The sequence below is a fragment of the Methylocaldum sp. GT1BB genome (assembly GCF_051027545.1).
In the GTDB taxonomy this organism is placed as follows: Bacteria; Pseudomonadota; Gammaproteobacteria; order Methylococcales; family Methylococcaceae; genus Methylocaldum.
This window is the reverse complement of sequence record NZ_CP194902.1, coordinates 2,809,963-2,867,633: the sequence shown is the minus strand read 5'-3', so window position 1 is coordinate 2,867,633 and position 57,671 is coordinate 2,809,963. Positions and strand designations below refer to the sequence as shown.

Below are 57,671 nucleotides of genomic sequence, written 5' to 3'. Positions count from 1 at the left end.
GACCAGGTACACGGGAATTTTCGCTTCCTCGTGGAACCCCACCTGCACGATCTCGCCTTCGCTGCCCGCTGCCACCAGCAAGGCTCCCGGCTCGCGATCAGGATAAGTGCCGTCGTTGAAGAGATCCGTTTCCGCCCAGACCTTCTGTCCCCATTGATAAATCGGTGTGCGTGGCTCGATCATGCCGTCTCCCCTCCTTCGGGAACCGGAACGGTTTTCGGGGGCGGCGGATTGTCCAGGGATTCGATTTCGCGGCCCTTCATGCCCACCGCGTAACCCCGTTCCGGAAAATCCACGGCGTAGATGTAAAACTGTTGAAGGAAGGTGTTGATGCTCTTGATGTATCCCACCTCACCTTTCTTGACCAGGACCTCGCCGATATCGCGGCCGTTAAACGTGCCGTCGTTCCGGACCACCTTTTTCGACTTCACCTTTTCGCCGAACTTGAAGCGCGGCGGATCGTTCAATTCGTTGACATCGCTGTCGCGTACAATAGTGGTAGCCATATCGCTCCTCGATGAGTGATTGTGGTTTAACAAGCTTCCGGTAGAACATCGGCATCGTGCCGCCCGGCGAGGCGCTGCTCGACCAAGTCCCGCACCGTGGCGTCGGAATCGCCGCGCATCGGCGCGAGCTCGGCGAGATCCAGTCGGCTGGCGACCTCGTAGCGCACGCGCCAGTCGGGGTCGTGCCGATAATGTTTCAGTTGACCGGCATCCATGCGTCTAATCGCTTCCAGCCGCACGTCCAGTTCCGGGTCTTTCGCCATCGTGTGCAGCCATTCGGCGCCTGCGCGCCGCGCCACGACCTTGCGCACTTCCCGATCCGGATCGTGCAGCATCCGAACCAGCATGCTCGGCGGAAGACGCCGGGCTACGATCTGCCTGACGTAGTAGTCGGGATCGTCGATCATCGAGGCGAGATCACTAAGCTCCAGGCGTTCCGCCACCCGGATGCGCACCTCCCGATGCGGGTCCCGGCCGAGCGCCTTCAGATGCCGGGAGCGAAGCGGCAGGCGCTGCGCTACGCTCTGCCGCACGGTTTCGTCCGGGTCCGCGATCAGGCGCGGCAACTGAAACACCTCCACGTATTTCGCCGCCACGGCCCGCGTCTCGAAATACGGGTGCTCCAGATACTCCTTGGCGAGATGCGGATTCCACCGGAAGAACCGGTCGATACGGCGGGCGTAACGGTCATGCACGCAAGCATGGCCCAATCGGCACCGCCCATTCGCCGATTCCGCAAGGCGCTCGCATCCGGAGCAGTCCAGCAGATTGCCGTGCCAGTCGCGGGCTTCGTCGATTTCAGTCGTCGTCCCCATTGGCTTGCCTCTCAAGGACATCCAGCAGCACCTTGCCGCCGAGCTTGTCGCCCGGGTCGAGTTCGACCAGTTTCTCGACGGCGGCCCGCCCTTCGTCGAGCCGCCCCAATCGCAGATTCAGATAACCGTAACCCTTGAGGGTAAACAGGAAGAATCGGGGCAGAATCGCGTCAAAGCTGCCGAAATCGGCGTCCGTCGCTTTCGCTGCACGCCAGTCTTCCGGCAAGCCGTTGTCGAGAGCGGCTTTCTTCAGACAGTCGCGGGCAACGTCCAGGGCCTCCTGCAACCGGTTCTTGTAAAAATAGAACCGGTACAGGCCGATATACACGGCGGCGTGGCCAGGTGCCGCCTGCCAGGCGGCTTGCAGGTGCGCAAGCGCTTCCTCGTCCCGGTGGTAGCTAAGCCCGGCCTGGCGCAGATGCCGCTCGGCCTCTTCGGGCAATCCCGAGCCCAGGCAGGCTGCCGCGGCGGCATCTATACCAAGTCCGAAGTCCGAAGCATCCGGCATGAGCGATGGCGCCTCTGAGGATTGTGCTTGCGCGAAACTGTTCTGCATGTCGGCGCAACCGTCCGTCAATGACTGCTCTTGACCTGGATGGAGGACACCGACACCGTCGCTGCGCCCGCCGAACTGCTGCTGCTACAAGTGCCGCAACCCGTCGAATTGGGGTTGTGGAACACGAATCCGCTGGACGTCGGCGTCTCGGAAAAGTCGATGGTGACGCCCTCCAGCAGCAAACGGCTTTCCGCCGGCAGGAACAGTTTGAGGCCGTTAACTACGACCACGGCGTCGCCCGCCTTGGGCTCGGCTTCCACGCTGAATTCCGATGCCAGGCCGGAGCAGCCGCCGGGGCTCACCGACAGGCGAAACCCAGCGTCTTCACCGACGCCGCCGAAGCGCACCATGCGCCGGATGAACTTTTCCGCAGTCGGGGTAATAGTCAGATCCATGGTATCCACCTAGGCCGCTTGGTAACGGGGATAGTTGTCGTCGATGATGCAAGTGTCGTCGATGGGGCAGACGGCGACGCATTGCGCTTCGTCGTGATGCCCGATGCACTCGGTGCACTTGGCGGGGTCGATGACGAAAAGACCGTCCTTCGTCTCGGAAATCGCCTGGTTCGGGCATTCGGGCTCGCAAGCGGAACAACCGGTGCAGTTGTCTTTCACGATCTTGTAGGCCATGTGTTTACTCCTCTGTCAGTGGTGGGGCCGCCTTCCGGGACTAGCCGTCCCGAAAGGCGGGTGAATACCGGAAAACGGTAGCTCTAAGCCGCTTCCGCGGAGGTCAGCGCACCCTGGCGGATTTGCGCGTCGCCGCGTTCCACGTGCTCGATTTCGCCGCTTTTCACCTTGTCCAAATAATCCTTGAAGTAGGCGATCGCGGATTGCTCGATGAACTCGCCCGCGAATTGATCGACGGGATCGATGCCGGCCGCCTTCAGATCGTTCTTCGGACAGCCGCCGATCTTGGCCACGAATACCGCGTGGCAGTCGTTGATGGCGCGGATGATGGTCGCGAGAGAATCTTCCTCGCCATAGCCGCCCTGGCAGTAAAGATCGACCCGGCGGTGGCCGACGAATTTGGCGCCCGCGGTCGAGAGCTCGTAGACCTGGAACTCCTTGGCGTGTCCGAAATGCTCGTTGACCTTGCCGCCACCCTTGGTGGCCACGGCGATGAGCATCTTGATGTCGGAATGCTCGCCCGCCAGGGATTCCATCTCGGCTTTCTTGGCCGCGACCACCGCGTCACGCTCCTTCTCCACCGCCGCCTGATAGGCCTTGCGGGATTCGAGGTCATAACTGACTTCCATTTCCATGATCTTGTCGGTGGTGAACTCGGCGCTGCGGTCCTCGCCCAGCAGCCCCACCGCGTCGGCCCGGCACTGGCGGCAGTGGCGCATCATGTTCATCTCGCCCTCGCAGCTGTCCTGCAGCGCCTTGAGCTCCTGGGCCGTGGGGCCGCGCTGACCGGTCAGGCCGAACACCGTGCCGTGCTCGGGCGCCGAGATGAGCGGCATGATGTTGTGCAGGAACGCGCCGCGCGATTTGACGGCTTTGTTGACTTCGACCAGGTGCTGGTCATTGATCCCAGGGATCATCACCGAATTGATCTTGGACAGGATGCCGCGCTCGGTCAGCATCTCGAGCCCTTGCAATTGCCGATCGGTCAGGATCTTGGCCGCTTCGACGCCGTGATAGCGCTTTTTCTTGTAGTAGATCCAGGGATAGATCTTGGCCCCGACTTCCGGGTCGATCATGTTGATGGTGATGGTGACGTGATCGATGTTGTACTTGGAAAGCTGCTCCACGTGGTCGGGCAGCGCCAGGCCGTTGGTGGACACGCACAGCTTGATGTCCGGCGCCGTTTTGGCTATCAGTTCGAAGGTTTTGAAGGTCTTTTCCGGATTGGCGAGAGGATCGCCGGGACCGGCGATGCCGAGCACGGTCATCTGGGGAATGGTGGACGCCACCGCCAGAACCTTCTTCGCGGCCTGTTCCGGAGTGAGTTTCTCGCTCACCACGCCCGGACGGCTTTCATTGGCGCAATCGTATTTTCGATTGCAGTAATTGCATTGGATATTGCAGGCCGGAGCCACCGCCACGTGCATGCGCGCGTAATGGTGGTGGGCCTCCTCGCTGTAACAGGGATGGTTTTTGACCTTCTCCCAGATTTCGGGCGGCAGGTCGTTTTCGCCCGCACCGGAACCGCAACTGGCTTTCCCGGATCCTCCCGAGGTCCCGCAGCCTTTATGCTCGGCGACCTTTTGCATGATTTCGTCTACGTCCGCTCCGGCGTGCGTGTCGACGCCCTCGGCACCCGATTGATGCTGCACTGTCTGCATGGCTTGCTCCTGTCTGTCTATTCGCGCTGTTCCGTCTCAGTGCGGGCATAGCGGCACTTCCTCATCGTGCGGCTTGACCGTCAGAGCCGAAACATCCGTTGAACCTAGTACCGATGGTTTACAGTGCAATCCGCGTACCATTCATATATGCCTTTATATTCAAGTGGATAGATTCATGCCAGCCGGTATGGGAATGTCCGGACAAATACAAAGCAGCCAACATTCATGGGAATTTGTTTAAAAGCGGACAAAAAAAAGGCGGTCAACGACCGCCCGAGTTCGCCTTTCGCATGCGATAGCGTTTACATCATCGACTGCTCGTAATTCTGGATGCCGATCTTGGCGATCAGACCCAATTGCGTTTCCAGCCAGTCGACATGTTCTTCCTCGCTTTCGAGAATGTGTTCGAGGAGTTCACGGCTCACGTAATCGTTGACCTGCTCGCAATAGGCGATGGCCTCGCGCAACAGCGGAATGGCGTCCATTTCCAGGGCCAAGTCGCATTCCAGCATTTCCACGGTATGCTCGCCGACCTTGAGCTTGCCCAAATCCTGGAGGTTCGGCAGGCCTTCGAGGAATAGCACGCGTTCGATCACCTGATCGGCATGCTTCATCTCGTCGATGGATTCGTGGTACTCCTTCTCGTTGAGTTTATGCAGCCCCCAGTTCTTGAACATCCGCGCGTGCAGGAAATACTGGTTGATCGCGGTCAATTCGTTGGTGAGGACTTTGTTGAGATATTCGATAACCTTGCTGTCGCCTTTCACGGGGAAAGTTCTCCGTTTGTATTGTTATTGAAAAAGTAGCCCAAGCGCGGCGCGCTCAATCGTCATCGTCGTCATCGCTTGCGGTGCGGCGACGCTTGACGGTTTTCGGGTCGGCCGTGATGGGACGGTAAATTTCGATGCGGTCTCCATCGTTGATCGGACTGTCCAGCTTCACCAGCTTGCCGAATATACCGACCTTTTGCCTGGTCAGATCGATTTCCGGGAAGCACTCCAAGATGCCCGAGCGGCGGATCGCTTCTTCCACCACGCTGTTGTCCGGGACCTCCAGCCGCATCCATACCTGGCGATCCGCTTCCGCGTAACATACACCGACGTGCATATCTCTTCACCCAATTAGACGTTTTCGGCCAAAGGCTGTTCGATCGCCGCGTTTCGCAGCGGCCTGCGCGCCAAACGCTTATCCAGCAATCTTTTTCCGGCAAGAATAAAACCCAGCATCAGGAAACCGCCCGGCGGCAAGGCCATCAGCAGGAATCCGCGATACTCCGGGATCAGCGTGGTTTCCAGCCAGGCGAACCCCTGCCCCAACAGCAGGGAAGCATTGGCGAACAGCGTTCCCGAGCCGCTGACTTCCCGAGCCGCGCCCAGGACGACCAGAGCCAGCGTAAACCCAAGCCCCATCATGAGCCCGTCGAACAGGGCGTAAACCGGCGGCTTGCGCGAAGCGTACGCTTCCGCCCGGCCGAGAATGGCGCAGTTGGTCACGATCAGCGGAATAAAAAGCCCCAGCACCTTGTGCAATTCGTGCAGCCAGGCGTTCATCAGCATGTCCACCAGGGTGACGACCATGGCGATCAGCGCCACGAAGACGGGAATTCGGATTTCCGACGGTATGAGCAGCCGGCCGTAAGAAATCAACAGATTGCATACCATCAGGACGGCGGTCGTGGCGAGCCCCATGCCGAGCCCGTTGGTGGTCGTGCCGGTGACCGCCAGGAGCGGGCACAAAGCGATGCTCTGGCTGAAGACGATGTTGTTGCTCCACAAACCTTCTTTGGCGATTCTGCTCAAGGATTCGGACATGACGGCTTTCCTCCGCGGAGCGTTTTCTGCTTTGGTGTAGTGCCCGCGGTAGCGGGTGCTACACGTCTTCTTGGTCCCGTTCGAGCGCCCCCGAGCATTGGAGCCCGGCACCGGAAGTGTCCGCAGGAGCACGCGACGGATCGCGTGCGGCGACCGAGGTACACGGACGTACCTTCGGTCGCCCCCGGTACCGGGCGAAACGCGCAGGACCAGGGCGCTCGCCGGGTGGCCTTTTCTTTGGATACTTTCTTTTGGCCAAGCAAAAGACCAATTCGCCGGGAGTGAATTGGGACAGCCGAAGGCTGGCCCGGAGGGCGAACGCCAGGGATGGCGATCGCAGCGTATCCCGCGTGCGGGGCGGCTCCCCGCTCTAAAACAATCGCCGCGATCAGCGGCACCTTGGCAGAGTTTTCGGACATTTAATCCACCATACGAAAACAAAAAATGCGCTATTCGGTTGCCGCTAAAAGCTCCTGGCGGTGGCGCTCGAAAAATTTGAGCCCGCCTTCGACGCCCTTGACCACCGCCCGCGGCGTAATGGTGGCGCCGGCGAATTGGTCGAAGTCGCCGCCGTCCTTTTTGACCCGCCAGCCTTGCGGGGACGTATTGCTCAGGGATCGGCCGTTAAACCCCAGAATCCAGCCGGACTTGGAGGTTTCGACCTTATCGCCCAAGCCCGGCGTCTCGGCATGCGAGATAACCCGAACGCCCAGGATTTTTCCGTCGCGGTCCACGCCCACCATCAGGGTAAGGTCGCCGGCATAGCCGCCGGTAGCCAGCATCTTGAACGCCACGGCGCTGACTTCGCCGCCTTTCTTGGCGACGAAAACCTCGGTTTGATCAAGGCCGGTCCCTTCTCCCGCCGACGGAATCACCCGCAGGCTTGCAAGCACGTCGTTATCGTAAAGCGCTTCCGGCAGCACCTGTCCCAGCGTCGCCCGGAGATCTTCGGCCTGGCGCTCCGCGATCGCCTCTTTGGTGACCAGATCGCCTATCCCTAAGAGCAGACTGGCAGCCAGGGCGCAAACGGCCAGCAAATAAGTCTGATAGTCCAAACGCTGCCGAAGCGCATCCAGATCATCGAAGTTTCGGCGCAGTCTTTGCCATCGCAGGAGTGCAAATTGCAGAAGCGCCTCTTTATTCAAGGCGATCATTCTTTACCCTCCGGCAATTTCAAGGGCTTGCCCTTGTAATCGCGCCCGTAGATGCGGGGCCGGACGTAATAGTCGATCACCGGCGTCAGCGCGTTCATCAACAGCACGGCGAAGCCCACGCCCTCGGGAAACCCGCCCCAAGTGCGGATGACGAAGATCAAGAGTCCGCAGCCGGCACCGAAAATCAGCTGCCCTTTTGGGCTGCCGGGCGAGGTGACGTAATCGGTTGCGATAAAGAACGCGGCCAGCATCACGCCGCCGGCTCCGAGGTGCCACAGCGGACCGAGATAACGATCGCTGTCGATGAGGTGGAAGATGGTTGCGAGGCCGGCAACGGTGGCCAGCAAGGCTACCGGGATATGCCAGGTGATGATCCGCTTCCAAAGCAGCCATACGCCGCCGACCGCCACCAGCAGGGCCGAGGTTTCGCCAAGGCTGCCGGGAATCCAGCCCAGCCATGCTCCGGCCAGGCCGAACTGTCCGTTCGCAAACGCCTCGACTAGCGTTTTGCCTTGAGACAATTCGGTCTTGGCATGGCCTATGACGGTCGCACTGGCGAAACCATCGATGCCGGCACCGCCAAAGGTGATTCCCAATGCCTGGAGCAGGCCGGGGGCCTGCCCGGAGAATAGAGGCGCCGGCTGGGCCCAGGTCGTCATTTCCAGGGGAAACGACACCAGCAGGGCGACACGCGCGAGCATCGCCGGATTGAACAGATTTTGGCCGATGCCGCCGTAGATCTGCTTGCCGACGATGATGGCGAGACCCGCTCCGGTCACGCCTATCCACCAGGGCGCCCAGGGAGGAAGGCTCAAAGCCAGCAACCACCCGGTCAACAGTGCGGAACCGTCCAACAAAAAAAGCGAAGCCGGTTTGCCTGCCAACTTCAGGCAAACGGCTTCGAACAGCACCGCTGACAAGACAGTCGTCAAAAATAGATAAAGGGCCGGCCAGCCGAATAGAAACAGGCCGAAAGCGGTAGCCGGCACCAGCGCCAATACCACCTGCGCCATGATGGCTTGCACCGGATGGTCGGCGCCGGTTAACGGAGCGACGGGCAGGTATACCTTGCTCATGACGCATCCTCCTTGGCGGAAGCCTGCGCCTTGCGCGCCGCAGCCGCTTGTTTGGCCCTTTCCAGCCGCAGCCGCTTCTCCTCGGCCAGGCGATTGGTCTGCTCGGTTTTCTGCTGCGCCTGTTGGCGCGCCATCAATTCCCCGCTCGCATATTTGAAGTAATGCACCAGGGGAATTCGCGACGGACAGACATAGGAACATGAACTACAGCTGATGCAGTCCCTAAGCCCGAAACTCACTGCGGCGTCCAGCTGGCCGGCGCGGATGCGGGTCATCATTTCCAGCGGCAGCAATCCGACCGGACAAGCCGAGACGCAGCGCCCGCAGCGGATGCAGGGCCTGGCGTCCGCAGCCTGGATTTCTTCGGGCGTCAGCGCCAGGATGCCGCTGGTGCGCTTGACCAAGGGCACTTGAACGTGAGGCAGATGATCGCCCATCATCGGCCCGCCCATCACGTAGCGGGCCGTCCGTTCGGGCTTGTGCCCGCAGAAGGCGAGCAGCTCGGACAACAGCGTACCGAACGGCGCCTCCACGTTGCGCGGCGACTCCACCGCTTCTCCACTCACCGTAACCACCCGGCTGATCAGCGGCCGTCCGTAACGAACGGCCCGTTGCACGGCATAAGCGGTCGCGACGTTGTGCAGCAGCACGCCCACGTCGGTGGGACGCCCCCCCGCGGGCACTTCCTTGCCGGTCAGATGGGTGACGAGATTCTTTTCCCAGCCCATGGGATACAGGGACGGCACCTGAACGACCTCGATGCGGCCGTGTTTTTTCGCCGCATCGAGCATGGCGGCATACGCTTCCGGCTTGTTGTCCTCGATCGCGATCAGGGCGGTCGGGCATTGCAACCCGTGCAGCATGATCCGGACGCCCTCGACGATCTCCGCCGCGCGCTCCCGCATCAGCCGATCGTCGCAGGTCAGATACGGTTCGCACTCGCCGCCGTTGATGATGAGCGTGTTGATCCGGGTCCGCCATCCGAGGTTCAGCTTCATCGCCGACGGGAAGGCGGCTCCTCCCAGGCCGACGATGCCGGCCTGGTCGACGCGGGCGCAGAGTTCCTCGGGTGTCAGACTGAACGGATCGGCTTCGCCAGTCCCCTCGATCCAGCGATCCTCCCCGTCCGGTTCGAGAACGACGGTCGGGGTCGGGAGTCCCGAAGGATGCGGCGCCGGATATTCTTCGATGCCGGCCACGGTTCCGGAAGTCGAGGCATGCACCGAGGCCGAGACTGCACCCCGGCTCGCCGCGAGCAATTGCCCTTTCAGCACCTTGTCGCCCGCCCGGACCACCGGTTCCGCAGGTTGCCCCAAGTGTTGCTGCAGCGGCAGGTAAAGCCGTTCCGGCAAAGGGAAATCGGTGACTATGGGTTTATCGGCGGTCGATTCCTTGCGCGGTTCCGGATGGACACCGCCCCGGATTTTGCTGCGTCGGCGCCATAGCGCATTGATGTCCAGTACGACCATTTTCAGGCTCCCGCGGCAGCGAGATCGGGTTTGGCCCAGCGCCAGTTACGCAAGGTGGTTTTGATGGGCTGCATCCCGAGACATTCGGTCGGGCAGACCTCCACGCACTTTCCGCAGGCGATGCAGGCATCGGCGACCACGGCATGAATCTGCTTGGGCGCTCCCACGATGGCGTCCGTAGGACACACCTTGAAGCAGCGGGTGCAGCCGATGCAGGTCGCTTCGCTGACTCTCGCCACCATGGGAACCTGGTCTTCCACGCCGGCCAGATCGATGTCCAGCGAGAGCTTGCTCGCCAACTGTTCGGCCAAGGCCTTTCCGCCGGGCGGGCACAGGGTGGCGGACGCCTTGCCGGCCACCAGGGCTTCCGCCGCCGGCCGGCAGCCGGGATAACCGCATTGGCCGCATTGCGAGCCCGGCATCATCTTTTCGATCTCGTCGACCAGCGGGTTGTCTTCGACCTTGAAGTAGCGAGCGGCGGCGCCCAGCATGAAGCCCAGAGCAAGTCCTAAAGCGGTAAGGCTGAGTACGGCGAATAGGATGTACATAAGCTGGCCTAATGTGTGTTGAGTCCTGCGAATCCCATGAATGCCAGGGACAGAATCCCGGCGGAGATGAAAGCGATCGGAACGCCGGCGAAAGCTTCCGGAACGCTCATGAGGGCCAGTCGCTCCCGAATGCCGGCGAAAATGACCATGACCAGGGTGAATCCCAGGGCGGAACCGAATCCGAATAGGGCGCTGTGCAGGAAATCGTATTCCTGCTGGATGTTCAGAAGGGCCACTCCCAGCACGGCGCAGTTGGTCGTGATGAGCGGCAGAAAAATGCCGAGGACTTGATAAAGTACCGGGCTGGTCTTGCGAACGACCATTTCGGTGAACTGAACCACGGCGGCGATGACCAGGATGAACGACAGAATCCTGAGGAAGCCGATGTCGAGGGGGGCCAGCAGGTAGTGCTCCAGGAGCCAACTGGCCACGGCGGTCAGCGTGAGCACGAAGGTGGTCGCCAAACCCATGCCGAGCGCCGAATCCAGCTTCTTCGACACGCCCATGAAGGGACACAGCCCCAGGAACTTGACCAGCACCACGTTGTTGACCAACGCAGTCCCCAGCAAAAGCATCAAGTAATCGCGCATCGTGTTCTCGCCTCCGCCGATTGCCGTATTCGTCAGTCCGTATTCTCCATTCGCGCCGGCGTGCTCGCGGCGCTTTTGCTGGCCTCATGACCAGAAGCGACGAGTTCTTCCTTTCCGATCGCGCCGCAGGCATAACACTTGAACGCGACGCTGAATCCCTGCTTGCTGCAGGCATGTTCCTTGGCTTGCCGGCAGCCCACGGCTCCGCAGGCCGTGCAGCGGTAGAGCTGGCCCCTGCAGGCACTGGCATACCCGCCGATCCTTTCACCGTCGCAGATCGACATGTCGTTCTTTAATTTTTCGTAATTCGCCATAACAGTCTTCCCAAGTTAATACCGATAAAAAACCCCAAGATTCGTGAGAACGCTCTCCGCATCAGGACGGGGAGCACCCCGAAAGATCGACCTGAACCATCCCGTCTTCGATCCGCAGCGGATACTCTTCCAGCGCACAGCGCGGCGGAATCAGGCCTTGGCCGGTACGCGCGTCGAACACCCAGTTATGGAAGGTGCAAGTGATGGTCCGTCCGTTGAACCCGCCGTATTTCAAACGGGCGTTGTGATGCGGGCAGGTGCCTTGAAAGGCCTTGAGCTCCCCGCCATCCGGCCAGACCAGCAATATTTCGCGGCCTTCCACGGTAAAAGGCACCATGTCGCCTTCGCCGAGGTTTCTGTGCTTGCATAGGCTGGTGTAACTCACCGTCACCGCCTACCAGGGGACCGAGGCGTCCACCAGCTTGGCCTTGATTCCGGCCGCTTCCATGTCCGCCAGGGTTTTGTAAAAGGTGCCTTCATGGATGAGCGTGCCTTTCTGGGACAGCACCGCGACATAACGCGCCACGGTATCGACCTCGCAGCGGTAACCGCCGCCCGGCTCCTCGGTCCGACGGGCATTGCCGGCCCAATCCACGAAAAAACCCGATGCAACCGTCATGCTCTCTTCTCTCCTCTGCTTCAAGTAGCCAAGGCCATCCGCAGCACCCGTGCGAAATGCACGCTCTCGCGTTGTGCGCCGTCGCGAATCTGATGACGGCAACTGGTACCGTTGGCGATCAATAAGGTATCGGTATCGGCTTCCCGCACTTTCGGCAACAGCGCGAGCTCGGCCATCCGCATGGACACTTCGTAGTGTTCGGCCTCCAGCCCGAAGGCGCCGGCCATCCCGCAGCAGCTCGACTCGATGAACTCGACCTGGAGTTCCGGCACCAGACCCAAGACTTTCCGCATCGCTTTCAATGCGCCAAAGGCCTTTTGGTGGCAATGTCCGTGTACCATCGCCCGCGCGCCGGGCACGGATTTGAACGCCAGCTTGAGGCGCTTGGCGTCGTGTTCGCGGGCCAAAAACTCTTCCAAGAGGACCGCCGCCTTGGCGATCTTGTCGACCTTTTCCCCCAATCCGAGGCTGTAATACTCGTCGCGCAGCATGAGGAGACAGGACGGCTCCAGTCCGACAACCGGGAGCCCGCTCTCCACATAAGGCCACAGCGTTTCGACCATGCGCCGGGCCTCTGCCCGTGTTTCCGCGATCAAGCCGTGAGAAAGAAAAGTGCGCCCGCAGCATAGAGGCCGTTCTCCGGCCGGCGGCCTCGCGATGTGTATCCGATAGCCTCCCGCCAGCAGTACTTCCAGCGCGGCCTCCGCGGTTTCGGTATCGAAATGGTTGGAGAAGGTATCCACTAGCAGGACGATTTCGCGGCCGTCCGGAGCACCGATGCCTTCTCTCGGTGCAGAAGCAAGAAAACTCCGGGCTGCGCCACGCGGCAGCGAACGCTTGGCGGCGATACCAAACACGCGTTCGACCCATCGCGCCAAAAAGGGGAAGCGTTCACGGAAAGAAATCAGCGGATTCAGCGCCGCGAGCCGGTGGGCGAAACGCGGCAGATGGGCGAAGAGACGCTCGCGTAACGGCGCTCCGCCGAGCGCTGCCCAGCGCTGAGCGAGCGTTTCGACGCGAAGCAGCGCCATGTCCACGCCGTTCGGGCACTCGCGCTTGCAGCCTTTGCAGCCCACGCACAAATCCATTGCCTCGGCGAGTTCCGGACCGACAAAAGGCTTAACGCCGTACTCGCCGTTCAAGGCAGCCTTGAGCGTGGCAGCCCGGTGCTGAGTCGAGTGTGCGACATCCTGAGTGGCGCGAAAGCTCGGGCACATCACGCCCTTTTCGGTGCGCTGGCACTGTCGGTTGCCGATACAGACGGCCGCGGCCTTGCCGAAGGCGCCGCCCGCGGCAGGTACCGCCGCGTAGGCGTCGCCAGCACCGTAGCTGTCATAGGCCGACCAGTCGAGTTGGGTATCCATCGCGCTCAATGAGAATAAAAAGCCGTCGCCAAGCATCAAGCAATAACGATGCCCATTCTCAATATAGACGCACAATACTGTTTTATAAGGATGTTTTTGAAATCGCCAGCGCCTGATTCGATTTTTCGCTATGTCAGGTTCGTGACAAAACCCTGTCTCCGTATTCCTCTTGTCGCGACCCCGAGGCGCATTTCCGACAAAACGGGGTTCATCGAAATTCGGAAGCCCCCGCCGCTATTTACAAATCGCGAGCTCGCTATTTCCTTTACTAAATAGCGTAAGAATGTAGAATCGGGCGCGTTCGGGGCTTGCATCGCACTCGACAGGCTGCCGAATCTGCACAACTTTCCTGTTCGATGGGGGTTCGCCATGACCATTCAGTGGAACGCCGATCTGCCGGACGACTATCACCGGCAAGCCATAGCGCCCGTGAGTTTCGAGCGCCACGTGGATACCTTCGCTCATGCCTGCAAGGAGCTAGGATTCGATGATGCCGGAGAACGATGCTTCTATCGGCATGAATTCACGCTGACCGAGGACCGCTTCGACGCGGAGGAATTTCCCGTCGAGGTCGGCGTTTACTGGGAAAGGGTCATCGCCTGGCGGCTCGTCAGCGGACTATGGCTTAAGCTGAAAATCTGGGCCGATCGCCTCGACCGATGCCCCCGCCGCTTCGTTACGCAAGCGCCGGAGCTCGTCGAGGAAGCGGAGATCGAGCGTTAGCGCCTTTTCACTTCGAACAGGTTTCGATTCCTGGGTCATCGCGAACGATGCGGTTCATGCCTCACCGCATCCTACGGACTCAAGGCGGGCGGCCAACTGGGAAAGGCTCTAAAGCTTCTTGATCTCGATGTTGTATTTCTGAAGAGCGTAGTGCATCTGCCGCGTCGTCATCCCGAGCAGCCGCGCGGCCTTGGCCTGCACCCACCCGCACTCCTCCATCGCCCAGATCAGCCTTTCGCGCGTCGATTTGAATTCCGGCACTCCTCTTCCCGCTTGCGAATCGTGATCGGGTTCGGCTGCGGCGGGAGCTTCCGCGGAAACGGCCGGAACCGGGCTCGACATTTGCGAGATCGGCCTCAGCGCCAGCGAAAAACACATGTTTTTCTGGCATGGCAGATTGATGTCGCGAATCGTTTTGCCGCGGGACATGGCCGCAGTCCGCTCCACGCAGTTTTCCAGCTCGCGGACGTTGCCGGGCCAATAGCATTCCGCCAGGATCTGTTTCGCCTCCGGCGACAGCATGAGCTGGCGCTGATTGGCGTGGTTGAAGCGTTCCAGGAAATGATCGGCCAATGGAAAGATGTCTTCGCGCCGTTCGCGCAGCGCCGGCAGGAGAATGGATATCACATTGATCCGAAAATAAAGGTCGGCCCGGAATTCGCCCTTGAGCACCGCATCCTCGAGATTGCGGTTGGTGGCCACGATCAGCCGTACGTCGACCTGTATCGGTTTATTGCCGCCCACCCGTTCGAATTCCCGTTCCTGCAGCACGCGCAGAAGCTTGACCTGGAAATTGGGAGATACGTCGCCGATTTCGTCGAGAAACAGCGTTCCGCCGTGGGCCAGCTCGAAGCGGCCTTTTCGCTCCTGCGTCGCGCCGGTGAAAGATCCTTTCTCGTGGCCGAACAACTCGGATTCCAGCAGGGTCTCGGACAAGGCGGCGCAATTGACCCGCACGAAAGGCCCGTCTTTGCGCGCGCTCAGATGGTGAATCGCGTGCGCGATCATCTCCTTGCCGGTCCCGGTTTCGCCGCGCAGCAGCACCGTGGAATGAACCGAGGCCGCCCGTTCCACATCGGCGAACACCTCTTGCATGCGCTGGCTCTGGCCGATGACGTTGACCAGCCCTCGAACGGGCTGGGCCGCCTTTTGCAAGCGGTGCTGCTCTATGATCCGCTGTTCGCGTTCCGCAGCCACGAGTTGGTGGAGCCTGATCGCCTGGCCGACCAGATTGGCCACCATCTTGAGCAAACGGACGTCGTGCTCCAGATGCCCATGGTAGGTCGTCATGTCGCGGTCGGCGCTGAGGACGCCTATCGTGTCCCCCATGGCCTTGATCGGAATGCCTATGAACGCGATCCTTTGCCCGCTCGAAAGATCGCGCGAGCCCGTCCTGTTCAGAAACTGCGGCTCTTCGGCGATATTGCGGACGACGATGGGAACGCCTGTTTTGATGATCTTGCCGACGATTCCTTCGCCCTTCCGGAATTGTCCTCGCTCGATTTCATCGCGAGACAAACCCGCCGCCCCAATAACATGCACGTCGGCGTTGTCCTGCACCAAGCTGATCATGCAGCGCAGCATGTGCATGTGCGATGAAAGAACGTTGAGCGCCTCCCGGAGGGTTTTATGGAGATCCAGGGAGGAGCTGAGAATCTTGCTGATCTCGTAAATCGTGATCAGCTCCAAATTCCTTTGCTTTTCCAATGGGTTAGCTGCTTCTCTTGCTGACATAGCCGGCCTCGTACGGTGGGGTTAGCCCGCAATTCCCTGATATGCTCGAATGCAGCTCTGATGAGCCTCCGCTGGCAACTTCAGAACTCGATTAATGGGATGAAGCAGGTTTTATGCCCGGTTTCGGCTTTGGAAATGGACCTCGGCCGCTCGGTTACGATCCGGAACGGCTGCCTTGGTCATAGGTAGCCCCGAAGGGCAATGCCGGTCGCTATCGGACCGGCGGGACTGGTTCGATCAAGCTACGGAAAATGCGGCATGGGACACGTCGATAAACGGTTCAACATTGACGGAGATTTGCTGTATTCGAGGTCGGAGTTCGTCCCATCCTCATCACGTCGGGCGAGCCAGGCTCAGAGCCGCCCACCTCTTATATTGCCGACGTTTCGCAATGCGTATAAACGGTCATTTTCAGGGGGAGTCATCGCGGCAACCAGATTTTCCAGCGACTCGATGCGAGCCTTCATGTCGGCCATGGTCTGATTCACGACATCCGGGATGTGGTGATGATCGAGATCGATCCGCTGCGGATTCATGGTAACGCCTTCCTTGGGCTGCACGATCCTCCCTGGAATGCCGACCACGGTCCGGTTTGCCGGCACGTCCTTGACGACGACCGAATTGGCGCCTACGCGCACATTGTCGCCAAGGGTAATCGGCCCGAGAATCTTGGCGCCGGCGCCGACCAGAACGCCGTCGCCTAGAGTCGGGTGGCGCTTGCCTTTGTTCCAGCTCGTACCTCCCAGCGTGACGCCATGGTAAAGCGTGACGTCATCGCCGATTTCCGCCGTTTCGCCTATGACCACCCCGGCTCCGTGATCGATGAAAAAGCGGCGGCCGATGGTCGCTCCGGGATGAATGTCGATATTGGTCCAAAGCCGCGTCAAGAACGCCAGCAAGCGCGCCCCGTAAAAAAATCCGCGTTGCCACAGACGATGGGCCACGCGGTGTATGAGAACGGCATGCAGGCCGGGGTAAGTCGTCAACACTTCGAAGCGAGTACGGGCGGCGGGATCGCGGCCGAAAACGCAGGCCACGTCTTCTCGCCATTCCGCGAATAGATTCTGCGCCCGGGAACCGGCGGACGGTCTTGGCGACGGGGCCGATGCGGGCCGAGCGTCCGAATCCGAGAGAGATTCAACTTTGCGGTCCAGAATCTCATAGCTCGCTTGATGTCTCATGGTCCCGCTACCTCTATCTCGCTCGTGGGCCGTTGACGGCTTGAAAAGTACTCGTGGAGAAATACCGACTGACGGTGGCCTCGGTTTGATGAATTCGCATTCGGGTACAGCCATTCGGCAATGATTTGGTTCTTCGGAAGCATGCCTCATGCCATGGCAAATCCAGACCAAAATGCCTTTAAATCAACGCTTGGCGGACTTATGCCGATCGATGCCGATAGTGGCAAACACGACAATCCGTAATTAATTGTGAGACTTCTTACAAATTCGGGTGGCGAATCCGTTCTCGTCGTCCAAACGATTCTTGGAGATTCGAGACGATCGCGGATGGGGCATAAGCTTGCCCCTTATAGTGCAGTCGTTGAGTTTTTCGTGAGGATTTGCGGTTCGCGCTGAACCACTATGGACGGCGCGGCACCATATTAGCGCATAGCTGGCGGATACGTTTTCCGTGGCCGAATCATACCTTCGAAAATTGCGCTATGGTTCAAACACTTATCGGATGATCAATATCTGGCACAACCGTTGCTTAAAGATTATCGGCATATCTTATCCTCCCACTTCAACGAGTGTTGAGTTAACCCGGCTTCGGCCGGGTTTTTTATTGGGAATAAAAAAAGCCCCGTTTGTCGGGGCGGTTCGTCCGTGAACCTGGTTGGCGGCGCCATTCTGTCGCACCGCTACCCGCGCGGAAATGCGTATTAATGCGTATTCCGGGATATTACGGTTTGCCGTCCGGAGAATTTGGTCTACGCTGAATATGTCGCATCAATTCTTGTGATTGTCTTCGGCGACAACCCGGCTCGCACCCCGTAGCCGGGTTTTTTATGGGTCCATCGGCGGACGGGAACTCGTTTGTTTTAACCTTGATTCCAAAAACCGCCGTCCTTGCTCTTCGCCATCCTGGACGAGACGGGCGATATGTTCGGGGCAGCGATCGAGTTTGCTTTCGTAATTCAAGCTTTTCGCCAATTCGACCGACATCTCTATTCTCGGGATATGGTAGGGCGCGTCCGGATCGTCGGGGAACGATCGAGGAATCTTTATTGGTTCCTTGATATCGAATTCGGCCAAAAATTCGTCCTTGAACGCTCCTGCGACGATGAAATCGTTGATCCGCTCGATTTGGCGCAGACTGTGAAACAAGGATATGTTGCCCGTCAGTTCGTTATGGCGATCAAGAATGTCGTCCGGCGCGACCGGGATTTCATCGGCCGTGGTTGGATTGATCTTAATCACCCAGATTTCATTGGGGATGTTTCGAGCGCCGACGAACCGGGGATCGATCAAAGTAGAAATCGGCGGATTGTCGGAAAACAGCCCGTCCCAATAGGCCATTTCGCCAATCGACACCGCCGGGAAGATGCTGGGAACGCACGCCGAAGCGAGGAGATAGTCGATTTTGATCGGCTCGAGGTATGAACTGAACTTATGCAGTCGGCCGGTGAGCACATTGCAAGCGCCTATGATCAGAATCGGCGGCTCCGTTTGCTGACCCAGAGCGGCCAGTTTGTCTGCATCGATATGGGTTTCCAACAGCGTCCGAAGATCCGTGAATTCGTTCCGAATACCGAGAGTCGCAACCGAAAAGGAACTGCGCGCCACCGGAGACGAGGGGCTCACGTTGTACTGGGGCATCAGTCCCTTTCCCGTCAGATAAAGCGAGTGGATAACGGAATCATTGAAAAGGCGTTCCTGATACGTTTGGGCGGTATTGTCGTTCCAGAAATCCAAGACCCGCTTGCAAAAGGGTTTTTCGCCGTGTTTCAAGGCGTACCAAAGCATGAAACCGCAGATGGCACCGCCCGAGGTTCCGCTAATGCTGACGATGTTGAAATGATCTTGAACATTGTTTTCCGCAAGGGCTTTGAAGACGCCGGCCGTAAACGCGGTTTGGCTTCCGCCTCCCTGGCAGGCGATGGCAACTTTGGGTTTCATCGAGAAAAATCCTCCGAAAATGCGTTAAGCAGATGATGAGCAGGATTGTGATTTCGTCCTGATCCCCGGTTTACCAACGGCCGGCCGAGTGGTTTCGCCTTTCTACCTAACCGGATAGGTCGCCAACTGGCCCAGCCCAACCAAAACCATCACCCCGGCGATGCTCAACAATGCGACGCGGACCCGAAACTTACTGAAATGCGCGGCGATGCCCGTGAAGAACAGGGCGGCGGAAAAGATCACCGTTGTGAGTACATAGTCGTCGCCCTGCTGGTTGGCGGCTTGGGCCTGATCGGAAGCCGTTCCCGCTTCCTGTTCCAATTGAGCAGCCCGGTCGGAAAGTTCCTGGCGGTACTCCGGCAGGACGAAGGGCGAGCTGGGTGCGGCAGCATTTTCCAGCGGCCGGCTGGCCACCCAGGCTTCGAAGGCCGGCCTGAATTCGGGTCGAAAGCGTTGTTCGAAAAATCTCGCCCGTTCTTCGTCGCCGTCCTTATAGGCATTGAGCCACTCGATGAAAAGCTCCAGGTCGACGGATCGGTAAAGATAGGCGAACGTGGACATGCGGGTCGCTTGGACCCACCGTATGGAGGAAGTGTTGTAGTTGGTCGATTGAACGCCGCTCCAGCGTTTGGACTGGTAACCGGCCCACGACGAAGCCAGAGCCGCAACCGACAGCAGGATCGCGCTGGCGATGTCCAGCCAATATTCGTATGACATAGAAGCTTGATGCTGCGCCGTCCCCTCATCAGAGGACGCGGCCGTCTTGCCGGATTCGGTGCTGTCGTCCTTTGCCATCGTTCCTCCCTGTTGTTGGCCTCACGGCCCCTTACTTCTCCATACTCAGGCCGCCGTTATTCGGAGCGTTTCCTCGATCGGCAGTCTCGGCAAAGACCGAATGATCGCCCTCGAAATCCCCAGGATGGATTTCGCTGCCCACTCCGGCGAGAGAATGCGCTCGGGGCGTTACACGATCAATACAGGAAATTACGGGGGGGGAAGCACCGCTAACTCTCCTTCTTGGTTATGTTTATCGGGCGGAAAACCCGGTTTGGCCGGGTTTTTATCGGATGATTGATCAAAAGATCATGTCTTGTGACAAGCGACATCTAGCAAGATGCTTTGCACACAACTTTGCATCATTTGGCGCGAAGTTCTCTTTTTTATAAAAAAATCAACATAATACGTTTGCATATTGACTTGCACAAAAGTGTTCACCAATGTCGGACATCACTGTCGAAACCCATCGGGCAGGACCATTCACGTTTCGCGTCGGGGCCAAACTAGAAGCATTAAAAAGCTGTTGAATAGTAAAGAAATCAACCCACGACAGTACCAGGTACTGGAATATTTGGCGTCCCGTCCGAGCGGAATTAAGCTTTATGAACTTAAACGCAATCTTTGGTATCGCTCTATTTACCGCAATGTTTCTGCAGCTACGGAAAGCCGCGATTGGAAAAACCTGCTGGCGCAGGGGTTGGTGGAAAAAACCGAGCATGGAGTTGTTTCTCTGAAGCGCATGTAGGCCACGACCAAGCGGTCTGATTCCATTCGGCATTCGAGTGAACATTAATCGTAGGGTGGGTTAGCGCAGCGTAACCCACCGATTCGAGGTCGCTCGGTGGGTTACGGCCTTGCGGCCTAACCCACCCTACAAAAATTAATGCCTTATTGAAAGCGATTTGGGATCACCTCCTTGCCGGCGGCACATAACCGCGGCTCCCCCTTTTTGTGCCGGCTGGAACACCGGCAAAGGGACCGGATGGGATCAAGAAAGGACAATACGCATCTTTCAAGTCGCTTGGCACATGGCCGCCTCGTTCATTGGACCACATTCTTTTCAAACCTCGCTGCTCTAACCAAGTGCTAGGTTTGAAGACAGGTCCTTAGACAGGATCGAGACGTGGCACAGACCTTTACCTTTTGATAGACCCGTTGCATCAAGAATATCCTCGTCTTACATGCTTATTTCTTGATCACACTCCGAGCCATGAAGCAGCTCTCGCTCGTTCATTTCTGCTTCAACCCATTGAATTTCCTGCACAAGGCTTGTCAGAAGACCGTCCTCGGTCTGGGGTCTTAGCTCTTCGGGCAGAACATGCCAGGTGTAGGTTTCAATTTCCAGGTGCGGTTTTGAGTCCGACGTGTTCCTGAGAAAGTCGAACACCTTACCGATCTGATCACGGGTCGTTCCTAATGCTCCATTTCCGAACCCGCTGATTTGTAACGGGACATGGAAATGAATACGCCAAGGTGCATGCGTCGCCCAAGCGGAGTCATTCAATACGATGGGAAGATCCCTTGCACCTATTACCCGTCCATCGCCAAGTTGCGAACGTACTTGATGAAGGTACCGCGGCTCGGCAAAACCTTGTAAAACTTGCCGAACTTCCGGGTCCGACGGGTCGATGACCTCCAATGCGCTGGAAAGCTGAATTTTTCCGATTTCAATGCCTGCGTTTCGAAGTCGAGCCAATGACGCGGCAACATCTTCGAACATGACGGCTTGGTGGCAGACATCGAGGCATACGCCCAAGTACTCGCGAATCAGTTCGGGTTCCAGGCGTGCGCGCTGTGCCGCTTCCGGGAGATCGCGCTGAAAAAAAACAATGGCTTCATCGGTGGACTCCAGTGCAGCATCGGGCTCCATTTCCAGACACACGCGGATACGTTTGCCGCTGACTTCGTGCAGCCGTTCCAGTGCTGCTGCAAGTCTGCACAAAGTATCTGCCGCTTTTCGGGTTTGCTCGATCGTCCACCCATACCTGTATCCAAGGGGAACCGTCGATATGGTGGCCTCGCTTTGCCATTCCGGTAAGCATGCCGCGAGCAATTGGGCGAGATCGAGGGTGTAATCGTAACGTGCCGGTTCCGTCCAAGCGGGCAGGTAGACCCGTTCCTTGAGCGAGATCGAGTGAAATCCGCCGTATGGAAACCCGTTCAAGGTAAAGAGTTCGAGCCTGCATCGATTGAGAAGATCGATAAATTCGAGGCCCTGCCGGGATATTTCCCGCAACTCTGCCGCAACGCTTTGGCTGAGCCAGAGCCCGGTTCCCATGGATGCAATCCGGCGACGCTCGCGCACGCCATTGACCGAATAGCTGATTACGCGGCGAACCTCGTCGAAGGTTTCTCCCGGGTGAACGTTGGCGCAATAAGTGAGCTCATGGCGATGCCATTTGGGTCGAGATGCGTCACTCACTGCACGACCGGTAGTTGTCCGCGCAGCACCGAATTGTTCTCCCAGAGTCGGGTCTGGTCGATTTTGACAGGTCCCACTTCTTCTAGGGAAATGCGGCCACTCTGCGCATAAAAGTTGATTGGGTTGACGTACAGTACGTATTCGATCTGATCCTCGTTGAATCCGGCCTGACGCATGGCTTCGCCCGTCTTCGGCACCTTGAGCGGATCGCTCCGCCCCCAGTCAGCGGCACTGTTGACGACCATCTTTTCCAACCCGTATTTCTGCAACAGGGCCACCATGCGCTCCTCGCTCATTTTGGTGTGTGGATATACCGAGTGCCCGCGCCAGCAGCCGGTCTCCAAAACTAAAGGCAGCGTCTCCTCGTTCAGATGATCGATCAACACCATTTCTTCATCCATTTGCATCTCCCGAATGAGGGCAATGGTTCGCTCGGTGCCGCGTTTTTTGTCCCGATGGGGGGTGTGCACCAGCACCGGCAGGTTCAAGTCCTTGGCGATTTGCAATTGCTCGGCGAAGAATCGCTCTTCCCCGTCGGTCATGTCGTCGTAGCCGATCTCGCCTACGCCGACGACACCGTCCTTCTCGCAATAAAGCGGTATGAGTTTCATGACCTCTTCGGCTAGAGCCGTGTTGTTGGCTTCCTTCGGGTTCAGTCCGATAGTGCAATAATGCCGAATGCCGAACTGACTGGCCCGGAACCGCTCCCAACCGACGAGCGAGTCGAAGTAATCTATAAAAGTGCCCGGCTGGGTACGCGGTTGCCCCTGCCAGAAAGCGGGTTCCACTAAGGCCACGATGCCGGCGGCCGCCATGTTCTCGTAGTCGTCGGTGGTACGGGAAAGCATATGGATGTGAGGGTCGAAATAGCGCATGAAAAACTCCTGGACTTCAACTGATATCAACCACCTGCGGCGGCGCCTAGGACTTCCCGCACGTGCTCGTCCGTTTCGAGGCTAAACCGCTGATCGAGCGCGGCGCGCAGCTCCGGAAACCGCTTTAACGACTGCACCATGGCCTTCGCCGAGTAGTACCGATGCAGTGGATTCGGGTCGTCAAGATAACGACTTACAAACTCGACACCCTTCACTGAGGCATAGGGTAAAAGGGCCATCCAGATTTCCGGAGGCACGTCGCGATCGGCCGCCAACAGTTCGTCGACGTAGTCCTCGCACATGCGCGAGAGTTCGGAATTCACGCGTTGTCCGAGACCGTAGATCAAATCGGCGTTGAGGCGTACGAAGAGAGCCTTGAGCACCATCTGATTGAATTCCCGATCGGAATAATAGGCCGCGGGATAAGGATTCAGCAGTGCGATCGACGAAACCAGTACAAGGCTGTTGGCACGTCCGGCTTCCAGCGCCAGGGGCTTCAAGCGATCGGCGGAAGGAAACAGCGCCAGCCCTCTGACGATCGCGGCACGCTCGGATTCATCCCCTTGGCGAAAAAGGCTCGTTACCAGCGTCTCCGCCTGCTCCGGCTCCCGCTGCAAACATAGAAGAATCATGGCAATACGGCCTGCGTCGCCGCTTTCCCAGTGATCTATCGCGACCGGCCCGACTGAGCTAATCAAAGGCGAATATCCGGCGCCAAGCGGTTGGCGGCCAAGCTGCCGGCGGGCCTGGGTTGAACACCGGCCGAGATCGGGTGCCAGCGCTTTGCTGTTCTCGAGTTTAGTCAGCGCTTCCCGCAGCCAGTCATTCTGCTGGTCGGAGCAAACGTCGCCAATCGCGCTGACCAGGCTGTTCAACATCTCAGTCATTGATGAATCCGGTAAAAAGCCTGCCACGGGAGCGATCGATTCTTGTTTATGTAACCCTGATATGCCGGGCGAGCAGGCGGCTTGGCAAAACGAAGGATAACACCAGTACTCCACCCCACCAAGGTCCGCCGCAGAAAGCGAGCAGAGCGTCGAGCGGAATGATGCCCAGCACCAGGCTCTTGACGGAACGCTGCACGCTCTCCGGTGTCGGCTCGCGGTAGGTCGCTATCAGTTCCCGCAGAACGCTCCATAGAGCGAGCACCAAAAGGACCAAAGGCCAAGCGTGCGGCAGCGTTCCCGACATAACCAGACCGACAAGAAGCAGAGCGGCGCCGATGACTCCTACAATGCACTGCACGATAGGCCTTCGGGAGAATCCGGACGTCTCTATGGAACTGAGCCGAGTCAGGCTGATCACGTAAATCAGGATCACCAAGGGCACGGACAGCAGCGCGCCGTCGAGATCGACGATGGACAACCCGAGTACCCAGTTCAAATAGCGGCAGCCGCCCATCGCCAGGGCGCCGACGGCACTCCCTTTGGCCAAGCCGTCGTAGATAAAGATGAGCGCGGCCAGCGCGAGCGCCCAATACAACTGAGTCTCGCCGACCATCCCCGCGGAGACGACGCCTAACGCCAGGAGCAGCCCCCCCAGCAACCATGCCGTCGAAATCGGGACTCGACCGGAGGGGAGCGGTCGGAACGGACGATCGCGGCGATCTTCCTCGTAGTCGAAACAATCGTTGAAGACCATTCCGCCCGAATAAAGAAATGCCGAGGCCAGCATGAGAAGCAGCAAGCTTCCCCAGCGTATCTGCCCACCCGTTGCAATCAGATGGGCTGCCAGGCTGTTCGAAACGGCGGTAAAGGCGTTGGGAATGCGCACCAATTGCAAATAAGGCAGCCAGATTCTCTCGGCGATCACGGGTTTTCTCCCAACAGCGCAGTGAGATAAGCGAGCGCCCGGCTTCCCGCTTCCACGGGTTTATCGGGGTAGCTGTAGAGTTCGACGGTAATAAATCCCCCGTAGCCGATACCCCGCAAGGCGTGCAAGTAACGCTGGAAAGGCAGTTCGCCGTCGCCGGGAACTCGATGGAAATGTTTTCGGTCTTTGATGTCCTCGACGTGCACGTTCCAGATGCGTCCCTCCAGAGCGGAAACGGTTTCCTCGACAGGCTCGCCGTCAAGGAACGAGTGGCCGATATCGAGGTTGACGCCGAGCACAGGCGAACCCACGGCGCGGATCACGTCCAGCGCTTCGGAGGCCCGCTCGACCAGCAAGCCCGGTTCGTACTCGATGCCGATTCGAACGCCGTAATCGGCAGCCACGCCACAGATTCTGACTAGGCTTTCGACGAAATAGGCTATCGACCGCTCCGGTTCGCAGGCTGACGTCGGCCGGCCGGAGGTCACGCTCACACAGCGCGCGCCGACCTCTCTGGCCAGCCGGACAGCTTCGATGGTGTAGTTTTCGCGCCACCGCCGCAGCTTTTCGTCCGGGTTTGTGAGAGCCGGTTCGAACACGTTTTCCGGCGGCGAAGGCGAATAGTATCCATTGGCCGTATTCGCATTCAGATTGCTTACCCCCAGTCCCGTCTCGTTCAAGATCGCCTTTACTTCGTCCAACGCGCCGCGGTCGACCTGCCCCGGAAACCAGTGAGGACGATCGCAAAGTATCTCGACGCCGGCGAATCCCAGCGAGGCGATTTGCCGGAGTGATTCCGGCAAATCGAAGCGGGTAAAGGCGTTTGTGCTATACGCGAGCTGCATCTAAGTCCCCCAATCAAAACTTCCAGTCGGCCGCCAAAACGAAATTCCGGCCGGGTTCATTCAGACCCGATCCGTGAATGCGGTAGTCTTCGTCGGTCACGTTTTCCAGGGCCAGGCTCAGCTTGAGGTCGCGGTAGACTTGCCAGCCGCCGCGCAGCGTCAAAACCGTGTAGCCCGGCGTTCCTCCCGGAGGAATGCGCTGATTGTCGGCACGATCGGAAGAACTCAGCCGGTCCTGTTCCTCGGCGACCGTCACCACGCCTTCCGCCCATAACTTGCCGTCCGGATGATCCCATCGGAGCCCTACGTTGCCCATGGTCGGCATCAGCCGATCGATGTATTCCTCGGTCGGAGAAGAACTCGCCGACGGATATCCGTCGATACGCCCGTGCATCCAGGTGAATGCGCCGAACGCGGTGAACTGGGACAGAAACCGATAGCTCCCGGCGATTTCGACGCCGTGGATATATCCGTCTCCGGCATTGCTCTTGGTCACCTCTCGGCTTCCGTTCACGGTTCTGCCCGTGGGTTTTCGAACGATCATGTCTTCGACGTCGGTGTAAAAATAAGCAATCTGGCTCGAAAAGTTTTCGTGCTGGGTCTTGATGCCGAACTCGTAGGCGATGAAGTCTTCCGGCCTCAAATTTGGCGCCGGAGTCTCCAACTCCCCCGATCGGGCGATGTCGAAGCGGGTCAGGTCGGAAAGGTTCGGCGCGCGGAATCCTTGGGAGATGCCGCCGAACACGTGCCAATGTTCCGCATCGTCGACGTGGTAGGTGGCTCGGACAGTCCCGAGCACGTTGTCCCAGCTTCTTTCAAGCCGTGTCTGCCGGCCGGTCAGGGGGTGCTTGACGCGATCGGCGCCCGCTTCGATGTGGTTGTAACGGCCGCCTATGACCAAATCGAGCGAATCGATCAGCCTGATATCGTCCTGAACGAAGACCCCCAGCGTGTCGTAGCGCGCATCGTCGGCGACCGGGCCCTGAATTTCCTTCGATGTCAACCGCCCGGCGGCATTGTAGTTATTCTGATAGGAACGCACCTCGTCATGGTAGTACTCGACGCCGTATGTCCAAAACCCCACCGGGCTAAAACTGTCGAGCTGGGCGAAAAAGCCGGTGGTGCCCACGTCGAATCCGTTTCGCTCGCTGCGAAGATTGTTCCGGACCCGCAACTGGTCCTCGCTCTGGAGATGATAGGAAACGCTGACCCGAGCGCCGTCCACGAAAGAATCGAAATTCCTGCCATGGTACTGGAGATAGGTCAGCTCCCGATACTGATCCAAGGAGAGTTCCCGGTCGGTTCCGACTTGAGTGCCGGCGAAACTCTTGCCGAACGCGGTTCTGTGCGTACGCCACGCATTGTCCGGATCGACCCTCTGATGAGCCAGCACGAACTTGTGGTCTGGATTGAGGAAATACTCCAGCTTCAAATCGGCATCCTGCTCGTCGTAGCCGGTCATCGGCTGCTTGCCGGTAGGCTCGCCTGCCTCCAAATCTCCATAGCTCTTGATCGACGCGCCGGCCAGGAAGCCGATGCGCTGATCCCAACTGCCGCTGATTTCCGCCCGGCCGGTGTGGGAGTCCTCGGCATCGGCGAAACGATAATAGACTCGCCGGTCCCACAGAAAACCGTCGCCGTACTCATCGCGGCCGCGGGTCAAAGCATTGACGGTGCCGCCGACGGCATCGCTGCCGTAAAGCACGGAACTCGGCCCCTTGATGACTTCCAAGCTCCGGACGGTGAGCGGATCGACAGTGTTCCAGTATTGGTTGGGACCGTCGCGGAAGACCGAATTATTGAGCCGGATGCCGTCGATCAGGAACAGGGTCCGGAAACCCGTGAAGCCGCGCAGAAATGGCGAACCCTGGCCGTGGCCGGTCTTTTGCACCATAACCCCCGGCATCCCGCTAAGTGCTTCGGGCACCGTCCGTGACATGCGGCGGTTCTGAATATCCCCGTCGGTGACGCGCTCGGTGCTGTAAGGCAGATCGAAAGCGGGCTTATCGGTCCGGGTACCGGTGATCATGATCGGGGCAAATTCGAAGAACTCGGTTCCGGGCGATAGTGAGTCCCGCTTTGCCGTATCGGCACCGGCCGTAGATCCATTGATCAGGCTGATCGTCAGCAATGTGAAGGTAAAGGGATGCTTAGTCATTTTTTGTTGTCTTCTTGCACAAAAACCCCCGAAAACCGCCGACCCTTTCGCAAACCAGCAGCAACAGATAGCTCGCGCCCGCCAACCCCGCCAAAAGGGGGCGCAAGCGCATGGAAGCCGGCGATTCAGGACCGATTTCGCCGGTTGCCGGCCAAGGGCGAATCAATCCTTCCCGAGACCATCTATCCCCCGGCGCCTCGCCGTTTCCGGAAGAACCGGCCTCTTCCTCCGATTCATGCACGGCCGCTGTTTGCAAGCTCCGGTCCCCGGCTTTGAATACCGCGCGATAGATACCCGGCAGACTGACCGGCAGATCGCCCCGATAGCGGCCGGGAGCGATGCGATTCAGGGGAATCCGGTACGTGCCGCCCGAAGGCGTGGTGACGACGGACTCAACCGCCGGGTACTCGGCCCACTCGCTCTTATCGGAAGCCAAAGCTTCGAGTTCCAGCTCCAGACGGCCCGGACGGTCATGGATTTGGGCATGCAGCAAGGGACTGAGGGTGGCGGCACTGATCCAATCGATGAGACCGCCGAAAAAACGCCCCCAGTCGGACCACGCCAGCCAAGCCGGGGCCCACGCGTTCAAGCCCCCCGGAAAAACCGCGACCTTACCGCTGCCGGCCTGCCTGACCGCCAGCAGCGGATCGCCGTTCGGCGATTCCAGAAAGACCGTCGCTTCAGGTTGGGGGCTGGTGACCATATACCCGGACAAGACCGGCCAAGACACGACATCGGTAAAGAAAGGCAGCGTTTTTCGCGATTGGGGAGCGACGTTTCCCAATTCCGCCGCATCGCGGTATTTTTCCACTTCGCGCCGCATGAGCCGGGGAAGTTGGGCCAATTGCCGAACGTGCATGACCTTGCCGCGCCCCATACGGGCGAGCCGCTCGAGCGCGGGCATTGCGGCTTGGTTGCCCACTGCCAGAGCGATCACTTCGATATCGGCGTCCGCGAGTTTTTTCTCGATGCCGCCGAAATCGCTCTCCAGGAAGCGGCCGTCGCTGACCAGCACCAGGATGCGCCTTTCGGTCCCGTCGTGTGACAAACGTTCGACCCCGGATTCGAGGGCCGGCAGCAAGCGGGTGCCGCCGGAAGGCGTGAAGGCCAAAGTCCGTTCCAGCATTTTCGCCGGCTCCTCGTAAACGCCGAGAGGCAGGACCTCGTGAACGCCGGCGTCGAATACGGTGAGACCTACGCGGTCCCTCTCCCATAAACCCCGGACCGTTTCCAGCACGGCTCGACGGGCCATGCCCAAGCGGCTGACTCCGCCGCGGTCCTGGTCCATGCTGCCCGACTTGTCGAGCAGGAATAAAACCGATGCCGCCTGCTGGGTGTCCCGGCCTTCGGCCGTCACCGGCAAGATTTTCTCCAGGGCCGAATGGCGGTAAGCGCCTGCGCCGAAGCTGTTCGCACCGCCCAGCACCAGGAGCCCAAGCCCCGACCGACGCACGCCGTCGATCAAGGCCGACCAGGCATCCGGAACCATGTCGCCGATGGCCACGTCGTCCAAAACCACTGCGCCCCAGCTTTGCATGTCGAGCTCACGCCGGGGAAACTCCACCGGCGGGATGATCCGCACGACCCGCCCTATTCGCTGTAGACCGAGCGCGGCGGGCGGCGGGCGGTTTGCCGAGCTGACGTAAAGGATGGGCCGCGGGTCGACTGCATTGACCAGTGCGATACGTGCGTTATTGCGGGAATTCCGGTCCGTGCCGGATTCAAGTGAGAATTCGAGCCTGCATATGCCCGGTGGGCAGGGGTCGATCGGAATCTGGGCGACGTTTTCGCCCCGTCGCCCGAAATCGATTTCGATGCTTTCGCGATCCTGCCCGTTCACCCGCAAGGCCAGCCGCCCCGTCGTCGAGGGAGAGCCCGATGCGCGAATGATGACAGGAATCTTCTGCCCGGCATGAACGTAAGTCGGGTATTGGAGGTCCAGAATCGCGCCATCTCCAGGGTCGGCTTCACCGGATGGAATAAAGCCGTAGACCGGAATTCCCGATGCGGCGGCTATTTTCAGGGCATGTTCCGCTTGGCCACGGGTTTCACGCATGTCGCTGACCACCAGCAGGGCGGATGACCGATCGGGGCGAACCCGCCGGAGCGCGGCTCGCAAAGCCGTCTCGAGATCGGTGGCGCTACGGTCCAAGGGCAGCCGCCGCGGATAACTCGGTGACGACAGTAATTTCTCCCGCTCTTTCTGTCCGTCTATGGATGCGGAGTAATCGTCGACCGCTGCGGCGGCGAAACGGATGACATGGAGTTCCGCGCCCGGAGCTTCGGCGAGCTGTTGCGCCAACACCGGCCATGTCGTATCGAGTCCGTTCCCCATGCTCGCGGAGTCGTCCAGGAGAATGAAAAACTCTTCGATGGCGGTATTCCGGGATATCGTCGGATTGAACAGAGCCAGCAGCAAAAGGCCCAAAACGCCCAAGCGGGCGTACAGAGCGCGAGATAACGGGATATCACCGGTCATGGGCGTTCAAACCGGCTTGGCGAATTTTTCCGCCCGCCCGATGCATCGCCGCATATCCAGCACCAGCAGCCCAATCGCTCCGATGATCAGATAAGGACTCAGATCGACACCGGCTCCGCCTGAAATCCGATCCGGCGCAGCCATCGGTTCGGGCATCGGTAAGGGGGCTATCCGCGATTCGCCGCGCGAGCGCCGGGCCGCATGCACCCGGTCGAGACGCGCCTCCGGCAAGAGCCGTTCGATCAATCCGGCGATCAGCACGGGATATTCGGGCTGTTCCGCGAACGCCTGAAATTCCATGTCGAGGCGAACATCAATCTCACTGGGATTTTCGTTAGAGGCGATCAGCCACTCCGATCCCGCAGCGAGGAGCGCCTTGCCGGAATCCGGGCCAAACGCACCGGCGGGAAAAGCGCGTAGCCATCGGTGGTCGAGAAACACGTGTTTCAGTTCTCGCGCCCCGGATATCCACAGGACCGGTTTGCCGAGGGTGTGGGAACGCCCCGTTCGTTGAAAACGAAGCCGCGCCCGGCTCGCGCCGGCTTCGCCGTTTCCGCAGACGACGGCGAGATCGACATCGTTTCCGTCGCCCGATGGAAACGTCAGGGCGGGATGCACGCTCAAGGCCGTCGATAAGTGACGCCCGCAAGCGCCGAAAAGTCGTGCACGAACTCTTTGCGGATAAGCCAGGGCCAATTCGTCGTCGTAAGCGAGCGCATCGGCCGGTTTGCTGCGCGCGATGAGCGGACTGTCGACCGGGTCCGGCAGATCGAATGCAAGCGTTTCGGTGCCTCCGCTCGATACGACCACCGACCAGCTTCGAAGCATACGTTCGCCCACGTAAAGCTCGATCGTCCGCCGGGCTTCCGCATCGCCCGTGTTCGCCAATTCCAGAACGCCGTTCAATCCGTTCTCGCTCTTGAGCGACGGCCGCAGAGCGAGAGCGGTGAGCGCCAGGTTGTCGCGCGCCCTGCCAACTTGCACGATACGACTCAATTGCGCGGTATCCGCCCAGCGATTTACATCGGAATCAGCCCCGTCGGTGACCAGCCAATGAACGGCGTCGGGACTCATTTCCATCGCCAGAGGCATCTGGACACCCGGTCCGGGATCTTGAAACCAACTGTCGACTTCCCCTTCCCAGCGATTCGCGGATAAGGAATCAAAACGGACGGAACGGCCGGGATACGTCAACGAATGAATGACCGCCCGGAAGGGAGACAAGTCTTCCAGGGCTTCGCGCAAAACCTGCAAGGCCATCTCGTGGCGCTTCGCTTCACCCTCGTCGACCAGCATGCTTACGGAGTCGTCCAGCCAGATTTCGATAGAGCGCGAATCGGTCCAGCGGGCTCCGGCCTCGGCGAGAATCAGCAGGGCGAGGATCAGAGCACGGCGGCGCCACGCCGGATCGGCGGAACTCCAGCGGCTTCCCGTTGTTTCTTCGGATGCCGCAAATCGCCACAGAAAAACGGCGGACACCGCAAGTTCTCCGCGTCTGGCCCGCAGTTTGTGCAAAGCCCAAACCAGCGGCAGAACGACGAGGCCCCAGAGCCAGCCGGGCGAGGACCACTCAATCATTCGAGGCCTCGAGTTTTCCGATGTGATCGATCAGCCATCGGTCCCAGGTCCGCGAGGTCTCGCACGAACTGAACGGTATGCCGCGTCGGCGGCAATACGCGTCCGACGATCCTCTAAACCGGTTTAAGCTAGTTTGGGCGGCGGCTCGGCCGGATTCCGAAGCATCGACGGGCAGACCGACGCCGTTTTCGACGTCCCGGATAAGCGTCGGCCCGGTCCGATGCAGCGTGCATTCCTCGGCCGAGAGCGTCTGCACGACCTGCACTTCGTGGCCGCGCCGCAGCAGAAGGTCCAAGGCGGGCCGCATGCCGTCCTCGGTCAACAAGTCGCTGATCACCAACACGGACGCGTCGGCGCGCAGGGCGGGGATACAGGCGGCCAGGTTCGAGCCGCCCCCCTCCTCGCTGGGTCGGCAGTGACGCACGGCGTCCAGCAGCCGAGTGTATTGTTCCCGCCCGCTTCCGGACGCGCACAGCGTATCGATTCCGCCGCTGAAGACGATCAGACCGACCCGGTTGCCCGCGTGGAGCAGTACATAGGCGAAAGCTGCCGTCAGATGCGAGGCCAGCGCCCACTTGCCGCTTTCCGGCAAACGCATGGACGCGCTGCGATCCAGGCAGATGAACCACCGTGTCGACAATTCGCTTCCGAATTGCTTCACCTGGAGATGCCTGGCGCGCGCCGAAGCGCGCCAATCGAGGGCTCGCAGATCGTCGCCGGCCCGATAGTCGCGATAACCCAGAAAATCATTGCCGGATGCGGTGGGGCCACGCCTTGGACGACGTCCGGGCAGAGCCGCCGCCCGGCCGCGGAACAGATGTCCGGCTACGGATGCAAGTCTGCGGAGGGTCGGCTCATCGATAAAGCATTCCTCTAGATCGAACGTCGCCATGAGCCGATCACTCTCTCCAGTGCAGAGTCGATCGCGATACCGTCCATTTCGCTTTCGATGTTGAGGAGTACGCGGTGCCGCAAAGCCGGCAGCGCTACGCCGGCGATATCGTCCGCAGCCACGTGCCCGCGTCCGCTTTGCAAAGCTCGGACGCGCGCGGCCCGCAAGAGAGCCTGCAAGCCCCGCGGACTCGCGCCGTAACGAAAATGACGGCGCGCCTCCTCGCTGCCCGCACCGTGCTCGGGATGAGTGGCGAGTACCAAGGAAACCGCCGCCCGCTTCATCTCGTCGGCGATCACGACTTCGCGGCACAAGGCCATCATCTCGCTGATCCGCTGAAGCGAGATCACGGCGTTCATGTTTTCGGTGGGTTCTTCGTCCAGGGAGATGTCGATCAGTCTGAGCATCGCGTCCACCGCCGGGTACCCCACGGACAACTTGAACAGAAACCGATCGGTTTGCGCCTCGGGAAGAGGAAAGGTCCCTTCGATCTCGATCGGGTTTTGGGTGGCGATGAGCCAGAACGGATCGGGTAGAGGATGGCTTCTGCCGGCGGCGGTCACTTGCCGCTCCTGCATGGCTTCCAGCAGAGCCGCCTGCGTTTTCGGAGTCGCACGATTGATCTCGTCGACCAGTACCATGGGCGCGAAGATCGGCCCCGGCCGGAACTCCAGACGGTGTTCGCGATCATCCTCGGCTCTCAGCAGAACTTCGCTCCCGGTGATATCGGCGGGCATCAGATCGGGCGTGCACTGCACCCGCGACATGGCAACCCCGATACAGCAGGCCAGCCCCTTGGCCAGATGGGTCTTGCCGAGGCCGGGATAGCCTTCGAGCAGAATGTGTCCGCCCGCCAGCATCGCGCTGACCATATCCCGGATCAGTGCTTCCTGGCCCACGATGACCCGGGCCAGGGATTCGCACAGCCGATTCATATCATCCCGGAAATGCTTGATTGCCGTTCCGATATCCGGGTCCGCACGACGGGAAGTCGATAGCGCCATGGTGTCAATCCGAGTGTTTCGTCAAAAATTGAAAGTAGCGGTCCGAATAGCGGCGCATGGCCGGAGACAAGGGAACGAATGCTCGCGATTCTCCGTGTCTGGACGCCCCGGACGGCGGTGCGAGCTCCCCCGATGCCGGCCGCGTTACCGAACTGTGCTTCAGCGCCCGGCGCCGGTTCGAAGCGTGTTCGCCTTTGCCCCGTTCGAGGTCGGTCCAACGAAGCGTGAGTTCCGCTTGCTCCGTGCTACGGCCGTAGGTTCTCGAAAAATCCGAGCCCTCGCCCGCCGCAGAGGTTTTTTGAGCGGCCCGATCATCGGGCGATACGTGATCCGATGTCGTCGACTGCCCGCCGGATCGATCCGGCGGCGGCATGTACCTTATGGGCTGTCGTCCCCCGGTTTCCTGTCCCGAGTTTTTCGCACTCGCGGCGTTCCGAATCGGCGTTTCGCTCGTATGGGATTTCGGCGGCTGCGCTAGTCGAGGATTTCGCTCCGTTTCCTCACGAAGACTGCTCGCCGCAACGAATTGCGAAACCTTGGAGTGGGTATCGGGATTTTCGGAAAACGAAATCGGCTTTTCCGGCGTGAATTGTCCGACTTGTTCAAGGGGCGTCCTCCCATCGGGCGCAACCGGAAATGTTCGGTCCGCGCCCCCGGAAAACAGCACGAAAAAGCCGCCCAGCCCCAGTCCGAGCGGTATCCAGGCATTGGACCAGCGCTCGAGGCGGGGCAGTCGCTCGGGATGTTGTTTCCAGGAGGCGGCGGACAATTCAGCTTGCTCGAGCACATAAAACCTCATGCGGCTCCGGTCGACGGAATCCTGGAGCGCAAGATCGAGGCTCGTAATGAACAGGTTCTTGCCGTCGAATGTTTCGTCCAGTCGTTTTGCGGCTTTCCGATAATCGGAACGGGAAAAGCACATGAAAAACACGGGAGGAAACAGTACGGGCAGTAACGAAATCGCAAACGTCGCAGAAAGCGGCAGCGGACGTAGCCCGAGATGAACGGCCCCTGCCAGAGCCATAAGCACAGCGGAACACCATGACCCGATTCGGAACAGATTCCACGCGCCGCACCACCGAAGCCGCGCAGCTGTTGTCTTAAGCAGCGCGGAAAGGTTCGGGCAATCGACTAGTGCATTTTCGGATTCGGCGTAGCGGAGCCCAAATGTAGGTCGGCAATCCTTTGCCGACAAAGCCCCTTGCCGATCTTGTGCGTCGGCAATGGGTTGCCGACCTACGATCTTCCGACCTGTACGGCTAAACCGGGGTGAAAAACGCTCTAATAGGTGATCCAGCCGAGCCATACCTTGTCGAACCGCCAGACGAAATAGACGAGCACCAAACTCAAGACGCCGTGCCACGGCCAAGGAGAGCTGTGACTGATCCTCCCGAGCCCGCGATTAATGGCCAGAAGCGCCGACGAGAATGCGAGAGCCGCCGCCAATCCTCTCGCCAACATCCATGCATCCGCGGCACCGCCTGCCCAAACGAGGGTAAGCAAGGGAAGCGGCACGAGCCAGAACGCCAGCATTCCTTGGGCGTGTTCAATCGGATCATTCTCGACCGGCATCGTTGCCATCAGCGCCGCCGCGCAAGCTTGAACCAGCCACAACGCTTCGACGGCAGTTCTCAACGTCTCATCCGTTTTCGCCGACGCTGCCGTCGAATCCGACATTAATTGTCCGGCCGTCCAGATCAGTACGGGTCCGCAGCACAACAGCGCCATCAACAAACCGAAGCGAACCGAATTCATAAGCGGGCCTTGATAAGCAGCCATTCCGCATCGCCCGGCACTTCGTTCCCGCGCCACAGGCGCGATGCATAGGGAATAAGCAGCGCCGCCATCCGATCCCGATTTAGGTAGGGGCGCAGCTTGTAGGCTTCGGGACTGTCAGGAGCGACCGGAGCTTGGTTCTCGGCAGACCAGCGCTCGCCGGGACGCAATGACGGCAGAGCGAACAGCTTGCCGTCCCAGGCTAGCAGTCCAGCCGGCTGAGTCGTTCCGCCGGGATTCGCGACGGCGACGGCATCCTGGTCGAGATCGAGCGTCAATGGCGGATGGAATCGGCGGATGGTTCCCCGAAACAGCAGTTCGTCGTACGAAAACAATTCGGTCTTTAGCGCCAGCCCGTGAGTTTCGGGCCGGTCGATGTCCAATTGAATGTCCGGGTAGGTCTCTGCCTTCGGTAGCCAGAATTTGATCGGCGCCGGCAGCCTGCCTCGCCAGCGGCCGGTGCCCGACACGGTCAGGAGCGCGACGAAACGGGCGTTGTCGTCTCCCACGCTGGTTTCGGTCCAGCCGGTCAGCCGCATCTCCGGCGGCTTGCCGGTCAGCAAAGCCGCGGCCAAGGCGCTGAAAGCCAAGGGCAATAAAAACAGGGGCCAGGGACGCGACGATGTGAGGCCGGCCACGCTCAAGGCGGTGAAATAACAAAACAATAGAACGGCCGCCGTGCGCAAGGCCATGGGAGGCTGCGCCGCGGACAAATCCCGGAGATCTTGAATGCCGGGCAGAGACGGCTGCGCGCGGTCGAGCAGTTCACCGGCAAGCTCCGCCCCCTGGCCGGGATGTTCGGCGCGGATAGCGAACGCACCTCCGCATCCCGCCTCGGCTTCGAGGTTTTCCCAGGTTTCCTCCGCTCCCAGAAATACGAGACGCCCGCAATCCCGGAGATAGTCCGACAGAGCCTCGAACTGCTCCGGATCGAGCTCGGCGAATTCCCGGTCGCCCAGGAGAATCATGTCGACGACCTGGTAGGATTGAGCCATTCTGGGCAAGTCGGACGCGTGCGCGCTTATGACCGCGGCGGTTCCGGCCAGGGATTCCAATAGGCTATTTGTCTCGACGCCTTCGGCCGCGACCGCCACCGCCCTGCCGCTGATCGGGTACGAGGCCGCGATCTCCGCTTCGAAAGTCCGACGGTTCGGCAGGAAACCGCTTATCCGAATCGGTTGTTCCGCGGACGGCGTGACGGGTATCGAGATAAACCGGGGAGTGCCGGGGTCTACCGCTAATGCCGCGTCGATCGGGGCCGTATCTCCGGAGACGAGCCGAACGGCGGCCCTGCCTCCCTCGGCGGAAATCAGGGTGAGCCCGATCTCGGTCCGGACGCCGCTCCGAAAATACCCGCCCCAAGCGATTTTCGCTGTCAGTTGTTCCGGCTCGTCCGCTCCCGCGTCGAGGCTCAACGCCAAGAAGACGGGAAGCAACTTCAGAAGCGGACGGCCGATCATCGCGTCAAACTCAGCGCACTGCCAAATTGAGCGCAATGATGCTCCATGCCGTGACCAGATTCTTGTCGCCCTCCCACCATTTCGTGGTCGAGTTGACCCAGGAACCGTCTGGATTCTGAAGGCTGACGAGCTTGCGCATCAAATCTTCCCGCCAATTGTGCTTGCTTCCTTTCCCGTCGGTAATTTCCGCTTCCCCGTAGGCGTACATGCTCTTCGCAAAAGCGTTGTAATAGTAATAAAGACCCTGCTTATTAGGCGCTCCGGGATTTTCGTCGACGCTGTAATGGTTACGAATCCAGTCGTAAGCCGCCTGAACGCGCGGATCTTGCTTGTCCGCGCCGGCAAACAGCAGGCTGAGCAGACCCGCGTGGGTCATGCCGCCATAGGAGGCGGTGGCTTCGTGCGGGCTGTATCCGGGCATATAGGTAAAGCCGCCGTCGTTGGCTGCCCAAGTCTGGTCGTTGCTTTCGCTGCGGTTTTGACAGCGGTTGATGAACACCAGGGCTTTTTCCCAGGCCGGGTCCTTGGGATCCAAGGCCGTGGCTTTCAGCGACTCGAGCGCCAGGTAGGCGTTGGAGAGGTCGGGGCGTTCATCGCCGCCATAGCCTATGCCGCCATAATATTTATGGTCCTTCGAATAGCCCTCCCCCTCGTCGATCAGATGTTTTTTCAGGAAACTCTGGCCGCCTTTGATGGCCTCTTGATACTTCGGATTTCCGGTGGCCTGAAGCGCCGTAATGGCGACTGCTGTGTTGTAGCTCAGATTCTGCATTTCACCGCTGATCGCCCCGTCCTCTCGAACACGGGATAGAACGTATTGGACAGGCTTGGTAATGAAGGCGCCGTCGTCCTCGGTGTATTTCCGGGGGCTTTCCAAAAATGCCCGCAGCGCCAGGGCGGTTATGCCGACGTTCTTGGACCAGGAACCATCTTCCGCCTGATTCTCGCGCAGATAATGAAGTCCTCGATCGATGGCACGCTTGGCCTCTTCCGCGAGCTTTTCATCCTGCTGCATCACGGTCTTTTCGATGGTTTTCCGTGACGTCGATTTATTCGTTTCCTTGGCGGCAGCGGAAACCGTCGTCGCCGACATCATCAACGCGACCAATATAGGCAGATATTTCATGGTTTGGCTCTTTATTCGGATTAACGGACGATTACGTATCATGTTGGAATTTTCCAAACGGTTCGTTCGGACTGCTTTTCCGGAATCGGCGGTCTATCCGTACCGCAGCCAGACACAGGAATCCGTAAACGAAAATCAGTAGGCCCGCCGAAGGGTATTCGTATCGGTGCATGGCGTAGGCCGTGTGCTTGTAGAACCAGGGGCTCCGCAAGTAATCGTAGTCAAGCGCCACGGCAAAGCAGGTCGGCGGGCTCATGGCCAATGCCAGATCCATCAACGGGCTGTGCTCGCCCGACCATTCCAGCCATGGGCTCAGCCATATTGGCGATGAGGCGCAGAGTATCGTCAGAGCCGCGACGAGAACGCCGGCGCGAGCTTGTGAAAAACGTCGGCCGATCACGTGTCTCAAGAGAAGAATGGTGGCTTGGATCAGTCCGATGGCCAGGCCGAGCCGAATGACCAGCGGCAGGGCCAGGGTGACCGAAACCACGAGCCAAAACGCAAAGACGCTAATGGCGGCTCCGGAACTCCAGACGAAAATGGCCAGGAGCGGGCTAGAACAAACCGACGATTTGACAGGGTAGAGAATATAGCCGACCGCCGTGCCGACTATCGCATACAGAAATAGCGCATGCATGGAAGAACCCGATTCGCCGCCACGCCAAAAATCGAGCGTCATCAGCAGCGAGATCCCGATTCCCAGCAGATACGGCGGGATCATGGCCACCAGTGGATTTCCGCGCCACATAGCCGGCTATCATCCTTCGTGCTGTTAGCCGTGAATTCCCTAAGTCGCTGCCCTTAATCCGGCGAGGTGCTTACCGCCTGACTGGGCTGCAATTTTGGACCGATGGCGCTCGACGTACTCGAGCAACAGCCCGAACTGGGCGGATAACGACTGCTCGGCCACGCCGATCGGATTCTTGAAGAAACTGGCGAGGTGTGGCGTCGGTCCGGACTCTCCTTGACAGCCGGCGAAATGGATCAGACGGATCAGATCCAGTACCAAGGGAGCGGCCAGTATGGAATCGCAGCCTTGCCAGGTGAACTGCATCGTCATGGGCACATCCATGAATCCCTGAAAGTGGATCAAGTCCCACGCCGTTTTCCAATCGCCCAAGGAAGGCACGAAATTGATGGAAACTCCCGCTTGAACCGGATAACCGAGTATTCTCTCCAGAACGGCTTCCTTATTGCCGATTTTCGCTTTGCTGTTGTCGGGATCGTTCAGTGTCCGCCCGTCGTTATTGCCGAGTAGGTTATAGCCCTCCCAGCTCATGACGCGAAGGTTGCGGCAGGCGAACATCGGCGCCAGCGCCGTTTTCACCAGCGTTTCGCCGGTTTTGCCGTCGTTGCCGCAGTACGATACGCCTTTCGCCTCGGCGAGCTGCTGCAGGGCCGCCACGTTCGCACCCAGATTGGGGGTGAAGTTGACGTAAGCGCAGCCTTCGGAAAAGCCCGCGTAGACCCAGGCCATGCCCGGCGAAATCAAATCCTTTCTGTCCTCGCTCAGGAGTTTTTCGAAAGCGGTCAAATCCAGGTGATATTCAGATAGCGGCGGATTCGGCTCGGCCGATGTCAGATTGACCAGCACCACACGATCGAAACCGAATTTGTCGATGAAGCCGCGCAGATAGCCCCGCATCCGTTCAATCAGCGCATCGAGCGGCGGCAGACGGTCTGACGGACTCAATACGTTCCATTGCAGGGAGGAATCGATGACGACGTTACCGTTGATGCGTTGCAGATCGGCCTGAACCGCATCCAGAATTTCCCGCGAAAAGGTCCGCGACTCGCGGTAAATGCGGTCGGCGGACTCCGGCACGGAGCCCTCGGCAATGTCGTGCCCGCCGAATTCGAGATTCTCCAAGGCAACCAAATTCAGATCGGCAAAAGGCGTCAGGTCTGTGACGAGTCCGGCGCCGGAGACTAATCCCCGCCGTATCGCCGAACACCCCACGAACAGCGTGTTTGCGATGTCCCCCAAGGCACCGATTATGAAAACTCCAGTTTTCGAGACCATTTTTATGAAACCTTATTATCGTTTTGATCGAGGCACGATCCTTTTCAGGCGCGGACGACCGCTGCGGAAGCGAATAGGCCGCTCGATGCGTACCAGGCAAAAAGTCAGAGTTCTGACCAACAGAACTCACTGACCGTAGATCCAGCAGCCCCAGGTGTTTACCGGCTTTGAAACTCCGGCGAGCGTGCGGCTTGGATGTACGGACGCCGGACCTGCGCAGGTGTCTCTGTCGGAATTTGGACTCCGAGCCAGAACGCGCACGGCTCACCCGTTCCAGAAAGTAGCCGACCCAGGAGAGAGATTGAGTCGGCTTTCGTGAGAAGAGAGTTTTCGATTGATTTTAGAGCAAACTATAGACCAAGTTTTAAAGCTCACCGATTCAAGACTGAATCTGCCGTAAATTCCGACACTTAGATCACCTGGTTTTCTTGGGCACGCTGACGACGGGTCGTTGGCGTGTCGGTTTTTTGTACAGACGCCTTTTTCGGTCTTTACTCAAAACCGCTTGTAAAGCCGGTACAGCTGCGGAATTCGAATCCGAGAAGGAAACAAGTACCGCTGTACAATTTTGCATCAGGAGGGGAAATATTTTTTTCTCAAGGTCGTGCGGTGCAGGCCCAAAAGTTCAGAAGCGGCTACCTGATTTCCTTTCGTGATTTGCAGAGCCTCGTCGATAATCGCGCGTTCGACCGCTTCGATCACTGTATAAAAAACCCCCAAAGTCGAATCTTTGGGTCCATCGACGTTAATGGCGTCGCGCAGCGCGCGCCGGGCGGCATCCAGTAAATCGTCCAAATCCGTGGAATCCAGGGAATGGCCGTCCGTGCGAGCCTTCGGTTTTATACCGAGTTCGTGCAGGCTTAACGAATTGCCCCGGCAGAGCAACACCGCACGCTTGATCGTATGTTCCAGCTCCCTGACATTTCCCGGCCAGTCGTGGGCTTGAATGGCTTTCACGGCGTCGGCCTCTATACCCGTGATTTGCCGGCCGAGTTCGTTGTTTGCCTGTCCAAGAAAATGCCGAGCCAGTAACGCGATATCTTCGCGGCGCGTTCGTAACGGCGGGATTTCGACCGTAATCAGTTTGAGCCGAAAATAGAGATCTTCGCGAAACCGCCCCGCGGCCGTTTCGACATCCAGATTCCGGTTGGTGGCGGCGATAAGTCTGGCTTTAAATGGAATCGACGCGACGCTGCCGACACGCTCGAAGTTTCGCTCCTGTAAAACCCTTAATAGCTTGCCCTGCAATTGAAGGGGAAGTTCTCCGATTTCGTCGAGAAACAGCGTACCGTCGCCGGCCGCTTCGAATCGACCGATGCGTCTCGCCTCCGCTCCGGTAAACGCGCCGCGTTCATGGCCGAACAATTCGCTTTCCACGATGTTCTCGGGCAAGGCGGCGCAATTGACCGCGACAAAGGGATGCTCGCGCCTAGGGCTATTGAAATGAATGCCGCGCGCGACCAATTCCTTGCCCACGCCGCTTTCTCCGGTTACCAGAATCGTGAGATCGTTGGCGGTCAGCAGGGACATCAGCTTGAAGATTTCCTGCATCGCTTTGCTCTGACCGATCATGACACCTTTGCCATTCGTATCCAGGCTAGCCTCAGCCGGGATTCCGGCGGCAGATTCGGCACGGCTCGACAGGGCACGCTGCAGCAACGTTCGAATCTGCGACAGTTCCAGAGGTTTTCCGAGATAATCGAACGCGCCGAGCCGCATCGCCTCCATTGCGCTTTGCATGGTTCCGTAAGCCGTCATGACGATGACCGGCAGTTGCGGATCGCGTGCGCGGATTTGAGCGAGGGCATCCAGACCGCTCAAATCCGGCATGTTGACATCGAGAAAAACGGCCGCCGGTTTCTCCCTCTCGACCAGCTCCAACGCTTCCCGTCCCCCGGAAGCGATGAGCGGCTCATAACCGTCCCGCTTCAGCAGCTGACTGAATGCCAGGCAGATGGCGCGTTCGTCGTCGGCGATCAGAATCTTGGTCATCTGATCGACTCAATCGGCAACAAAACGGCGAAACGCGCACCGCCCAAATCGCTTCGCGATATCTCTATAGTGCCCCCATGGAGCTCGACGAGCTCTTTGGAAATGGGCAACCCTAGCCCGAAGCCACCTTTTTTGTCGGTATGCAGCGGCGTGAAAATCAAGTCCATCCGCGACGGATCGATCCCCGAACCCGAATCCTCGACCGTTAACGAGACATGATCGCTTCCCGTCCGGCACGTTCCGATTCGGATCAGCCCGCCCGTCGTCATTGCTTCGGCGGCATTGACGAGCAGATTCAGCAACACCTGCTTGATGCGGTCGGCATCCAAGCGAACCTGCGGCAGCGAAGAGTCGAGCCGGCATTCGAGAGCAATGGCCCGGTGTTGCAGTTGCGGACCGAACAGGCGCCTTACGTCGCCGACCAGATCGTTCAGGTCGACCTCGACCGGATCGAGACTCCGGGGCCGCCCGAAGTCCAGGGCACCGGAGACCACCAATTCCAGACGACGGATCTCGTCGAGCGTTTGTCGTATCGGTTCCGCCTGAGCCTCATCGACATTCTCCTGCATCAGTTGCAGTTGCAATTTGATTGCCGTGAGCGGGTTTCTCACCTCGTGGGCGATACGGGCGGACATTTCGCCCAGGGCTTCCAGCCTGGTTCTTCGCGACAGGGCCTGTTCGAAAGATTGGAGTTTTTCCGCCATGGTGTTCAAAGCGCCCATCAATTCACCGATCTCATCGGATCGACGAGACTCGACGCGCACATCCCTGTCGCCTCCGGCGAGTCTTTCGGCCATGCGAGCGAGATCGCGCAGCGGATTGATGATGCCCGCCGCAATCCGCTGACCTGCCCACGCGATCAGCATGCCCCCCAGCAGCGTGGCTGCGCCGATCCAAACCGCCGCATTGCGGGTAGCCGACTGAACGTCGGCAAGCGATGACAGGACGGCCACCGCCCGATAGCGGGAGTCGCGCCCTGCCGGAACTAGCCTGAGAACCACACTGTAAAGACCGCTTGGCAATTGCATCGGCATCGGGCGTATACAGCCACTTTCCTGAGGACACTGCGCGAAGATTTTCGATATTTGGCGATGTGCTTCATCCCGGCCATTACCCCAGGTCGACATCGCGATATAGCCATCCCTTTGTATCAGCACGATTTCGGTCTCGAGCAATTGCCGAACCTTGAATACCAAATCGTCGGTCAGCGGAAGATTGCCCTTGGCCAAGACGGTCGCGACATTCGTAAGCTGTTCGTTGACACGCTCCTCCAACGCTATGGAAAACATACGCGTCGTGAGCCACCAGGCGATAGCGGCTGTCACCAGCAAAACCACCGAAAAGGGAACCATCAGTTTCAGATAAATGCTGGGCGTCCAGTTCCGGAGCGCGTGCCGGCTCAAAAGGCTTGCTCTTGCCATGACCAATCGACTTTTGACGAATCGGAATGCTAGTGAAGCGGCAAGTCTACATCAACCTTTCGTGAAGGCCCGGATCACTGTCAGTTTTTTTTACAGCAGTTGGCTCGATCGTGAACACTTTTTCAAAGAAAGCAGCCACCCACTTGATTTTTAAGTCACCTTTCATCGTGGCTCGACTCTTGCTCGGAACCTCCTTGTTTCCGGAATCGCTTGGAGAGAGGGGATTCCCGGACATGGGCGCAGGGAAGCCTATCGAGACGAGTTTGAGAAGAGAGAGAGAAAACCAATGAAAAACTTACGATTGAAACCCGTGATACTGGGCACGGCGCTGAGCCTGGCCGGAACGGGCGCGCAAGCGGTCACGCCTTTCGAGCAGGATGTGGCCGTGGCGATCGACCGCGGCTTGGAATATTTAGCCAACGTGGGCGCCTACAACAACCCCAGCAGTGCCGGGGATGCAGCCGGTCTGACGGCGCTCGCATTGCTCGAGAAACGCGCTACCGGAAACCCTGCCGATCCGCCACAGGGCTATTCCGGCGCCAATGCAACCGACAAGGCCCGCATGCGCACAGTCGTCGCCTATATGCTGGATCGCGTCAACGAGACTTCGCTTTACCTGTATCGCGACGGCAGCTTCCTCATGGCACTGAGCGAATATCTGCGCTCCGGCGGACCGGACAAGGGCGACCCCAGCGCTCCGGAAATCCCCGATACCGCAGATTACGTGGATCTGATCACCGCCATCAACACGCTTTCCGACCGGATCGTCGCCGGACAGACTAAAGACAACACCCCTCCGGAAGATCCCCCGAGCACTTCAAACAACTACGGCTATTGGGGTTATACAGGTCCGGGTGCGGACTCCTCGACCACCCAGTTCGGTGTAGCCGGTCTCGCGGCGGCCAAGGCCGTGTACACGGATCCCGCCTTCGGCGATCCGGGCAATCGGCTCCCCGCGCTGACCGCCGCCTTGGAGCGCTCGAAGCTGGCTTACGCCGCCAACGGGTCTGCCGCCGGTTCCGACAACTTTGCTTGTGATTCGATCGATCCTACTGAGCGCGGTCACGGTTACCAGAGAACCGGTTATAACCCCAGCCTGCAGCAAACCGCCTCGGGCACCTGGGTACAGCTCCTGGGCGGAGCCAACGTCAACGACCCATCCGTTCAGGCTTATCTCCGCTGGCTTTACAACCACTATCGCTGGCAGGACCTGGACAGCATGGGCAATAGCTGGCCCGGCAGCTCTTACTGGTATTACCTGTGGAGTTCTTTCAAGGGCATGGAGTTCATGCGCCAGTCGGGCATAGCGCCGGCGCCGGGCAACCTGAGTCCGGACGATCTCGGCACCAAGGCGCCCGATGCGGCCTGTACCGTACGCCAGGTACACCAGGATCCGGATGCACTGCCCCGCGTGGCGAGCTTCGGTGCCGGCGGCGTAGGTTATTACGGCGCGGACCCGACGCAGACCCAGAACCAATATTTCGACTACGCCTACGAAATCCTCGAACACCAGTGTTGGGACGGCTCTGCGCCCATCAACGGCAACGACGGTAATTTCATTTGCAACAGCGCTCCAGGTTCTTGGAATAACTACTCCAAACAAGCGTACGCGCTCCTGGTGTTGCAGCGGGCCACCGGCGGCGCCTTTATCGACAGCGACGGCGATGGCGTGCCTGATAACACGGACAATTGCCGCGCGGTTGCCAATCCGGATCAGAAAGACAGCGACGGCGACGGCGTGGGCGACGCCTGCGACAACTGCCCGAACGCTGCCAATGCCGATCAGACGGATTCGGACGGCAACGGCAAAGGCGATGTCTGCGATTTCCTGCGCTGTGACGTGGAGCCGGACGGCGATGTCGACCGCGATGACATTAATGCCATTGCCGCGGCGCGGAACCAGCCTGCCTCAGGTCCGAACGACCCGCGCGATGCTGACGGCAACGGCTGGATTACCGTGCTGGATGCGCGTAAATGCGCCACTCAGATGACTGTTCAGTAAAGCCAAGAAATACCCGACGCACCTTGCGGGGTGCGTCGGACATAACTCGAATTGAGACTTAAGACGATGGGGAAAGTGATATGAATAAATTACTCAAGATATTGGGACTTGCCGTCCCGCTCAGTCTGCTGGCCGCCCAGCCGGCCTCGGCGATTTCTCTGGTGTTTAATCCAGTTTCCCAGGACGTGGCGCTCGGTGACCCGGCTAAGGTCGATGTCATAGTCACCGACCTTAACAATCAACTCGTCGGTACCTACGATTTCAACGTCCATTGGAATGACAGCATCCTGTCTCTTGCCAGTGTGGATTTCGATATCTTTCTGGATGGTCCGTTCGACTCCATTCAAGGCTTTGACGACAGTGTTTCCGGTACGGTGAATGTATTTGAGACCTCCTTGGATTTGCTTACGAACCAGGACGGCAACACCGCATTCCGGTTGTTCACATTGACCTTCGATACCCTTGCAAACGGCCTCAGCCCACTGTCGTTCACGGATAACATCGCTTCGACCGGCGAGTTTTTGGGAGATGAAAACGGCGATCCGTTTGTTCCCCCGGTATCGGCTGGAAGAGGCAGTGTTTGCGTGGGGGGCAATTGCCAGCAGTCACAGCCTATCCCTGTCCCCGAACCGCCGGTCGTGATGCTGATGGGAGCGGGATTGTTGGGGTTCGCATTTAACCAAAGGCATCGTAGGGCCGGCGTTCGATAAAAATAACGGTTTAGTGAACAACGGGTGGGTTGTTTTTGATTCCCATCCGTTGTTTTCGGAGATGGAAGTTCCAAGCTGGATCGATTAAGCGCATGAATATTCGTAGGACAACCCTGTTTTCGTTACCGGCATTTCTATTGGCTATCGTCAGGGTGGATATCGCAATCGCCGCATCTTCGTCGGAACCGCCCTTCCGTCTTTCAGGTGTGGTGACGGTCGGCGACGAAGCTCGGGTTGCCATGATCGAATTCCCGGACGGCCGACAACAGACGGTGCGACGGAATACCTCGATTCCGGACGTGGGCAAAGTCGAAAAGATTTCTCGCGACCGCCTTTGGCTGAAAACGGAAACCGGCGAGATCGAGATCCAGTTGACCGCGGATGGTTTGCCGTCCGAGCAGGGGCATCGGAATTTGTTGTCGCCCGAGTCATCCAATGCCGATGCGGCAGCCCCGACAGCCAGCGAGGCCGAAACACAGCCGAAACACCGAACGGTGGAAGTAAGCGAGGAGATGGCCTACCAAATCGAACAACTGGCCAAAACCCCCGCCGCGACGGTAGACGAACTTTATTTCGCCCTCAAACCGATGCTGGGATTGCCGTCCGCAGCAGAGCTGAAGCTCAACGGCCTCAGTTTCGAACCGATGGACTCGGTCTCGCAAATCAAGCAGCAGCTGGACCAGGGACAGATGATGCGTGCAGTCGTCCAAGGCGCAGAGGGTGTCGAAATGATTTACCTTCAACCCGGTCCTACCCAGCAGCCGTAACCCGGTAGCAGGGCCGATCCGTTTTGGAGGTTTCAGTTTCCCGTTTGCATGACTTTGCTCTTCTGCTTTTTCCGGAGGCGCCATCCCAGCCAGGCAACGACGGGTAATGTCATGGGAACGATGATTCCTGGTCCGACTATCGCATCGGGTAATAGTGCGGCGCCATTTCCTGCCAGTACCACCGAGTACAATAAGTTGCCCGCAGCCGCCGTCAGCAGAAATCGAGAAAAATCCAGACCTTCGGCACCGGCTGTAAAAGCCACGGCCTCCGCCAGCACCGGGACCGGCCGGCTCGCGAACACCGCTAAGAGCGTCGGCACTTCCGGGAGCCGCGTGCCGAGCCGGGCCAGCAGCAGCCGCCCGGCGGCATAACCGATAAGATGGCCGATAGTCAGTCCCGCCCATGTCCATAATGTTCCGGAGATGAAACCGAGACGCGCGCCGAGCAGGGTTCCGATGACGCTGGACGGTATGGGCAGGAGGGCATCGCCGGCCAACAGCACACCGCCGAGGAAGCCGAACCGAAGCGCGTTGTCATCCGTGGCCGACAGCCATCGTTCCCCGGGCAGTTCGCCAATGACGAGAAAAGGAATGATCGGTATCGCCAGTGCCGTGGAAACCACGAGAATAAGCTGTCTGTTGATTTTCATGGGTTAAACGTATCGGGAACGCGATTCGGCATACTACACTAAGTGCCGATCCCGGTAGACCTTAAAACACGCTTCGACAAGCTCAGGGCGAACGGCCTGCCGGGATAGGCTTTAAGCCCAAAGAAGAACTCAGGAGACCAATGCCATGCAGCCTCCCGCCCTCCCAGAAACCGCCAAACGCAAACTGGATCTGATTTTCGAAGGCATTCGCTACACCGACGCTTTGGGACGGGCGACGGAGCACTCGTTTCCGGGTTTCTACCCGTATCGTTTCAAACCCGGCGAACACGATCCGACCGGCAGGGGCAAGGCGATGGTTCCCTACTCGCTTGCCACGTCCGACGGCGTTTTCGCCAGGATCAAGGGAAACGGGGACTCGGCTTGGTCCGTAACCGGCTCTTTCGAATCCGGCTACCGCTTGGCTCACGATCGCGGTACGCACCCGGAAACGTCGGTCGAGTTCATGAATCTTCCCAAGTGGATGCACGGAAAAACCAGCGACGGCTTTCCCATGGCCCAGGCCGGCATCACCTTGCACCACGACATGGCGGTCATCAACGTGGCGCCTGCTTGTCAGTATTTTCTCGCCGATAAACAGGACGGGCAGTCCATGCGCTGCCTGTTTTGCGGTTACGGCGCTCCCGACGCGCGTACCGAGCAATTGGGGCAGGTGATGGATCGCACATCCTTGTCGCCCCTGACTTACACGCGCCTAAAGGAGACGCTTGATGCCGCCTTGCGGGAAAGCGAAATCCGCCACATCTATCTGGTCGGAGGCTCCATGACCGATTGGCGGGAAGAAGGCGAACGCTTCATCGAATTGGCCCGCGAGGTACAAACGGTCAATCGGCATCGGATTCCGGTCACCTGCGGTTCCGGTGCGTTGCCCGAGGAATGTCTACGCCGGTTACATGATGAGAATCTGGTGGATGCCGTTTGTTTTAATCTGGAAGTCTGGTCCGAGCGATTGTTTAGCCAGGTTTGTCCCGGCAAGCACCGGTTCGTGGGTTATCAGCGTTGGATCGGGACCCTCGAAAGTGCAGTGTCTTTTTGGGGTAAGGGACGTGTCTACACGGCCATGGTGGCGGGAATCGAACTGGAGCCGGAGTACGGATTAACCGAGAAAGAAGCGATCGAGCTTGCGCTCGAGGGCGCCGAGACGCTTGGTGCGAAGGGCATCATTCCGATTTACTCACTTTATTGGCCCATCGCGGGGCGGGATCATCCCAAACACCTGGAGAAACTGCGCAGCTACTTTGAGCGCGTTAACCTAGGCTATTTCGACATCCGCCGGAAATACGAATTGAACATCTGGGATGGATTCATGTGCCATCGCTGCGGTTACATGCAGATGGAATGCGACATCGACCATGCCCTTTGCGCCTAAGACATCACAAGGAAACGATCACATGCTCGATCCGACACCGATCATGCAACTCACCACCGCCTACTGGAATGCCATGACATTTCTGACGGCCAATCGTATCGGCGTGTTCGAAGCTCTCGCCAAGACACCCATGAGCGTCAGCGAGGCAGCCGATGCCCTGAATACCCACCCTCGGCCTACCCGTCTGCTGCTGAACTCTTGCGTTGCCTTAGGGTTACTTGAAGAATCCGAAGGGGTTTACACGAATAGCGCTCTGGCCAGTGCCTTTCTGGTGCCGGGCAGTCCGGCGTTCATGGGAAATGCCGTGCGTTACAGCGATGACCTTTACGCCACATGGGGCAAGCTGGAACAAGCGCTCCGGGAAAATCGCCCCCCTCTCGCCCAGGAAACCTATCTCGGCGACGATCCCGCGAAAACGCGCCATTTCGTCTATGGAATGCACAACCGCGCCTTGGGCATCGGCAATGCTTTGGCCGGCCTGGTCGACCTGAGCGGACGCAAACAACTGCTGGATATCGGCGGCGGACCGGGTACATATTCCGCTTTGTTCGTCCGAAGATATCCGGAACTCCGGGCGAAAGTGCTCGACCTGCCCCATGTGGTGGAACTGGCCGATGAAATCATAGGAAGTCTGGGCGCCAAGGATCGGGTGTCTACACTCGCAGGCGATTACCACACCACCAAATTCCCGACCGGTAACGATGTGGTGTTGATCTCGGGGGTCCTGCATCGAGAGAGCGAAAAGGGATGCCGGGAACTCATCGGCCGTGCCAAGGACACCCTGGAACCCGGCGGGCTGCTGATTTTGAGCGATGTCTTCACTGACCACGGCGGAACCGGCCCTCTTTTCGCGACCCTTTTCGGCCTCAACATGATGCTGACGGCGCCGGAGGGCGGCGTACATGCCGATACGGACGTGGCGGCGTGGATGGCCGAAGCCGGATTTACGCACGTTGAAACCCTTCCCTTTCCTTCCCCGATGCCGCATCGGGTGGTCACCGGCATGGTCGGCTAGGAGATCGGCCGATGCGACAAATCAACTTTGTTATTTATAGCGCTTTGATCGGTGTTCTGGTGTCGTCCGCCACCTTTGCGGAAGCCCCGCTGGAATACGGCTCTCAACCCATGCCGCCGCAGCCTGAAATCCGCGACCTGGGCGGCCAGCGATACCAAGTCGGCAGCATCGAAGTCAACAAGGCCGAACGGAACTTCGCCGTTCCAGGCACAGTGATTCGCTCCGAGCCGCCGCTGGAATTTCTGGCGGTTACCAAGGGAGGGTATAAATCCTACGAAAGCCTTCTCGAACTGGATGCCAACGCGGTCGAATTCAATTTGGCCTGCATTCTCATCGGCTTGGATGCAAAAAAAGCCAAGCCCGCCAGCTTTCATTTCGATAAAGAACCGGTCGCAGGCGACAAGCTCGAATTGTGGATTACCTGGGAATCCTCCGGCAAAACCGTTCGACGCCGGGCCGAGGAGCTATTGACGGCAGCGGAAGGCCAAGCGACTCACGAGTGGGTTTATACCGGATCGACATTTACGCCCGATGGTCGCTACCTGGCTCATATGGACGGCACGTTAATCGGATTCGTGCACGATCCGGCCAGTATCATCGAGCATAGAGTTGGCATCGGCCTCGGCGCTTTCGGAACCATTGAGGCGAGAAAGAACGTTCTGCCTCCTGTCGGCACTCCCATTCGATTGCTCGTCCGAAAAAGCAATTAACGAATGCCCGCCGTCATCACATCTGTCGCCGGGAATTTTCACTATAACCAAATATCGCTAAAGCATTTTCATATCTACTGTTCGGGCACTCGCGAGTAGGTCGGGAATCCTTTCCCGACGCGACGCCACGTCCCGGCCGAGCGTCTTCGTCGGAAGGGTCGCGACTAAAGCGACCGTTTGCGATTGGGAAAGGATTGCCGACCTACGAATGCTTGAATCCATTCACCCGAGCCGAAGGCGCCAACGACGTCCGCCAAGCTGGTTTTGCCGTACGAGCGCGATGAAAACGCTCTAGATTTGAGGCCTGGATTTCTAGTTCGATCCTGTCAACGCAAATCATAGCCAGATAAGTGCTGCAACTTTGGACTTACCCCAGAAGTCCGGTCGCCCTGAGCTTGTGGAACGGGTCCGCGGACCTACCGGGATAGGCTATAACAAGCCGCGGCCATCTCGACGGCGTGCGTCACCAAGGCTAAGGCGATGTGCCGATGCCACGCGACCCACACATGCCCTGCCTTCTATTCATCCAGCCCACAGTCTGGCTTGGCCGCTTCGAAATGCGATATTCGATGGACCGAGGCCTTTCCGCGACGTAAACCAGGGCGTCCAGCATGCCGTCCCTCGGCGCGAAGGTCACGTAGTATGCCCGGTCGCTCGGGTCGTCGAGACTCCGGCGCAGCAAAAGCGAATGGCCCTGCGCGCGTTTCTCGGCCGTTCGTTCAGCCGTCACTTCGTTCGATGCTGCGGATCAAAGACCGGAACAAAGCCCTGACCGACTGGCTGCGTACCCAGCGTCGCGATATTGCAGAGTATCGGAGAATTCAACCGGACCTTGCGCGGCTGGCCAACTATTTCCACGACCGTAACTGCACCAGGACGATCTCCAACGTGAAGCTGCGTGTGGATGAGCGGGTGCAATTTTATCTGCTGCATCGTCACAAGCCAGGAGCGAGCACATGGATACATCGCTTCTCGGGACCTGTGATCTATGTACGCAATGGACTTTTTAGACTGCCGACAAAGGCGCTTTGGCGATCGGCACATGCCTTGTTGCGAAGACCATTGGAAAGCCGCGTACGGAAAAGCGTAGGCATGGTCCGATGAGACGGGACAGGCCAACTTGACGTCGTCGCGGTTTGTGACTCAACGCCAGACAAAAGGGTGGCAACAGATAGACCGGCGCTAAACTAATGGCAACCCGTCCCCTACTTTACCCAGCTTCATTAGGACAACTGGCGAAAGCTCATTTCCTACCCTTGTCGATCTTGGCTAGTGACTGCTGCGACACCAGTTTTAGCTGCCGCGCCTGCTGGAGTTTGATAATGCTGTCCAGGCTCATGTTACCGGAGTTTGTCTGCTCCAGGCGATCCTGCTCCTCGACAACGAACCGCAACGCACCCGCAGCCTCGTCGCCCCCAAGCTCCCCCAAGGCTGCTGCGGCGAGTATCCGGGTCTCCATCGGAGACTCCTTCACGAACTCGATTAATGCAGGTATTACGGAGGTATCGCCGATCTTTCCCAGAGCCTGGATGATGGCATTTCGCAAAGGAATATGCTCTTCCTTCTTAAGATGCGCCTCCAGTTTGACCGCGGCATCATGGGCTTTGAGCTCTCCTAGAGCCCACACGGCGCGCATGCGTACGGAAGTCGCGGGGTCGTCTAGCGCCACGATGAGCGCATCGACAGCCTGAGGCCGCCTAAGTTGTCCTAACGCTGCGGCAGCCTCGCCGCGCACCGATTCCTCCGGATCTTTGAGGGCATTTAGCAATGGCGGAACGGCCGAGTCGCCGCCGAGTTCCGCCAGCACTCGGGTTGCCAGTTCCCTAGCACTCGGATCAGCGCTACGGATAACTTGCGCTAACAGTGGTATGGCTGCCTCGTCATGCAGTTCCATCAGCCTGCCGGCAGCCTCTCCCCTCGCTTCGCCATCGGCGGAGGCCAGGATGTGAACTAGTCGTTCGATCTCACTCATATTCCCAATCTCCGGAGCCCGGTTACTAACCACACGATAACCCGCGGTTATGGCGGCAACGCTCTTGATATCTTCCTGCAAGATTCCGGAATCGCCAACTCGAAAGGCACCCTGCTCAAAACATCTAGCGACGATCTCCATCATGTCCGAAAGGCTTGCGTATCTTCTGACTGGTATGCGGTCCTCGTTCGTAATGAAGTAAACGGGGGACACCTCGATCGGCCGATCGGAACCTTCTACGACGTAAAAATCTCCGTGACTGACAAACACCGGGAACCACCGCGAACTCCAAAGTTTGTCTGGTTCTATCTTGGCTAGTGTGGCGATTCGAGCCGCGGTTTCGATTTGCAGCTTGTAGATTGCCATAGCCTCGGAGAGAGTTAACATCGTGCCGCCGGGAAAAAGTTCAGCCACCTTCGCCCCTTCGGCCACTCCATCTCGCCAGGCATAGAAACGGTGGAGTTCTCGCGGCAGTTGCCAGGGGAAATCCGCTAACACGGCCTGTCGGTCCCTATCTGACAACCCGGGTCTGAGTAGACCAGGCAACAGATATCCACTCCGCTCCATCGCGGCAAGGATCCGGCCAAGGGCATTGTTTAAACAGTCGTCCACGGCAGAATGAATAAAACACTCAGTGTCAATCGGTTGGCCGGTCATTAGATCGGCGTTTTCCGAATTGGGTAACCGCAGGCCGGCGGAATATGCCCCCAGGTAAAGGGCGACCGCCACGATTACCTCAATCAAACATCCCAATCTGATAAATCTTTTCATCTCCTAGCATAAACCACCTGGCACACCCGAAGCGGTTACTTACATTGCCACGAGGTTGTCGGTGTTCCGGGCACGACTCCGAAAACACCGTTTAACGGATCGTTGGCGACCACGTTACAAGCAAAGTAGAACGCCGACAGCATACCTCCCTGATACATCTGCTCCACCGCTGGAACCAACATCAGCGATGGGCCATTTGCCTGTCCACCCCGGTCAGTGGATGCGAATGGATACTCATCGCACCACAATAAAGTCTGGCTTGCAACGTTTCCGGAACAGCGCGGATCGCTCCGCAGCCAAGCTCTGGAATGTGGCGGCGAAATCCGCCGCAAAGGCGATGCGGGCGCGCCGGTCGCTATCGCCGATGCGATATGAGCGGTCGTAAACGGGGTATCCATGCCCGAGTAGAAGATATTGAATTTGCTCACATCGCACGCCCCGCCCGAGCCGATTGCCGTCGAGAAGGACAGCGCGGCATTCAAAGCGCAGGCGGCAACCGCGGCACCGGCAACGGCCAGCGTCACCTTCGCGAGAAGGAGCGCCGCGCTCGCGATCGCTGCGGTATTGATGCTAATGCTTATGCTGATGCTCGGCATCGCCATCGCTACACCCGCAAAATGTCCCGAGGGATCCACCAAGTTAACCGGATCTCCGTTTGCATACACGTATTTGTGTAGCGATTTCGGATCATAGATGTTGCCCTGGAAGCTATCCATCGACGTGAAGCGCCCGACACCCGGATCGTAATAGCGGGCTCTAAGGTAATAGAAAGCCGTCTCTGGATCGAACTCTTCACCGGTAAACAGATACCGGTTATCGGTAATTCCGGAGGAATTCAGCAGATTACCGAATGCGTCGTAAGCATAGCGGTCGGTGATCCCGGCGCCAAAATCCGTCAGCAAGCGCGTGCTGCCCAAGCCATCGTAATGGTAGAAACGAATCTCGGTGCCGCGTTGCTGGCTGATAAGATCGTCGCCATGAATATAGACCACGATGAGCCCGTTGGCAGAGTCACGCTCTTCCAGTACCTCGGGTAACTCCCGGTTCTTATCCACGAGATAGGATGATGTCACTCCGTTACGCACAGTACCGATTCGCACCCCGTCGTCATCGTAGATATATTCGGTGACGTTTCCTGGCTCGGTCGCCTTGACCATGCGATTCTCGTAGTCAAACTCGAATTGAGACGCCGACCCGCCGTTCGACCTTTCAATGAGATTCCCGTTGGCGTCATAGCTATACGTTACCACTCCCTCGCTGATCATCCGGTCATTGTCATCGTATACGTAATTAATGACCTCGCCATCGGTCGTCTTGGATAACCGGTTCCCGACACCGTCGTAAGTATAGGAAACCACTTTTCTCACGATGCCGGATTCGGTGATCTGCTCTTGGGTCAACCGGTACAGTTTGTCGTACGAATAATCGGTCCTGACTCCACCTTCCTCAGTTGCGGCTGTGCGATTGCCGACGGCATCCAGGACATATTCGAACCCTGCCAAAACGCTGCCGTCGCTTGTCACATGGGAAAGGCTCGTAAGTCGGTTCAATGCATCGTAGCCGTAATTTGCTTTGCTGCCGTTTGGATATTCGATCCGCATCCGATTACCCACATTGTCGTATGAATACCGCGTAACTCGGCCTTGAGTGTCAGTAACGGCTATCAGACGATTGATTGCGTCGAACTCATGGTTAATGGTACCCGACGGCAGCGTTACCGATGTTCGGTTACCTTTCGCATCATACTGGTACTCCAGTATCGTTCCATCGGCGTTCACCACTTTCACGGGCATATCCCGCAGATCGTATTCGAAGGTAGTAACGCCATGATCATCAACGATGGTCGTCACTTTACCGGTTGGAGTATAGGAATACGTTATCTGGCTTCCGTTCGGAAGAGTTTTCAAAATAAGTTGATTATTCGAATCATACGAATAGGAAATAGTCTGTCCTTTGAAGTCGGTATGCGTGGAAATATTACCGTTTGCGTCGTACGTGAAAGTTTCCGTCATGCCCAACGGCAACGTCCGACTCAGAATTCGCCCTAGACCATCGTAAGTCCATGTAGTCTGATGACCGTTAGCATCGATCTGGGCTGTCCGATTTCCCACTTCATCATATGCGTACTGAGTTACACCGCCGAGCGCATCCGTAACTCTTATCAATCTTCCCTGTGCATCGTACGCGAATTGCGTGATATTCCCGGCCTGGTCGCTCTCCGAAATTTTCCTGCCAAGCGTGTCATAAGCGAACACCTTGAAGGTTCCGTCTGGGAACACGGTTTTGGTTTTTCGATCGTTCAGGTCATATTCAAAGCGCGTTATGTTGCCATTGGCATCAGTCATGGAGACCTGGTTGCCTTTGGCATCGTAGGCATAGCGCGTTACGTGACCTAACGCATTGGTGACGCTGATCTTGCGGCCAACGGCATCATAGTCATACCGGGTAGTATGCCCATTTTGATCCGTGATCGAACCCACCTTGTCAATTGCGTTATAACTCCTGGTTTCTGAAGTGCCGTCGGGGAACTGGGTACGGACCAGTCTGTTGTTGCCATCATACTCATAGCTTGTGATCCGACCGGCCCTGTCAGTCGAACCTATGCGATTGTTTTCCGCATCATAGGTATACGCTTCAAAGGTTCCATCAGCATAAGTGGTTTGAATGAGATTACCGATGTCGTCATAGTATCGGGTTAGCCGATTGCCATTCTTATCGGTAAAGGTCTCCTCTTTGCCCAAACTGTTATATGTGAACCTTACCGAGTTACCCAGTGCATCGATCTGCTCAATCGGCTTATTGCGTTTGTCGTAGAGCATGCTTGTAGTAACGACAACCACATTCCCATTCGCGTCAGTCCTGGATGAGGACTCGGAGGTCTTATTGCCATTAACGTCATATTGATAGGTCGTGATGTTCCCGGCAGCATCGATATACTTAGTTCTATTCCCGGAAGCATCATATTCATATTTAAGGAGATTACCCTCGGCGTCCTGCGTAGAAGTTCGATTCCCACGCGCATCATAGGTATGGGAGGTTGTATTTCCCGCTGGGTCCACGGTACTGATCAAATTTCCTTTGGCGTCATAGTTGTTAACCGTTTTGCGCCCGAGCGGATCGGTTATCGTCAATAACTGGTTCCGGGTATTGTAGGTATAGGTAGTGACGTTACCGCCAGCATCGGTCTCGGAAGTCCGGTTGTTATTCTGGTCATAGGTAAACGTCTTTCGATTGCCTAAAGGGTCGGTGATTGACAGCTCGTTTCCGCGATCGTCATAAGTATGCGTTGTCGTATTACCTAAAAGATCGGTTTCGGAGGTCAAATTGCCCTTATCGTCATAAGTGCTAACCGTAACATTGCCATTACGGTCTCGACGAATTTCCCGCTGACCGGCCACATCATGAATTAGCTCAACTCTGTTTCCTTTAGTATCTATCGTTGCAATTAGCCGACCTTCGGCGTCATATTCGTTACGCGCAGGCACATTACCGCGCGGATCACGAATCTCCAATAAGCCATGGCTGAAGTTGTACTTGAATCTCGTGCTGTTACCTTCAGGATCGGTATGGGTAATCAAGTCTCCCTGGACATCATAAGCATATTGAATTACGTTCCCATTAGGATCGGTAATTTTGGTAATACGCCCTTGGCTATCGCGGGTAAAGGTGATGCCTTTGCCACTGGAATGCATGATACCCGTCGTTCCGATGGTCAACGAATTGCCGTTAGCATCGCTGACTTTTTGCACACCTGAATCCTTGTTAATGATGAATACACGACCTTCGGGCGTGCTGTATTCGAAGGTAGTTGGATTATAGACAGTGAAAAAGTCGCCATCGTCCAACAAAGTTACTGCCCCGGGCTGCGAGCCGGAGACGAAAATGCCGCCGCTTAGAGGTCTTAGCTTGCCGAGGGTCCCGGGCCGCGCCTTGTAGACCGGGGTGACGAAATCCAGCGGGAACAACAGCTGACTGCTTGGCTCGGTCGATAGGTCGAATTGCTCTACCTTGCCGTCCGGCAGAGTAATACTGACGACATGGCTTTGGTTGGGCACCAGGGTGTAGGTTGGGAAAAAGCCGCCGCTCTTGTTCACCTGCCAACCCGAGCCCTGCTCTCGATTGACGCGCAGTCTCAAAGTCTGCAGATCCAGCCGCCAACCGAAGCCGAAATCGCCGCTCGTCTTGTCCCGGCTGTCGTAAACCCGGGTGATGGTGATCGGAATGCCGGCAACCGGGATGTTCAGATCCTGGAAAGCCAGGCTGAAATTGCCCACTTTCTGGTCACGGCCCACCTGAACCTGCACACTGACCTGAGCCGTGTTGCCGCCTTTGTCATAGGTGGTCAGGCGCAGGGTATAG

General features: G+C 58.4%; 52 protein-coding genes (2 of these 52 only partly in view). 8 read left to right on the top strand and 44 right to left on the bottom strand.

What is annotated here, in order from left to right:
- The 19 genes from ACR2TX_RS14195 to ACR2TX_RS14105 form a co-directional block, all read right to left on the bottom strand.
- Positions 1-183, bottom strand: partial view of a nitrogen fixation protein NifZ gene (locus ACR2TX_RS14195; protein ID WP_077729034.1) — the 5' portion only. The gene continues 87 nt to the left of window position 1, outside the view; only the first 183 of its 270 coding nucleotides appear in the window; the start codon lies at positions 181-183; the stop codon falls past the left edge of the window.
- Positions 180-506 (bottom strand): nitrogen fixation protein NifZ, encoded by a 327-nt coding sequence (locus ACR2TX_RS14190; RefSeq protein ID WP_077729033.1) that lies wholly within the window; start codon positions 504-506, stop codon positions 180-182. Before ACR2TX_RS14190 ends, ACR2TX_RS14195 begins: the two co-directional genes overlap by 4 nt.
- A 26-nt stretch (positions 507-532) precedes the next feature.
- Complete coding sequence (locus ACR2TX_RS14185) at positions 533-1,321, bottom strand: 4Fe4S-binding leucine-rich repeat protein (RefSeq protein ID WP_434129893.1); 789 nt, start codon at positions 1,319-1,321, stop codon at positions 533-535.
- On the bottom strand, positions 1,305-1,829 hold the full coding sequence (locus ACR2TX_RS14180; protein ID WP_434132482.1) for a tetratricopeptide repeat protein: 525 nt from the start codon (positions 1,827-1,829) through the stop codon (positions 1,305-1,307). Before ACR2TX_RS14180 ends, ACR2TX_RS14185 begins: the two co-directional genes overlap by 17 nt.
- A gap of 65 nt (positions 1,830-1,894) precedes the next feature.
- Positions 1,895-2,272: a HesB/IscA family protein gene (locus ACR2TX_RS14175; RefSeq protein WP_077729031.1), complete on the bottom strand. Its 378-nt coding sequence runs from the start codon at positions 2,270-2,272 to the stop codon at positions 1,895-1,897.
- Between the two features lie 9 nt (positions 2,273-2,281).
- Positions 2,282-2,506, bottom strand: a complete 225-nt coding sequence (locus ACR2TX_RS14170; RefSeq protein WP_077729030.1) for a 4Fe-4S binding protein — start codon at positions 2,504-2,506, stop codon at positions 2,282-2,284.
- 83 nt (positions 2,507-2,589) lie between these two features.
- Positions 2,590-4,095 carry a nitrogenase cofactor biosynthesis protein NifB gene (nifB, locus tag ACR2TX_RS14165; protein ID WP_434132479.1) on the bottom strand — a complete coding sequence of 502 codons (1,506 nt, stop codon included), beginning with the start codon at positions 4,093-4,095 and terminating at the stop codon, positions 2,590-2,592.
- Positions 4,096-4,469: 374 nt separating this feature from the next.
- On the bottom strand, positions 4,470-4,934 hold the full coding sequence (gene bfr, locus ACR2TX_RS14160) for a bacterioferritin (protein WP_077729029.1): 465 nt from the start codon (positions 4,932-4,934) through the stop codon (positions 4,470-4,472).
- A gap of 55 nt (positions 4,935-4,989) precedes the next feature.
- A complete protein-coding gene (locus ACR2TX_RS14155; RefSeq protein WP_077729028.1) occupies positions 4,990-5,274 on the bottom strand; it encodes an RnfH family protein in 285 nt (94 codons plus the stop codon).
- A 14-nt stretch (positions 5,275-5,288) separates the two neighbouring features.
- The gene (locus ACR2TX_RS14150) at positions 5,289-5,978 is read right to left on the bottom strand and encodes an electron transport complex subunit E (RefSeq protein WP_077729027.1); all 690 of its coding nucleotides are present in this window, start codon (positions 5,976-5,978) and stop codon (positions 5,289-5,291) included.
- Positions 5,979-6,427: 449 nt separating this feature from the next.
- On the bottom strand, positions 6,428-7,132 hold the full coding sequence (gene rsxG / locus ACR2TX_RS14145) for an electron transport complex subunit RsxG (protein WP_434129891.1): 705 nt from the start codon (positions 7,130-7,132) through the stop codon (positions 6,428-6,430).
- The gene (locus ACR2TX_RS14140) at positions 7,129-8,208 is read right to left on the bottom strand and encodes an RnfABCDGE type electron transport complex subunit D (RefSeq protein ID WP_434129890.1); all 1,080 of its coding nucleotides are present in this window, start codon (positions 8,206-8,208) and stop codon (positions 7,129-7,131) included. The genes rsxG and ACR2TX_RS14140 overlap by 4 nt, the downstream gene beginning before the upstream one ends.
- A complete protein-coding gene (gene rsxC, locus ACR2TX_RS14135) occupies positions 8,205-9,677 on the bottom strand; it encodes an electron transport complex subunit RsxC (RefSeq protein WP_434129888.1) in 1,473 nt (490 codons plus the stop codon). The genes ACR2TX_RS14140 and rsxC overlap by 4 nt, the downstream gene beginning before the upstream one ends.
- Before the next feature lie 2 nt (positions 9,678-9,679).
- Entirely contained in the window at positions 9,680-10,225 is a 546-nt protein-coding gene (gene rsxB / locus ACR2TX_RS14130; RefSeq protein WP_077729023.1) for an electron transport complex subunit RsxB, read from the bottom strand.
- A gap of 8 nt (positions 10,226-10,233) precedes the next feature.
- The gene (rsxA, locus tag ACR2TX_RS14125) at positions 10,234-10,815 is read right to left on the bottom strand and encodes an electron transport complex subunit RsxA (RefSeq protein ID WP_077729022.1); all 582 of its coding nucleotides are present in this window, start codon (positions 10,813-10,815) and stop codon (positions 10,234-10,236) included.
- A 32-nt stretch (positions 10,816-10,847) separates the two neighbouring features.
- A complete protein-coding gene (locus ACR2TX_RS14120) occupies positions 10,848-11,129 on the bottom strand; it encodes a hypothetical protein (protein WP_077729021.1) in 282 nt (93 codons plus the stop codon).
- 61 nt (positions 11,130-11,190) lie between these two features.
- Positions 11,191-11,514, bottom strand: coding sequence for a Rieske 2Fe-2S domain-containing protein (locus ACR2TX_RS14115; RefSeq protein WP_086135501.1), 324 nt, complete (start codon positions 11,512-11,514; stop codon positions 11,191-11,193).
- Between the two features lie 9 nt (positions 11,515-11,523).
- Positions 11,524-11,748: a hypothetical protein gene (locus ACR2TX_RS14110; RefSeq protein ID WP_077729020.1), complete on the bottom strand. Its 225-nt coding sequence runs from the start codon at positions 11,746-11,748 to the stop codon at positions 11,524-11,526.
- Between the two features lie 20 nt (positions 11,749-11,768).
- Positions 11,769-13,112 (bottom strand): 4Fe-4S dicluster domain-containing protein, encoded by a 1,344-nt coding sequence (locus tag ACR2TX_RS14105; protein ID WP_156879313.1) that lies wholly within the window; start codon positions 13,110-13,112, stop codon positions 11,769-11,771.
- Positions 13,113-13,481: 369 nt separating this feature from the next.
- Between ACR2TX_RS14105 and ACR2TX_RS14100 the strand changes: the two genes are divergently transcribed.
- Positions 13,482-13,835: a hypothetical protein gene (locus ACR2TX_RS14100; RefSeq protein WP_077729019.1), complete on the top strand. Its 354-nt coding sequence runs from the start codon at positions 13,482-13,484 to the stop codon at positions 13,833-13,835.
- A gap of 108 nt (positions 13,836-13,943) precedes the next feature.
- On the opposite strand, the gene nifA is transcribed toward ACR2TX_RS14100, so the two are convergent.
- The 4 genes from nifA to ACR2TX_RS14080 all read right to left on the bottom strand — a co-directional run bounded on the left by nifA (position 13,944) and on the right by ACR2TX_RS14080 (position 19,483).
- Positions 13,944-15,569: a nif-specific transcriptional activator NifA gene (nifA, locus tag ACR2TX_RS14095; protein WP_086135363.1), complete on the bottom strand. Its 1,626-nt coding sequence runs from the start codon at positions 15,567-15,569 to the stop codon at positions 13,944-13,946.
- Between the two features lie 353 nt (positions 15,570-15,922).
- Positions 15,923-16,750: a serine O-acetyltransferase gene (gene cysE / locus ACR2TX_RS14090; RefSeq protein ID WP_086135362.1), complete on the bottom strand. Its 828-nt coding sequence runs from the start codon at positions 16,748-16,750 to the stop codon at positions 15,923-15,925.
- An 825-nt stretch (positions 16,751-17,575) separates the two neighbouring features.
- Positions 17,576-18,688: a patatin-like phospholipase family protein gene (locus tag ACR2TX_RS14085; RefSeq protein ID WP_077729016.1), complete on the bottom strand. Its 1,113-nt coding sequence runs from the start codon at positions 18,686-18,688 to the stop codon at positions 17,576-17,578.
- A gap of 102 nt (positions 18,689-18,790) precedes the next feature.
- Positions 18,791-19,483, bottom strand: coding sequence for a hypothetical protein (locus ACR2TX_RS14080; RefSeq protein ID WP_077729015.1), 693 nt, complete (start codon positions 19,481-19,483; stop codon positions 18,791-18,793).
- A 505-nt stretch (positions 19,484-19,988) separates the two neighbouring features.
- On the opposite strand from ACR2TX_RS14080, the gene ACR2TX_RS14075 reads away from it, so the two are divergent.
- Positions 19,989-20,210 (top strand): hypothetical protein, encoded by a 222-nt coding sequence (locus tag ACR2TX_RS14075; protein WP_434129885.1) that lies wholly within the window; start codon positions 19,989-19,991, stop codon positions 20,208-20,210.
- A 432-nt stretch (positions 20,211-20,642) separates the two neighbouring features.
- On the opposite strand, the gene eboE is transcribed toward ACR2TX_RS14075, so the two are convergent.
- The 18 genes from eboE to ACR2TX_RS13985 form a co-directional block, all read right to left on the bottom strand.
- Positions 20,643-21,887: a metabolite traffic protein EboE gene (gene eboE / locus ACR2TX_RS14070; protein ID WP_434129883.1), complete on the bottom strand. Its 1,245-nt coding sequence runs from the start codon at positions 21,885-21,887 to the stop codon at positions 20,643-20,645.
- Positions 21,884-22,762 (bottom strand): TatD family hydrolase, encoded by an 879-nt coding sequence (locus ACR2TX_RS14065; protein ID WP_347257728.1) that lies wholly within the window; start codon positions 22,760-22,762, stop codon positions 21,884-21,886. Before ACR2TX_RS14065 ends, eboE begins: the two co-directional genes overlap by 4 nt.
- Positions 22,763-22,788: 26 nt before the next feature.
- Positions 22,789-23,649, bottom strand: coding sequence for an EboA domain-containing protein (locus ACR2TX_RS14060; protein WP_434129881.1), 861 nt, complete (start codon positions 23,647-23,649; stop codon positions 22,789-22,791).
- A gap of 46 nt (positions 23,650-23,695) precedes the next feature.
- Entirely contained in the window at positions 23,696-24,574 is an 879-nt protein-coding gene (locus ACR2TX_RS14055; RefSeq protein ID WP_156879311.1) for a UbiA family prenyltransferase, read from the bottom strand.
- On the bottom strand, positions 24,571-25,419 hold the full coding sequence (locus tag ACR2TX_RS14050) for a sugar phosphate isomerase/epimerase family protein (RefSeq protein ID WP_086135355.1): 849 nt from the start codon (positions 25,417-25,419) through the stop codon (positions 24,571-24,573). The genes ACR2TX_RS14055 and ACR2TX_RS14050 overlap by 4 nt, the downstream gene beginning before the upstream one ends.
- Positions 25,420-25,432: 13 nt before the next feature.
- On the bottom strand, positions 25,433-27,577 hold the full coding sequence (locus tag ACR2TX_RS14045; protein WP_133718204.1) for a TonB-dependent receptor: 2,145 nt from the start codon (positions 27,575-27,577) through the stop codon (positions 25,433-25,435).
- Positions 27,570-30,056 (bottom strand): VWA domain-containing protein, encoded by a 2,487-nt coding sequence (locus ACR2TX_RS14040; protein WP_434129878.1) that lies wholly within the window; start codon positions 30,054-30,056, stop codon positions 27,570-27,572. The genes ACR2TX_RS14045 and ACR2TX_RS14040 overlap by 8 nt, the downstream gene beginning before the upstream one ends.
- Before the next feature lie 6 nt (positions 30,057-30,062).
- The gene (locus tag ACR2TX_RS14035) at positions 30,063-31,634 is read right to left on the bottom strand and encodes a BatA domain-containing protein (RefSeq protein WP_434129876.1); all 1,572 of its coding nucleotides are present in this window, start codon (positions 31,632-31,634) and stop codon (positions 30,063-30,065) included.
- Positions 31,627-32,526 carry a DUF58 domain-containing protein gene (locus ACR2TX_RS14030; protein ID WP_434129874.1) on the bottom strand — a complete coding sequence of 300 codons (900 nt, stop codon included), beginning with the start codon at positions 32,524-32,526 and terminating at the stop codon, positions 31,627-31,629. The genes ACR2TX_RS14035 and ACR2TX_RS14030 overlap by 8 nt, the downstream gene beginning before the upstream one ends.
- Positions 32,508-33,530: an AAA family ATPase gene (locus ACR2TX_RS14025; protein ID WP_434129872.1), complete on the bottom strand. Its 1,023-nt coding sequence runs from the start codon at positions 33,528-33,530 to the stop codon at positions 32,508-32,510. Before ACR2TX_RS14025 ends, ACR2TX_RS14030 begins: the two co-directional genes overlap by 19 nt.
- A gap of 4 nt (positions 33,531-33,534) precedes the next feature.
- On the bottom strand, positions 33,535-34,554 hold the full coding sequence (locus ACR2TX_RS14020; protein ID WP_434129870.1) for a hypothetical protein: 1,020 nt from the start codon (positions 34,552-34,554) through the stop codon (positions 33,535-33,537).
- A gap of 257 nt (positions 34,555-34,811) precedes the next feature.
- Positions 34,812-35,285 (bottom strand): hypothetical protein, encoded by a 474-nt coding sequence (locus tag ACR2TX_RS14015; protein WP_156879306.1) that lies wholly within the window; start codon positions 35,283-35,285, stop codon positions 34,812-34,814.
- Complete coding sequence (locus tag ACR2TX_RS14010; RefSeq protein ID WP_347259137.1) at positions 35,282-36,766, bottom strand: hypothetical protein; 1,485 nt, start codon at positions 36,764-36,766, stop codon at positions 35,282-35,284. Before ACR2TX_RS14010 ends, ACR2TX_RS14015 begins: the two co-directional genes overlap by 4 nt.
- A gap of 10 nt (positions 36,767-36,776) precedes the next feature.
- On the bottom strand, positions 36,777-37,892 hold the full coding sequence (locus ACR2TX_RS14005; RefSeq protein WP_077729000.1) for a prenyltransferase/squalene oxidase repeat-containing protein: 1,116 nt from the start codon (positions 37,890-37,892) through the stop codon (positions 36,777-36,779).
- Between the two features lie 31 nt (positions 37,893-37,923).
- Positions 37,924-38,640 (bottom strand): hypothetical protein, encoded by a 717-nt coding sequence (locus ACR2TX_RS14000; protein WP_077728999.1) that lies wholly within the window; start codon positions 38,638-38,640, stop codon positions 37,924-37,926.
- 39 nt (positions 38,641-38,679) lie between these two features.
- On the bottom strand, positions 38,680-39,915 hold the full coding sequence (locus ACR2TX_RS13995; protein WP_077728998.1) for an inositol-3-phosphate synthase: 1,236 nt from the start codon (positions 39,913-39,915) through the stop codon (positions 38,680-38,682).
- A gap of 573 nt (positions 39,916-40,488) precedes the next feature.
- On the bottom strand, positions 40,489-41,907 hold the full coding sequence (locus tag ACR2TX_RS13990) for a sigma-54-dependent transcriptional regulator (RefSeq protein WP_077728997.1): 1,419 nt from the start codon (positions 41,905-41,907) through the stop codon (positions 40,489-40,491).
- Positions 41,904-43,328 (bottom strand): sensor histidine kinase, encoded by a 1,425-nt coding sequence (locus ACR2TX_RS13985; protein WP_077728996.1) that lies wholly within the window; start codon positions 43,326-43,328, stop codon positions 41,904-41,906. The genes ACR2TX_RS13990 and ACR2TX_RS13985 overlap by 4 nt, the downstream gene beginning before the upstream one ends.
- 286 nt (positions 43,329-43,614) lie before the next feature.
- On the opposite strand from ACR2TX_RS13985, the gene ACR2TX_RS13980 reads away from it, so the two are divergent.
- The 3 genes from ACR2TX_RS13980 (at position 43,615) to ACR2TX_RS13970 (ending at position 46,807) form a co-directional block, all read left to right on the top strand.
- Complete coding sequence (locus ACR2TX_RS13980; protein ID WP_434129868.1) at positions 43,615-45,330, top strand: thrombospondin type 3 repeat-containing protein; 1,716 nt, start codon at positions 43,615-43,617, stop codon at positions 45,328-45,330.
- 80 nt (positions 45,331-45,410) lie between these two features.
- Positions 45,411-46,040: a cohesin domain-containing protein gene (locus tag ACR2TX_RS13975; protein WP_434129866.1), complete on the top strand. Its 630-nt coding sequence runs from the start codon at positions 45,411-45,413 to the stop codon at positions 46,038-46,040.
- A 92-nt stretch (positions 46,041-46,132) separates the two neighbouring features.
- Complete coding sequence (locus ACR2TX_RS13970) at positions 46,133-46,807, top strand: hypothetical protein (protein ID WP_086135342.1); 675 nt, start codon at positions 46,133-46,135, stop codon at positions 46,805-46,807.
- Positions 46,808-46,839: 32 nt separating this feature from the next.
- Here ACR2TX_RS13970 and ACR2TX_RS13965 read toward each other — a convergent pair whose 3' ends face one another.
- Complete coding sequence (locus ACR2TX_RS13965; RefSeq protein WP_434129864.1) at positions 46,840-47,457, bottom strand: hypothetical protein; 618 nt, start codon at positions 47,455-47,457, stop codon at positions 46,840-46,842.
- 145 nt (positions 47,458-47,602) lie between these two features.
- Here ACR2TX_RS13965 and ACR2TX_RS13960 point away from each other — a divergent pair, with 145 nt between their 5' ends.
- The 3 genes from ACR2TX_RS13960 to ACR2TX_RS13950 are packed head-to-tail and all read left to right on the top strand — an operon-like array spanning position 47,603 to position 50,569.
- Positions 47,603-48,844 carry a radical SAM protein gene (locus ACR2TX_RS13960; RefSeq protein ID WP_077728992.1) on the top strand — a complete coding sequence of 414 codons (1,242 nt, stop codon included), beginning with the start codon at positions 47,603-47,605 and terminating at the stop codon, positions 48,842-48,844.
- 22 nt (positions 48,845-48,866) lie between these two features.
- Entirely contained in the window at positions 48,867-49,859 is a 993-nt protein-coding gene (locus ACR2TX_RS13955; protein ID WP_434129862.1) for a methyltransferase, read from the top strand.
- 11 nt (positions 49,860-49,870) lie between these two features.
- A complete protein-coding gene (locus ACR2TX_RS13950) occupies positions 49,871-50,569 on the top strand; it encodes a YdjY domain-containing protein (protein ID WP_086135339.1) in 699 nt (232 codons plus the stop codon).
- A 1,243-nt stretch (positions 50,570-51,812) separates the two neighbouring features.
- Here the strand turns inward: ACR2TX_RS13950 and ACR2TX_RS13945 are convergent.
- Together ACR2TX_RS13945 and ACR2TX_RS13940 are read right to left on the bottom strand one after the other, a co-directional pair.
- The gene (locus tag ACR2TX_RS13945) at positions 51,813-53,312 is read right to left on the bottom strand and encodes a HEAT repeat domain-containing protein (RefSeq protein WP_434129860.1); all 1,500 of its coding nucleotides are present in this window, start codon (positions 53,310-53,312) and stop codon (positions 51,813-51,815) included.
- 35 nt (positions 53,313-53,347) lie between these two features.
- Positions 53,348-57,671: the 3' portion of a PKD domain-containing protein gene (locus ACR2TX_RS13940; RefSeq protein ID WP_434129858.1), read on the bottom strand. It continues 2,963 nt past the right edge of the window; the window shows 4,324 of its 7,287 coding nt (coding positions 2,964-7,287); the start codon falls outside the window, past its right edge; the stop codon is at positions 53,348-53,350.

Excerpts from the sequence above, each read along its gene's own strand:
- ACR2TX_RS14190 (WP_077729033.1), bottom strand. The coding sequence starts at position 506 with ATGGCTACCACTATTGTACGCGACAGCGATGTCAACGAATTGAACGAT.
- ACR2TX_RS14185 (WP_434129893.1), bottom strand. The coding sequence starts at position 1,321 with ATGGGGACGACGACTGAAATCGACGAAGCCCGCGACTGGCACGGCAAT.
- ACR2TX_RS14180 (WP_434132482.1), bottom strand. The coding sequence starts at position 1,829 with ATGCCGGATGCTTCGGACTTCGGACTTGGTATAGATGCCGCCGCGGCA.
- ACR2TX_RS14175 (WP_077729031.1), bottom strand. The coding sequence starts at position 2,272 with ATGGATCTGACTATTACCCCGACTGCGGAAAAGTTCATCCGGCGCATG.
- ACR2TX_RS14170 (WP_077729030.1), bottom strand. The coding sequence starts at position 2,506 with ATGGCCTACAAGATCGTGAAAGACAACTGCACCGGTTGTTCCGCTTGC.
- nifB (WP_434132479.1), bottom strand. The coding sequence starts at position 4,095 with ATGCAAAAGGTCGCCGAGCATAAAGGCTGCGGGACCTCGGGAGGATCC.
- ACR2TX_RS14155 (WP_077729028.1), bottom strand. The coding sequence starts at position 5,274 with ATGCACGTCGGTGTATGTTACGCGGAAGCGGATCGCCAGGTATGGATG.
- ACR2TX_RS14150 (WP_077729027.1), bottom strand. The coding sequence starts at position 5,978 with ATGTCCGAATCCTTGAGCAGAATCGCCAAAGAAGGTTTGTGGAGCAAC.
- rsxG (WP_434129891.1), bottom strand. The coding sequence starts at position 7,132 with ATGATCGCCTTGAATAAAGAGGCGCTTCTGCAATTTGCACTCCTGCGA.
- ACR2TX_RS14140 (WP_434129890.1), bottom strand. The coding sequence starts at position 8,208 with ATGAGCAAGGTATACCTGCCCGTCGCTCCGTTAACCGGCGCCGACCAT.
- rsxC (WP_434129888.1), bottom strand. The coding sequence starts at position 9,677 with ATGGTCGTACTGGACATCAATGCGCTATGGCGCCGACGCAGCAAAATC.
- rsxB (WP_077729023.1), bottom strand. The coding sequence starts at position 10,225 with ATGTACATCCTATTCGCCGTACTCAGCCTTACCGCTTTAGGACTTGCT.
- rsxA (WP_077729022.1), bottom strand. The coding sequence starts at position 10,815 with ATGCGCGATTACTTGATGCTTTTGCTGGGGACTGCGTTGGTCAACAAC.
- ACR2TX_RS14120 (WP_077729021.1), bottom strand. The coding sequence starts at position 11,129 with ATGGCGAATTACGAAAAATTAAAGAACGACATGTCGATCTGCGACGGT.
- ACR2TX_RS14110 (WP_077729020.1), bottom strand. The coding sequence starts at position 11,748 with ATGACGGTTGCATCGGGTTTTTTCGTGGATTGGGCCGGCAATGCCCGT.
- ACR2TX_RS14105 (WP_156879313.1), bottom strand. The coding sequence starts at position 13,112 with ATGGATACCCAACTCGACTGGTCGGCCTATGACAGCTACGGTGCTGGC.
- ACR2TX_RS14100 (WP_077729019.1), top strand. The coding sequence starts at position 13,482 with ATGACCATTCAGTGGAACGCCGATCTGCCGGACGACTATCACCGGCAA.
- nifA (WP_086135363.1), bottom strand. The coding sequence starts at position 15,569 with ATGTCAGCAAGAGAAGCAGCTAACCCATTGGAAAAGCAAAGGAATTTG.
- cysE (WP_086135362.1), bottom strand. The coding sequence starts at position 16,750 with ATGAGACATCAAGCGAGCTATGAGATTCTGGACCGCAAAGTTGAATCT.
- ACR2TX_RS14085 (WP_077729016.1), bottom strand. The coding sequence starts at position 18,688 with ATGAAACCCAAAGTTGCCATCGCCTGCCAGGGAGGCGGAAGCCAAACC.
- ACR2TX_RS14080 (WP_077729015.1), bottom strand. The coding sequence starts at position 19,483 with ATGGCAAAGGACGACAGCACCGAATCCGGCAAGACGGCCGCGTCCTCT.
- ACR2TX_RS14065 (WP_347257728.1), bottom strand. The coding sequence starts at position 22,762 with ATGCGCTATTTCGACCCTCACATCCATATGCTTTCCCGTACCACCGAC.
- ACR2TX_RS14060 (WP_434129881.1), bottom strand. The coding sequence starts at position 23,649 with ATGACTGAGATGTTGAACAGCCTGGTCAGCGCGATTGGCGACGTTTGC.
- ACR2TX_RS14050 (WP_086135355.1), bottom strand. The coding sequence starts at position 25,419 with ATGCAGCTCGCGTATAGCACAAACGCCTTTACCCGCTTCGATTTGCCG.
- ACR2TX_RS14045 (WP_133718204.1), bottom strand. The coding sequence starts at position 27,577 with ATGACTAAGCATCCCTTTACCTTCACATTGCTGACGATCAGCCTGATC.
- ACR2TX_RS14040 (WP_434129878.1), bottom strand. The coding sequence starts at position 30,056 with ATGACCGGTGATATCCCGTTATCTCGCGCTCTGTACGCCCGCTTGGGC.
- ACR2TX_RS14035 (WP_434129876.1), bottom strand. The coding sequence starts at position 31,634 with ATGATTGAGTGGTCCTCGCCCGGCTGGCTCTGGGGCCTCGTCGTTCTG.
- ACR2TX_RS14030 (WP_434129874.1), bottom strand. The coding sequence starts at position 32,526 with ATGGCGACGTTCGATCTAGAGGAATGCTTTATCGATGAGCCGACCCTC.
- ACR2TX_RS14025 (WP_434129872.1), bottom strand. The coding sequence starts at position 33,530 with ATGGCGCTATCGACTTCCCGTCGTGCGGACCCGGATATCGGAACGGCA.
- ACR2TX_RS14020 (WP_434129870.1), bottom strand. The coding sequence starts at position 34,554 with ATGGCTCTGGCAGGGGCCGTTCATCTCGGGCTACGTCCGCTGCCGCTT.
- ACR2TX_RS14015 (WP_156879306.1), bottom strand. The coding sequence starts at position 35,285 with ATGAATTCGGTTCGCTTCGGTTTGTTGATGGCGCTGTTGTGCTGCGGA.
- ACR2TX_RS14010 (WP_347259137.1), bottom strand. The coding sequence starts at position 36,766 with ATGATCGGCCGTCCGCTTCTGAAGTTGCTTCCCGTCTTCTTGGCGTTG.
- ACR2TX_RS14005 (WP_077729000.1), bottom strand. The coding sequence starts at position 37,892 with ATGAAATATCTGCCTATATTGGTCGCGTTGATGATGTCGGCGACGACG.
- ACR2TX_RS14000 (WP_077728999.1), bottom strand. The coding sequence starts at position 38,640 with ATGTGGCGCGGAAATCCACTGGTGGCCATGATCCCGCCGTATCTGCTG.
- ACR2TX_RS13995 (WP_077728998.1), bottom strand. The coding sequence starts at position 39,915 with ATGGTCTCGAAAACTGGAGTTTTCATAATCGGTGCCTTGGGGGACATC.
- ACR2TX_RS13990 (WP_077728997.1), bottom strand. The coding sequence starts at position 41,907 with ATGACCAAGATTCTGATCGCCGACGACGAACGCGCCATCTGCCTGGCA.
- ACR2TX_RS13985 (WP_077728996.1), bottom strand. The coding sequence starts at position 43,328 with ATGGCAAGAGCAAGCCTTTTGAGCCGGCACGCGCTCCGGAACTGGACG.
- ACR2TX_RS13980 (WP_434129868.1), top strand. The coding sequence starts at position 43,615 with ATGAAAAACTTACGATTGAAACCCGTGATACTGGGCACGGCGCTGAGC.
- ACR2TX_RS13975 (WP_434129866.1), top strand. The coding sequence starts at position 45,411 with ATGAATAAATTACTCAAGATATTGGGACTTGCCGTCCCGCTCAGTCTG.
- ACR2TX_RS13970 (WP_086135342.1), top strand. The coding sequence starts at position 46,133 with ATGAATATTCGTAGGACAACCCTGTTTTCGTTACCGGCATTTCTATTG.
- ACR2TX_RS13965 (WP_434129864.1), bottom strand. The coding sequence starts at position 47,457 with ATGAAAATCAACAGACAGCTTATTCTCGTGGTTTCCACGGCACTGGCG.
- ACR2TX_RS13960 (WP_077728992.1), top strand. The coding sequence starts at position 47,603 with ATGCAGCCTCCCGCCCTCCCAGAAACCGCCAAACGCAAACTGGATCTG.
- ACR2TX_RS13955 (WP_434129862.1), top strand. The coding sequence starts at position 48,867 with ATGCTCGATCCGACACCGATCATGCAACTCACCACCGCCTACTGGAAT.
- ACR2TX_RS13950 (WP_086135339.1), top strand. The coding sequence starts at position 49,871 with ATGCGACAAATCAACTTTGTTATTTATAGCGCTTTGATCGGTGTTCTG.
- ACR2TX_RS13945 (WP_434129860.1), bottom strand. The coding sequence starts at position 53,312 with ATGAAAAGATTTATCAGATTGGGATGTTTGATTGAGGTAATCGTGGCG.